Source organism: Cryobacterium sinapicolor (genome assembly GCF_004403465.1).
Classification (GTDB): Bacteria; Actinomycetota; Actinomycetes; order Actinomycetales; family Microbacteriaceae; genus Cryobacterium; species Cryobacterium sinapicolor.
Map to the genome: position 1 here is coordinate 1 of NZ_SOGQ01000087.1, position 54,643 is coordinate 54,643.

Sequence of the window (54,643 nt, forward strand, 5' to 3'; positions counted from 1 at the left end):
GAGGGCAGTGACGATGTGCTCCGCCGCGTCCACACCAAGCGAACCGGCGGTGAGGGCAGCCGCCACGGCCGGGTAATACGGCGGCAGCATGCTGGTGCCGGCCAGACGCAGGGTGACATTCTCGCCCAGGCGCACCCGCCGGTTCGCCTCCCGCGAGGAAACACGGGTCAGGCGGGTGATCAGGTCCGTTCCATTGGTCGCCCCGTTCTTATACGCGAGGGACTCGTGGCCCAGGATGCGCCGAGACCGCACCGCAATGTCGGCAGCGGATGCAACCCTGGCAGCATCGACCCTACGGCCGAGGTCTTCCANAGCATCGACCCTACGGCCGAGGTCTTCCACCGTGCCGAGCACCGCCATCGCCTCCGCCTCACTCAAAAGAGAGAAGGCGACCGAATCAAGCACGGACGCGGCCAGATCACGCGCCTGCTGCAGTCGTTGCACGAGGGGCTGTTGCACGAGGGGCTGTAACACGAGGGGCAGTTGCACGTTGGAAGCCACCGCCTGCGGTGAGGTGGTGGGGTGGTGCGGAGTGGGGGCTCCTGCCATACCACTATAGTAAACGTGTTCTAATCTAGTGTCAAGACTTTTGATGATGTATCGAAACTGATTTGTTCGGCGTGGGCCCGTGGGCTAGAACTACCACGTTCATCCGTCGCTGAAATCGACAGGCGCCCGGCCCTCGAACGAATTCGACGGAGATTTTACCAATTTCGAGCCGAAACGGATGTTCTGGGCGGGGTTTGAGCAAAATCTCCGTCGAATTCGTTCGGCCGGGGGTCCGTGGCCGGGCTCGGAGACCGGGTCGCCGGGTTTCGACAGGCTCAACCATCGGGGGGCGGGTTTAGCGATAGAGTCGCCGGGTTTCGACAGGCTCAACCATCGGGGGGCGGGTTTAGCGATAGAGTCGCCGGGTTTCGACAGGCTCAACCACCTGGGGCGGGGTTGCAGGCTGGCCCGCCGGGTTTCGCTAAGCTCACCCTCCGGCGGCGGACAGCGCGACGAATCTCCGTCGAACGCGCATCCCCGTGCACAAAAAAACGGCCGCGCAGCCTGAGCTGCGCGGCCGTTCTGGAACTATACGGTCGGCTGGACTACGCCGGCGAGGGCATCGTGAAGCTCTTTGGCTTCAGCGTCGTTCACAGAGACGACAAGTCGGCCTCCACCTTCGAGCGGAACACGCACGATGATGAGGCGCCCCTCTTTTACAGCCTCCATTGGCCCGTCTCCGGTCCTTGGCTTCATGGCCGCCATGAACTCCCCTTCCATTCATTCGTCTGAACTTCTATTATCTGCCATTGCGCGCTGAGACTGTAATTAGGGAGGTGTCCAGTCCGCTCCGTCGACCCCCCAGCACAGCAGGAGCCAGCCCCACTGGCCGGCAATGAACAGCAGCACCATCCCCACCCGGTACAGCGTGCTCCGCGGTTGGGCCACGGCTCCGAGCAGCGGAAACATCGGCATCAGCAGGCGGAAGGTGCTCGACTGCGGGAAGAAGACCGCCAGCAGGTAGAGACCGTAGCCGGCCAGCCAGAAGCGCAGGTCGACGCCCAGCCGGCGAACGGCCGGGAGGAACAGGGTCAGGCCGAAGGCCAGGATCAGCACCGAGACGACGACGATGCCGAGCGGCATCCCGAGCCACCAGACGCCGCCCTGGAACCAGGCGGTGAACGGAACGAGCTCCTGGTAGCCGATGTAGGCCGATCGCCAAGCCAACTCTGTGTCGGTGTAGGCCGTAATCGACCCGGTAATGATCCAGGCAATGGCCGGCCAGGCCAGTCCGGAGATGCCGCTGAACACAACCACGGATGCCGCCAGCATCCGTTCTCTCACCGGGAAGGGGTCTCTCGCCCGGGCGATCCAGCGGTGCACGCAGTGCAGCCCCAGCGCGAGCGCAAAGGCCAGGCCGCTCGGCCGGGTCAGCGCCATCACGGCGATCACCGGGAACAGCAGCACATACCGCCGCTCGAGCAGCAGGAGGAGCGCCAGGATGAGCAGGAAGAGGTACAGCGACTCGGCGTAGCCGAACTGGAGCACGGGCGACAGCGGGGCCACGCAGAAGAGCACCACGGCGAACAGGGCCACAGTGTGCGGCTGCACCGTGCGCATCAGCCTGTAGAAGAGCAGGGCGGCGCCCAGACTGGCGGCCAGGGACACGACCACGGCCACGGGTGCCCACGGAGCGCCGCTGAGTGCCATCAGCAGGCGCACGACCACCGGGTACCCCGGCATGAAGGCCCACGCGTTCTCGGCGATCTCCCCACCGGCGGTCAGCGGCAGCACCGAAGGGTAGCCGGTGACGGCGACGATGTTGTACCAGCGGGCGTCCCACATGTTCGCGAACTCCGCATAACCTGGCGATGCGCCAGTCCAGGGGTTGGCACCCTGAACGTTGGCGAGCAGCAGCACCAGGGCCGTGGTGACGATCCGGGACGCGGCCCAGATCAGGGTGACCAGGGTCCACCACGGCACGAGCAGAAGCCGGGCCCACCAGTAGGAGCGGCTGCCGGCCGGGCCGCCGACTGCGCCACTGAGCGGTGCCGGGGCTACCCGACGCTTGTGCTCAGCCACGCGCGGAGGCCGTCCTCGCAGTCCGTGATCTGCGCCAGGGCGACGCGCTCATCGTCGGCGTGGGCTTTCAGCGGGTCGCCGGGGCCGTAGTTGACGGCGGGGATGCCGAGCGCGGAGAACCGTGCGACATCCGTCCAGCCGTATTTGGGCTTGGCCTTACCGCCGACCGCCGTCAGGAATTGCAAGGCCAACGGTGCGTCCAGGCCTGGCCGGGCGCCCTCGGCCCGGTCCACGATAGTGATCTCGTAGCCCGCGAAGAGGTCTTCCAGGTGCAGGACGGCCTCCGCCGAGGTGCGACTCGGGGCGAAACGATAATTCACGTGCACCATGCACTCGTCGGGGATGACGTTGCCGGCGATGCCGCCAACGATACCGACGGCGTTGAGGCCCTCACGGTAGACGAGGCCCTCGACCTCGACCTGCCGCGGCCCGTAGGCAGCCAGGATGTCGATGACGGGCCCGATCTTGTGGATGGCGTTGTCGCCGACCCAGCTGCGGGCGGAGTGGGCGCGCAGCCCGAAAGTGCGGACCTCCACTCGCACGTTGCCGTTGCAGCCACCCTCGACCTGGCTGTTGGTGGGCTCGCCGAGGATGGCGAAGTCGCCCTCGAAGAGGTCGGGACGGTTGCGGGCGAGGCGGCCGAGGCCGTTGAGGTCGTCGGATACCTCCTCGTGGTCGTACCACATCCACGTCACGTCGACGATGGGTGCGGTCAGTTCGGCGGCCAGCTTGAGCTGCACGGCCACGCCGGCCTTCATGTCGACCGTGCCGCGGCCCCAGAGGTAGTCGACGCCGTCGACGGTCTCGAACCGCGTCGGCAGGTTGCGGTTCACCGGGACCGTGTCGAGGTGGCCGGCGATGATCACACGTTGGGCCCGGCCGAGATTGGTGCGGGCCACGACGGTGTCGCCGTCACGGATGATTTCGAGGTGCGGGAACCCGGCGAGAGCGCGTTCGACCGCGTCGGCGATGGCGGTCTCGTCACCGGAGACCGACTCGATGTCGCAGAGTGCGCGGGTTAGCTCGATCGAGGTCGCGGAGAGGTCTAGGTTCACGGCGTTTTGGGGCACTCTACTAACCTAGAGGCATGATCACCGCCGTGCCCCCGACATCCGTTTCCCCCTCGAACGCCTGGGGCTACGGCCTCGCCACCGTCGCCGGCGACGGCACGGTGCTGGACACCTGGTTCCCGGCACCCCGGCTCGGCACCCTGCCGGCCGGCCGCGACCGCTGGATCGTGCCGTCCGAGCTCGAGGAATTCGCCGGGGAGGACCCGAGGCGCCAGGTGCGGATCGAGGCCGTCACGGTCGAGATCGACCTCACCGCGGCGCCGGCCGGAACGTCGGATGCCTACCTGCGCCTCCACCTGCTTTCGCACCTGCTGGTGCGCCCGAACACCCTCAACCTCGACGGCATCTTCGGCTACCTGCCGGCCGTGGTCTGGACCAACGCCGGCCCGATGCTGCCCGCCGATTTCACCCGGCTGCGGCCGGCCCTGCAGCGCCACGGCATCCAGGCGACCGGGATCGACAAGTTCCCACCGCTGCTGAACTACGTCACGCCCGATCGGGTGCGGATCGCGGACGCCTCACGGGTGCGCCTGGGGGCCCACCTCTCCCCCGGCACCACGGTGATGCACGAGGGTTTCGTCAACTTCAACGCCGGTACGCTCGGCACCTCCATGGTCGAGGGGCGGATCTCCCAGGGCGTGGTCGTGGGTGACGGCGCCGACATCGGCGGTGGTGCCTCCATCATGGGCACGCTCTCCGGCGGCGGCACCGAACGGGTGTCGATCGGCGAACGAGCGCTGCTCGGCGCCAATTCGGGGGTGGGCATCTCCATCGGGGCCGACAGCGTCGTCGAGGCGGGGCTCTACGTGACCGCCGGCACCAAGGTTCTGTTGCCGGGTCAGCCGCGTACGGCCGACGGCAGGATCCCGTCGGTGAAAGCGGTCGAACTCTCCGGGGTCGCGAACCTGCTGTTCCGCCGCAACTCGGTTTCGGGTGCGGTCGAGGTGCTGCAGCGCAGCGGCACCGGCATTGTGCTGAACGCCCAGCTGCACGCCTGATCCGGGTACCCCGCATCCGTCGCCGCGCACCGACCGCACCGACCGCACCGACCGCACCGACCGCACCGTAACCCAGGAGATTTTCGCGACACGCCGACCAACCCGCCTGAAAACACGGTGAGCCGCAAAATTGTCCGGTTTTAGGTCGCAACGGATGCCCCTGCACACGCCGCTCCGCTTGCCCCTCGCCCCCCTGACGAATTCGACGGAGATTTTCGCTGTCAACACCTTAAACGGCCCCGAAAGCGGCTCTTCCGGCAAAATCTCCGTCGAATTGGTTCGACGGAGACTTCTGGGGCAAGCGGCGCGACACCCAGCGAAAGCGAAACCCAGCGGCACGGCACCCAGCGCAGCGGCACCGCGCCACGCCGCGTTCAGGCTAGCGGTGCGGGAAGTCGCGGGCCGGGGATCCGATGTAGAGCTGCTGTGGGCGACCGATCTTGGTCGTCGGGTCCTCGTTCATCTCACGCCAGTGCGCCACCCAGCCGGGCAGACGGCCGATCGCGAAGAGCACCGTGAACATGCTCGTCGGGAAGCCCATCGCCTTGTAGATGACGCCGGTGTAGAAGTCCACGTTCGGGTAGAGCTTGCGCTCCCGGAAATAGTCGTCATTGAGGGCGATGTGCTCGAGTTCCTTGGCGATGTCGAGCAGGTCGTCCTTGACGCCCAGGGCGGCGAGCACCTCGTCGGCGCTCTCCTTGACCAGGGTCGCCCGCGGGTCGTAGTTCTTGTACACCCGGTGGCCGAAGCCCATCAGGCGCACGCCCTGTTCCTTGTTCTTGACCCGTTCGACGAACTTCTCGACGCCCTCGCCGGATGCCTTGATCTCGCCGAGCATCTTGAGCACTGCCTCGTTGGCGCCGCCGTGCAGCGGCCCGGAGAGCGCGTTGATGCCCGCGGAGACCGACGCGAACAGGTTCGCCTCGGTGGAGCCGACCAGGCGAACGGTCGAGGTGGACGCATTCTGCTCGTGGTCCTCGTGCAGCATCAGCAAACGTTCGAGGGCCTTACTGACGACCGGGTTCACTTCGTAGGGCTCGGCCAGGGTGCCGAAGATCAGCCGCAGGAAGTTGTCCACGTAGCCGAGCGAGTTGTCGGGGTACAGGAACGCCTGGCCGATGCTCTTCTTGTAGGCGTAGGCCGCCATGACGGGCAGCTTGGAGAGCAGGTGCACGGTGGCGAGCTCAACCTGCTCCGGGTCGTTGGGGTCGAGTGCGTCCTGGTAGTACGCGGCCAGCGCCGAGGTGCCGGCGGAGAGCACGGCCATCGGGTGCGCGTTGTACGGCAGCACGTCGAAGAGGCGCCGCAGGTCTTCGTGCAGCAGGGTGTGACGACGGATGCGCGTGTCGAAGGCCTCGAGTTCGCTCGCGCTGGGCAGCGCGCCGTAGATCAGCAGCCAGGCGGTCTCGAGGAAGTTGGAGTTCTGGGCGATCTGCTCGATCGGATAGCCCCGATAGCGCAGGATGCCTTTCTCGCCGTCGATGAACGTGATCGCCGACCGCGTGGCGGCGGTGTTCACGAACCCGGAATCGAGGGTGACCAGACCCGATTTGCGGGTCAGCGTCGAGATGTCGATGCCGGAGGCGCCGGCCGTGCCGCGCACGATCGGGAAGTCGGCGGATCCGCCGGGAAACGACAGTGTCGCCTGCTTGGGTTCGATGGATGGCGTTCGCTCGGCGATGTCGCTCACGGCGGCTCCCTGGGTCTGACTGAGTGTCACTGATATCACTACCTAACCGTCTGGTGGCTGACCGTCTGTGGCGAATGGCCACAGCACACCGGTGTGTCTGGAGACGTCAACGCTGATACAGCCTAATGGGCGCAGCCGCCTACTGTTGCATTCGACAAGAATGCCCCCGCTCCATTGGAGAGCGTTGACAATTCGTGAATATGGACTACTGACCGGCGTGCAACCGATCAGCAGCCGCGGCGATGCGTTCGTCCGTGGCGGTGAGCGAGAAGCGCACGTGTTGCGGGTAGCCGTCGCCATAGAACGGACCGGGGCCGGCCAAGATGCCCAGTCCGGCGAGCCGCCCGATCGATTCCCAGGCCGGTCGTCCTTCGGTCGCCCAGAGGTAGAGCCCGGCCTCGCTGCGGGTGATGCGGAAACCCGCCGCCACCAGCGCAGGCAGCAGCACCTCGCGGCGCGCCTGATACCGCCGACGCTGCACCGTCACGTGCGCATCGTCGCCGAGCGCGGCCACCATGGCGGCCTGCAGCGGCGCCGGCAGCATCAGGCCGGCGTGCTTGCGCACGGTCAGCACCCGGGCGAGCAGGTCCGCGCAGCCGGCCGCGAACGCGCCCCGGTAACCGGCCATGTTGGACTGCTTGCTCAGGGAGTAGAGCGCGAGCACATTGTGCCGGTCCTGCCCGATCACGCGGGGGTCCAGGATGCTGGGGGTCGGCCGGGTGTCCCACCCGTGGGTCCATCCGAGCTCGGCATAGCACTCGTCGGAGACGATCACCGCGCCGAGTTCCCGGGCGCGCGCAACGGCCGCCCGCAGCTCGTCGACCGACAGGACCCGGCCATCCGGGTTGCCCGGACTGTTCAGCCAGACCAGCTTCGTCGTCTCGGGCCAGTCGGCGGGGTCGTCGGCGGCGAGGGCATCCGCTCCGGCCATGGCCGCGCCGATGCTGTACGTCGGGTACGCGGCGAGCGGGTGCACGATGGTGTCACCCTCGCCGCACCCGAGCATGAAGGGCAGCAGGGCGACCATTTCCTTCGACCCGATGGTCGGCAGCACGTTCTTCTCGGTGAGGCCGGTCACGCCGCGCCGTCGCTCGTACCAGTCGATGATCGCCCGCTGCAGCTCCGGCGTTCCGGCGGTCTGCGGGTAGGAGTGGGCGTCGGTGGCGTGGGCCAGCGCCTGGCGGATGACCTCGGGCGTCGGGTCGACCGGCGATCCGATCGACAGGTCGACGATGCCGCCGGAGTGCGCTCGCGCCCGGGCCGCGAAGGGGACCATCTGGTCCCAGGGGTAGTCGGGCAGCGGCTTCAGCACGTCTGAATCAGCCCTGGGGAGGCAGCACGGAGATGATCGGGTGGTCCTTGTGGATCACGCCGACCTTGGCGGCGCCGCCGGGCGACCCGATGTCGTCGAAGAACTCGACGTTGGCCTTGTAGTACTCGGCCCACTGCTCGGGCACGTCGTCTTCGTAGTAGATGGCCTCGACCGGGCAGACCGGTTCGCAGGCACCGCAGTCGACGCATTCATCGGGGTGGATGTAGAGCGAGCGGTCACCCTCGTAGATGCAATCGACCGGACATTCGTCGACGCAGGCGCGGTCCTTCACATCGACGCACGGCAAGGCAATGACGTATGTCACGTTGGAGGGCTCCCTTCACGAGCGAATATCCAGTCTATGCCGAACCCGGACGGGCCGGGATTCGCGGCCAGGCCAGCACGATCGTGGCCACCAGGGTCGGAACGACGGTCCAGAGCAGGCCCGGAATTCCCTCGGGGACCAGGACCGAGCCGCCGGTGCTGCGCAGCGACAGGATGAAGATCGTGCCGAGGAGGCCGATTGCGGAGGACAGGACGGCCATGCGACCGCCCAGCACCAATCGAAGTCCCACCAGAAGCGCCGTGATACCGGACAGGGCCAGGATCAGCCCGATCGGGACCGTCACCGACCCGATCGAGACGGTGGCCTGGTGCGCGATGGTGCCGAGCACGCCGAAGACGACCCCGGTCAGGAGGGCGACGACCGCGGCCAGGCCGCGGTTGAGCGGTCCCGGGGCCGCCTGGGCGTCGGGAGCGTGCTCCGGGGACAGGCGAAGGAACGTCTCGGTTCCGCCGATCGTGACCGGGAGCTCGACCGGCCCGACCGGCCCGACCCGCCCGACCCGCCCGACCGACCCGACCGGCCCGACCGCCTTGACGGCGTGGCCGGTGACGCTCCACAGGCGCGGGTAGGCGGCGATCGCACGCAGCTTCTGGTCGACCTGGCCGCTCACGTCGATCGCGACCAGAAGCCGGCCCACGGCATCCGTCACCCGGCGATGTTCGAAGACCGGCACATTCAGGCTGCCGGCGGCCCCGGCGGCCGCCGTGCGCAGGGTGTCGTCGGCCGCGCCGAGCACGACCGCGGTGGCCTGCACCTCGTCGAGCACGTCGGCGACGGCCTCGGCCAGTGACTGCGCCCCGGATGCGGCGGGCAGCATCCGCCAGTCGCTCACGTCGAGCGCCGCCATGGCCGCGCGCACGTCGGAGTCTGCTGCGGAAAGGGAACCTGCGGAGGGGAAACCTGCGGACGCGGAGCCGAAGAGAACGATGACCTCGGCGCCGTCCGACCGAAGCCGGGCGATGGTTCCGCCGGTCAGGAGTGATTCCAGGCCGGGCCGGTCGTTCACGAAAACGACTCGTTCTGCGCTGCCGGACATGACCATTGCTGAGCTCCACGGAGTTGGGACGGGCGGACACCCACGCATGAATGATAGCTGGACACGGTCGCGGAACCGAAGCTAGAGTAAAGCAGTAAGGTAAGCCTAACCAAACCTCTACCGTTTGAACCAGAAAGTCAGCGCTGTGATCCCCCCGGACAGCTGGTACGGCACCCTGCTGAAGGGCACCCTCAACTTCTCCCCCCGCCACCACCTGGATCGAGCTGGCCGCCTGGCTGGCCTATCTGCTGCCCGCGTTGACCCTCTTCATCCTGAAGAGCCGGCAGGGCCGCCCCACCAGCACAACCGGCACCGCCGCACCCGAGCGCCAGATCGCGATCGCGGCGGTCCCCGGCTGACCGAGCACCAACCTCCCGAACCGCACCTCACCTGCTAAGGACACTCATGCGCGCCCGCCTTCTCCCCCTCGCCGCCGTTTCCGCGTTCGGCCTGCTCGCCCTCACCGGCTGCGTCGCCAACGCCCCGGCCGGTTCCACCGGCGCGTCGCTCACGGTCGACAGCAGCGCGGATGCCTGCACCGTCTCCGCCCGGGAGGCCCCGGCCGGCAACCTCAGCTTCAGCATCACCAACTCGGGCGACCAGGTCACCGAGTTCTACTTGCTCGCCGACGACGGCCTGCGCATCGTCGGTGAGGCCGAGAATATCGGTCCGGGACTCACCCGCGACCTGGTCGTGCAGCTGGCCGAGGGCGAATACGTCACCGCCTGCAAGCCCGGCATGACCGGCGACGGGATCGGCACGGCCGGCTTCACGGTCACCGCGTCCGGTCAGGAGGTCACGGTCGACGAGGGCCTCGAGGCGCAGATCGAGACAGCCAACGTCAACTACGCCTCGTATGTGCGCGACCAGGTTGCCCAGCTGGTCACCGGAACCGACGCGTTCGCGGCCGCTTACGTGGCCGGCGACCTCGACACCGCCCGCGGCCTCTATGCGCCGACCCGCGCGCACTGGGAGCGGGTGGAGACGGTGGCCGAGTCGTTCGGTGACCTCGACCCGCAGCTCGACCTGCGCGAAGCCGACCTCGAAGAGGGCCAGGACTGGACCGGCTGGCACGCGATCGAGAAGGACCTCTGGCCTGCCGGCGCCGAGGCCGGCTTCGCCGCCTACCCGGCCGAGGAGCGCGGGCGCCTCGCCGACCTCCTGGTCGCCGACACCGCGACCCTGAACGTGAAGGTGCAGACCCTCTCCTTCACGCTGTCGCAGCAGACCAACGGCGCGATCGGCCTGCTCGACGAGGTCGCCACCGGCAAGGTCACCGGCGAGGAGGAGTTCTGGTCGCACACCGACCTCTGGGATTTCCAGGCGAACATCGACGGTGCCGCGGTGCTCTACGCGGGAGTGCGGGACATCCTGGTCGACAAGGATGCCGCCCTCGCCGAGAGCCTCGACACCGAGTTTGCCGAGCTGCAGGCCCTGCTCGACGCCGAGCGCGTCGGTGACGGCTTCACCCTCTACACGGACCTGAGCGACGCCGAGATCAAGGCCCTCGCCGATCAGGTGAACGCCCTCGGCGAACCGCTGAACCGGCTCACTGCGGCGCTGGTGCTCTGAATGACCGAGGAACCGGTGGCCGGGAAGCAGATGACCGGGGAAGAGGTGACCGGCGAACAGCCGGCTCGCGGCCTGTCGCGCCGCGGACTCCTCGGACTGGCCGGCGCGGGCGTCGCCGGGCTCGGCCTCGGGGTGGGCGGCGACCGGGCGGCGATCGCCGTTGCGGCAGCCTCGGCGTCCGCACCCGCCACGGCCGTGTACCCGTTCTATCAGGAGCACCAGGCCGGCATCCTGACCCCGGCGCAGGACCGCCTGCACTTCGCGGCCTTCGACGTCTCGGCGGGTACCACCCGGGCCGGGCTGATCGCGCTGCTCCGGGATTGGACCGTGGCCGCCGCCGCCCTGGCCGCGGGGCGCGATATCGGCGATTTCGGGGCCGTCAGCGGCCCCTACGACGCACCCCCGGAGGACACCGGCGAGGCGCTCGGCCTGCCGACGTCCGGACTGACGATCACGTTCGGGTTCGGCCCGAGCCTGTTCGAGGATACCGTCGGCGTCGACCGGTTCGGCATCCGGGCCCGACGTCCGACCGAGCTGGCCGAGCTGCCGCACTTCCCCGGGGACATGCTCGAGCCGGGGTGGAGCGGAGGCGATCTCTGCATCCAGGCTTGCGCCGCCGACCCGCAGGTGGCCGTGCACGCTATCCGCAACCTGTCCCGGATCGCCTTCGGTCGCGCGGCCATCCGCTGGTCCCAGCTGGGGTTCGGGCGCACCTCCTCGACCAGCCGGGCCCAGGCCACCCCGCGCAACCTCTTCGGTTTCAAGGACGGCACATCCAACATCAAGGCCGAGGAGTCGGCTGCCGCCGCCGAGCACGTTTGGGTCGGCGCCGGAGACGCGCCCGCCTGGCTGGCCGGCGGTTCCTACCTGGTGGCGCGGCGCATCCGGATGACCATCGAGACCTGGGACCGCACCAACCTGCGCGAGCAGGAGGCCGTCTTCGGTCGCAACAAGGGCGAGGGTTCCCCCCTATCGGGCGGCACGGAGTTCGCCGCGCCGGACTTCGCCCTTACCGGCCGGGCCGACCTGCCGCTGATCGGCTCGGCCGCGCACGTGCGCCTGGCCCACCCCGCCCAGAACGCGGGTGCACGGATGCTGCGCCGTGGCTACAACTTCGTCGACGGCACCGACGCGCTCGGCCGCCTCGATGCCGGACTGTTCTTCATCAGCTTCCAGAACACGCCGCAGACCTTCACCGCCGTGCAACTGAACCTGGCCCGGCACGACGCGCTGAACGAGTACATCCGCCACGTCGGGTCGGCCCTGTTCGCCGTTCCGCCCGGTGCCGCCCGCGGCTCCTACGTGGGAGCCGCCCTCTTCGCCTGATTCCTCCGCGGCTGCTGCCCGAGCTCTGACGGTGTCGCCTTCGAGGCCGAGACCGCACCGCAGCGACTCCGACCCGAACGAATTCGACGGAGATTCTGCCTGAATCAGCCCCAAACAAGCCCAAACAGTCGTTTTGCGGCAGAATCTCCGTCGAGTTGGTTCTCAGCCACGCGGCCAGGCACACCGCCCGGATCAATCACGGGGTTAACGCACGAAACCGCAGGGCATGACCATGGAAAACCATGACCACACGCACTGCGGTTTCGAACTCCGAGCGGAGCGAAGGTTAGTTCGCGTCCTGCTTCTTCAGACGGGAGACGTTGCGCTGACGCGCCGAAGCGGCCAGCTCCACCTTGCGGATGCGCACGACGGCCGGGGTGACCTCGACGCACTCGTCCTCGCGAGCAAACTCGAGGCACTGCTCGAGCGTGAGCTGCTTGGACGGGGTCATCGACTCGAACGTGTCGGAGGTGGACTGACGCATATTGGTCAGCTTCTTCTCCTTGGTGATGTTCACGTCCATGTCGTCGGCGCGGGAGTTCTCGCCGATGACCATGCCCTCGTAGACCTCTTCGGTCGGGTTGACGAAGAACGACATACGCTCCTGCAGGGCGATGATCGCGAACGGCGTGACCACGCCGGACCGGTCGGCGACGATCGAGCCGTTGGTGCGGGTGTTGATCGTGCCGGCCCAGGCCTCGTAGCCGTGGAAGATCGCGTTGGCGATACCGGTGCCGCGAGTGTCCGTGAGGAACTCGGTACGGAATCCGATCAGGCCGCGCGACGGAACGATGAACTCCATGCGGACCCAACCGGTGCCGTGGTTCGCCATGTTCTCCATGCGACCCTTGCGGGCGGCGAGCAGCTGGGTGATCGCACCGAGGTACTCTTCCGGCGAGTCGATGGTGAGGTGCTCGTACGGCTCGTGGATCTTGCCGTCGACGCGCTTGACGACGACCTGCGGCTTGCCGACGGTGAGCTCGAAGCCTTCGCGGCGCATCTGCTCGACCAGGATGGCGAGGGCGAGTTCGCCTCGGCCCTGAACCTCCCAGGCATCCGGGCGTCCGATGTCGATGACGCGGAGCGAGACGTTGCCGACGAGCTCCTTGTCGAGACGGTCCTTGACCATGCGGGCGGTGAGCTTGTGGCCCTTGACCTTGCCGATGAGCGGCGAGGTGTTGGTACCGATGGTCATCGAGATGGCCGGGTCGTCGACCGTGATGGTCGGCAGCGCGCGCGGGTCCTCGGGGTCGGCGAGGGTCTCACCGATGGTGATGTCGGCGAATCCGGCGACGGCGACGATGTCGCCGGGGCCGGCGCTCTCGGTCGGGTAGCGGTCGAGTGCCTTGGTGATCATGAGCTCGGTGACACGCACGTTCGCGATGGTGCCGTCGTGCTTGATCCAGGCGACCGTCTGGCCCTTCTTGATGGTGCCCTGGAAGATGCGCAGCAGCGCGAGGCGGCCGAGGAACGGCGAGGAGTCGAGGTTGGTGACCCAAGCCTGCAGCGGGTGCTCGTCATCGTAGACCGGCGCGGGGATGTGCTCGAGGATCGCTGCGAACAAGGGCTCGAGGTCGTCGTTGTCGGGCAGTTGGCCGTTCTCGGGACGGTTGAGGCTGGCAGAACCGTTGCGGCCGGACGCGTAGACGACCGGCACGTTGAGCACCAGGTCGAGGTCGAGGTCGGGCACGTCGTCGGCCATGTCGCTGGCGAGGCCGAGGAGCAGGTCCTGGCTTTCCTCGACGACCTCGTCGATGCGAGCATCGGGCCGGTCGGTCTTGTTCACCAGGAGGATGACGGGCAGGTGGGCCTCGAGCGCCTTGCGCAGCACGAAGCGGGTCTGCGGCAGTGGGCCCTCGCTGGCGTCGACGAGAAGAACAACACCGTCGACCATGGACAGGCCGCGCTCGACCTCGCCACCGAAGTCGGCGTGGCCGGGAGTGTCGATGACGTTGATGGTGATGGGGCCATCCGTGGCGTGCATGCCCTTGTAGGAGATCGCCGTGTTCTTGGCGAGGATGGTGATGCCCTTTTCGCGCTCGAGCTCGTTCGAGTCCATGGCGCGCTCTTCGGTGTGTGCGTGCTCAGCGAACGAGTTGGTCTGCTGGAGCATCGCATCAACCAGCGTGGTCTTGCCGTGGTCAACGTGGGCTACGATCGCGACATTTCGGAGGTTATTGCGCGTGGCAATCGCCATGAAGTAAATCCTTACGAAGAATGGATGCCGCAAAGTACCGCATGCGACGAAGAATGGATGTGTGTGGTCAAAGTCCGACCCAACGGATAATCCTACCGCACTCTCCCCGTCCGGAGGCTGAGAGACCCTCGGATCCGCTCCGAGGGCACGAAAAACGGGGCGGGAACCGAAGTCCCCGTCCCGTCGTCCGTGCTGTGTTGCGGTTGTTTCGGTTCTACTTCCTCCAGCCGACGATGGTCCAGTCGACCGTTGCGAACTGGGTGGCGCCGTAGTTGACGAGTCCGGACTTCACGGCGTACACGTTCGGCAGCGGCGCGATCGGGATGATCGGCACATAGGCGGCGAGCACCTTGTCGATCTCGTTCGCGATGCCGATGCGCTTGTCCGGTTCGAGCTCCGTGTTGGCCTCATCGAAGAGGGCGGAGAGCTTCTCGTCGGTGATACCGGTGAAGTCCGACTCGGAGTCGACCGGGGAGAACAAGGCTTCGCTCGAGGAGATCGGCCACGGCGTGCCGACCCAGGAGAAGCTGGTCATCCCGAAGTCGCCCGGGATGATGTAGTCCGAGAAGTACTTCGCGGCGGGAACCTCGTTGAGTTCGACGGTGACGCCGACCTCCTTGAGGTCAGCCTGCACCTGCACGGCACGCTGCTTGTTCGTGGGGGTGTCGGCCGGCACGGTGATGGACAGCTCGAGGGCCTTGCCGTCCACCGAGGACCGGGCCGAGGTGCGGGCCGAGGACGGTGCGCCCCGGCACGGCATCGGCCAACAGCGTGGCGCAGAGCAGAACCAGGGCGACAAAGACAGCCACGGAGGCCGGTGCCCGCACGGCGATCGGGGTCCGGCCCTGGCCTGCAGGATCTTCCCGGACGGGCGCCTGCCGGGGTTTCCGGCGGCCGGGGAGAACGTCCCGGGCCGCCGGAACCCGGTCAGCGGCCAAACTGGAAGTTGCCGCCGGGGATGGCTGCGAGCAGTTCCTGGGTGTAAGCCTCGCGAGGACTGTCGAAGACCTCGTCCGTGGACGCGGTCTCGACGATCCTGCCCTGCTGCATGACGCAGACATTGTCGGCCACCAGCCGCACGACCGCCAGGTCGTGCGTGATGAACAGGTAGGTCAGTCCGAGGTCCGTCTGCAGTTCGGTGAGCAGGTTCAGAATCTGCCCTTGCACGAGCACGTCGAGGGCGGAGACCGCCTCGTCGAGCACGAGCACGTCCGGCTTGAGGGCCAGGGCGCGCGCCACGGCGATGCGCTGGCGCTGCCCGCCGGACAGTTCGCTGGGGTACCGGTACCGGGTGGCCCAGGGCAGGGAGACCTGGTCGAGCAGTTCGCGCACCCGGGCCTGGCGATCCGCGGAAGTGCCGATCTTGTGCGCCAGCAGGGGCTCCGCGATCGTATTGCCCACGTTGTACTGCGGGTCCAGGGAACCGTACGGGTCCTGGAAGACCGGCTGCACGCGGCGCCGGAACTTGAGCAGCGCCGCGCCCTTGAGCCCGGCGACATCCTGGCCGTCGAATTCGATCTGCCCGCTGGTGATGCTCTCCAACTGCAGGATGAGCTTGGCCACGGTGGACTTGCCCGAACCGGATTCGCCGACGAGCGCCGTGGTGGTGCCCTTCTTGATGGCGAAGGACACGTCGTTGACGGCCAGCAGTTCGTTGTACTTCAGTCCCTTGGTGCGAATGCGGTACAGCTTGGAGATGTTCTGCACCTTGATCAGGTCTTGCGTTGCCGCCGCGGGCTCCCGCTCGGCCGCACGGGCCACGAGGGTCGTGTCGAGCGAGCCGCCGGAGAAGATCTCCGCGCCGGCCGCGTCGTCGTTCTTGGCCGACTGGATGCGACGGGACGCGAGGCTCGGAGCGGCCGCCACGAGACGCTGGGTGTAGGGATGCTGTGGGTTGGCGAGGATCTCCTGCGACGGCCCGGATTCGACGACCTTGCCCTTGTACATCACGACAAGCTGTTCCGCCCGCTCGGCCGCGAGACCGAGGTCGTGGGTGATGAACAGCACCGAGGTGCCGTAGTCGCGGGTGAGGGTGCCGAGGTGGTCCAGGATCTGGCGCTGCACCGTGACGTCGAGCGCCGAGGTAGGCTCGTCGGCGATCAGCAGCTTCGGCCGCGCGGACAGGCCGATGCCGATCAGAACGCGCTGGCGCATGCCGCCGGAGAACTGGTGCGGGAACTGCTTGAGGCGGTCTTCCGCGTCGCTGAGGCCCGCCTCCTGCAGCACCTGGATCGTGCGCTGGCGGGCGGCCTTGCCCTGGGCCACGTTGTTGGCCTTGATGGCTTCCTCGACCTGGAACCCGATGTTCCAGACGGGGTTCAGGTTGCTCATCGGGTCCTGCGGCACGTAGCCGATCAGGCGACCGCGCACATCCTGCATCTGCTTGTCCGACAGCCCGGCGAGGTCACGGCCCTCGAACAGGATCTGCCCGGCCGTGATCGTGCCGGTGCCGGCGAGGAGTTTGATGATGGCCTGCGCGGTCGTGGTCTTGCCCGAACCGGACTCCCCCACGATCGCCAGCGTCTGGCCGGCGTAGAGAGTGAGGCTGACCCCGCGCACGGCGGGGACGACGCCGTGCTGGGTTTGGAAACCGACCTCGAGGTCGCGGATCTGGAGCAGCGGCTCCGTGGAGGCGTCGGAGCTCTCGCTGACGGGTTCGATGACGGTCTGGCTCATCGGCGGGCCCTCGCTTCGGGGTCGAGGGCGTCGCGCACGACGTCGCCCAGCATGAGGAACGCGAGAACGGTCACGGACAGTGCCGCCGCGGGGTACAGCAGCACCTGGGGGTTGGTGCGCAGCGAGCTCTTCGCGGCATCGATGTCGTTACCCCAGCTCATGATGCCCGGCGGGAGGCCGATGCCGAGGAACGACAGGGTGGCCTCGGCCACGATGAACGTGCCCAGTGAGACGGTGGCGATCACGATCACGGGGGCGATCGAGTTCGGCACGACGTGCCGCAGAAGGATGCGGAACCGGCTGACGCCCAGGGCGACGGATGCCGTGACGTAATCCGAGTTGCGGGCGGAAAGCACCGCGCCGCGCATGATTCTCGCGATCTGGGGCCACGCGAAGAGCGACAGCACCAGCGCGATGGTGACCGGGGTGCGCTCCGGCAGCACCGACATGAGCACGATGGCGCCCAGCACGGTGGGGACGGCGAAGAAGATGTCGCCGATGCGGGAGACGATCGAGTCGAGCAGGCCGCCGTAGTAGCCCGCGAGCGAGCCGACGACGATGCCCGTGAAGGTCACCAGCATGGTGGCGAGGAGGCCGACGGTGACCGAGGCCTGCGTGCCGAAGATGATCCGGGCGTAGATGTCACAGCCCTGACGGGTGAATCCGAGCGGATGTCCGTCTGACGGACCCGCGTGGCTGTCGCCGAGGTCGCACTGGGTGGGCGAGGCCTGGGCGAACAGGCTCGGGAACAGGGCGACGATGACGATCAGGAGGATCAGGGCCGACGAGATCCAGAAGCTGGGCCGCACGCGCATGGCGTCCCAGGCATCCGCCCAGGTGCTGCGGGCCTTCTGCGATTCGTCGAGGCGGTCGACGGTTTCGACCGGGGTCTCTTCCAGCGCGGCGACGTAGTGCGTCTGCGCGTTCGGGTTCTTATTTGGCATAGCGAATCCTCGGGTCCAGAGCTGCGTAGAGGAGGTCGACGAGCAGGTTGGCCAGCACGAAGATCACGACCATCACCGCGATGAACGACACCACGGTGGGTCCTTCGCCGAGCTTGATCGCCTTGTAGACGGTGCCGCCGACGCCGTTGATGTTGAAGATGCCCTCGGTGACGATGGCACCGACCATGAGCGAGCCGAGGTCGACGCCGAGGAAGGTCACGACGGGGACCAGAGAGTTGCGCAGCACGTGGACACCCACGACGCGACGGCGGGATAGGCCCTTCGCGGTGGCGGTGCGCACGAAGTCCGCGTTGAGGTTGTCGGAGACGCTGGCTCGGGTGAGCCGCACGATGTAGGCGAATGAGACCGAGGCCAGCACGAGCGCCGGCAGCAGCAGTTCATTGAGGGGAGCCTCGCTGCTCACCGTCGTGCGTGCCCAGCCGAGCTTCACCGCGAAGACGTACTGCAGCACGAAACCGATCACGAACGTGGGAACGCTGATCAGGAGGAGGCTGACCACGAGGGCGCTGGTGTCGAAGAGCTTGCCCTTGCGAAGCCCGGCGATGAGGCCGACGAGGATGCCGAAGAACGCTTCGATGGCCAGCGCGAGCAGGGCCAGGCGGGCGGTGATCGGGAATGCCTTCGCCATCACGTCGCTGACCGGGCGGCCGGAGTACGTGGTGCCCAGGTCACCCTGGAAGAAGTTGCCGATGTAGATGAAGTACTGCACGATGAACGGCTTGTCCAGGTTGTACTGGGCGCGGATCTGGTCGATCACGCCCGGAGCGGGGGGACGGTCGCCGTACAGTGCCGCGATCGGGTCTCCGGGAAGGGAGAACACCATGAAATAGATCAGGAGCGTTGCACCGAAAAACACCGGGATCATCTGAAGCAGCCGTTTGCCGGTATACCAGATCATCAGGTCCCCAAACCGGAACGTATGTACATGAGATTCACAATCACTGGTTGAGTCTAGTCAGTGTGGGGTCCGGGGCTGAACGCCCCGGACCCCACACTTGTCATTCATTTACTGCTGTCGAACGGATTGAACGAAGATTACTCGCTCTTGGTGATGTCGGAATACAGCGGCACGGAGTCCCAGCCGAACACGACGTTCTCGACCGACTCGGACCAGACACCGGTCACGTTGGAGTACCAGAGCGGGATCGTCGGAAGGTCGGCGAGCAGGACTTCCTGCGCTTCCTGGTACTTCGCGGTGGCGTCCTCGACGGAGGACGCTGCTGCGCCTTCCTTGAGCAGCGCGTCGAACTCGGGGCTGGTGTAGTCCTCGTAGTTAGAGCCGGCACCGGTCTGGTACAGCGGGGCGAGGAAGTTGTACAGCGACGGGTAGTCGCCCTGCCAGCCGGCACGGGTTCCACCGGTCAGCTTGTCGGCGGCACGGTCGTCCAGCGCCGCGGCGAACGTCGGGTACGGCTTGCCGATGGCTTCGATGCCCAGCGTGTTCTTGATGCTGTTGGTGACCGCGTCGACCCAGGCAGCGTGGCCGCCGTCGGAGTTGTAGGCGAGGTCGAACGTGCCGGTGTAGGGCGCGATCTTGTCAGCTTCGGCCCACTTGGCCTTGGCCTCTTCGGGGTTGTATTCGAGGACTTCGGCACCCTTGAGGGAGTCGGAGTAACCGTCGATGACCGGCGAGGTGAAGTCGGTCGCGGGGGTGCGGGTGCCCTGGAAGATGACGTCCGTGATTTCCTTGCGGTCGATCGACATCGAGATGGCGGCGCGGCGCAGCTTGCCTTCCTCACCACTCCAGTGCTCGAGGTAGTACGGCATGTTGAAGCCCTGGAAGATGGCCGCCGGCTGGTTCACGAAACGCTCCGGGAAGTCCGACTCGTAGGACTCGAACGCGGCGTCCGGGACGGCGTCGAGCACGTCGAGGTTGCCACCCTGGACGTCCGCGTAGGCGGCGTCCATCGAGGCGTAGAAGACGATGTTCAGGCCGCCGTTGGCGGGCTTGCGAACGCCCTCGTAGTCAGGGTTGGTGACGAGGTCGATCCCGACCTCGTGCTCCCAGGCACCCTCTCCGTCCAGCATGTACGGGCCGTTGCCGATCGGGTTCTCGCCGAAGGCGTCCATGTCGTCGTACGCGGCGGACGGGAGCGGCATGAACGCCGTGTAGCCGAGGCGCAGCGGCCAGTCGGCCTCGGGAGAGGCCAGCTCGACCGTGAAGGTGGAGTCGTCGACGACCTTCAGTCCGGTCAGCTCCGAGTCGGCTTCATAGTCGAAGCCGACAATGTTGTCGAAGAAGTAGGAGGCGCTCTGGGCGTTACTGAACTTGGCGCCGAAGTTCCAGGCATCCACGAAGGAGTCGGCCGTGACGGCCTCGCCGTTGGTGAACTCCCAACCGTCGTTGATCGTGACGGTCCAGTTCTGCGCGTCGTCGGACTCGATCGACTTGGCGACCTCGTTCTCGGTCTCGCCCTTGGCGTTGTACGAGACGAGTCCGGCGAAGATCGAGGTGGCGATCTTGCCGCCACCGGTCTCCGTGGTGTTCGTGGGGATCAGCGGGTTCTGCGGCTCGGAGCCGTTCGTCGTGATGATCGCCGCGGAGTCGCCCTCGGCCGGGGTGGCTTCTCCGCCTGCACAACCGGAGAGCATGAGCGCTCCCGCGGCGGCCAGAGCGATGGCAGGTATGCCCAGTCTCCTGATTTTCAATTTTCCTCCAGTAAGCAGGGAGATACCGCGCGGCCTGTGGGCACGCAGACATCTCGGATATTTCGACCCTAAAGAGCGGTCGCGCACTTCGCATAATCTATTGCCGAAACGTTACACATGCGAAACAAACTGCGCAGGATAGTTGCGCCCCAGCAGGTTCTTGCGCGCAATCCCTCTGCAGAATACAGCAACCTGCACGTTCCGGGCAGTGAGAGAATCGAAGGATGACCGTCACCGCTTCCGCCCGTCCTCCGCTGTTGATCTTCGACGGCGACTGCGCGTTCTGCACCACCTCCGTGAACACCATGAAGCGACTGCTTCCCGGCATGCCGGCATCCGCCCCCTATCAGTGGACCGACCTGGCCTCCTATGCTCTGACGACCAAGGATGCCCAGTCCCGGGTCTGGCTGATCGTCGACGGCCACCAGTACGGCGGCGCCGCGGCCGTCGCCGCCCTGCTCCGGCACCAGCCGAATGCGACGCTGCGTGCCCTGGGCTGGCTGGGGACCGTTCCGCCGTGGTCCTGGGCGGCCGAAGTGGGCTATCGGTTCGTGGCGCGCTATCGCCACCGGTTGCCCGGGGGAACGCCGGCCTGCCGGATGAAGCCCGGCGCGTGACCCTGCGCGACCCACACACCGCACTCCGCTGGGAAGTGGGGATCGTCCTCGGGCTCTCGCTCGGGGCATCCGCCCTCTATTCGATCGTGTCGATCATCGCCCGGCTGACCGACACCCGACCGCTCTCGGAGCAGTCCGCGACCCTGAACGGGTCGCAGTCGTCCCGGGAATGGCTCGATTTCACCTATCAGTTCCTGGGTATCTTCTTCGCCCTGTTCGCGGTGGCCCTGGTGCTCTACCTGCTGTGGCTGCCGGGGCAGAGTTCGTTCCGGCGACTCGGCTTCGACTTCACGCAGCCGGGCCGCGACCTGCTGCGCGGCTTCGGGCTGGTGCTCGTGATCGGCATCCCCGGCCTGGGGCTCTACCTCGCCGGGCGGTCCCTCGGCTTCACCGTGGCGGTCGTGCCGTCGCCACTCGACACGTTCTGGTGGACGGTCCCGATCCTGGTGCTCTCGGCGCTGCGCTCGGCGCTGGTGGAGGAGCTGATCGTGGTCGGCTACCTGTTCACCCGGCTGCGCGAGCTGGGCTGGTCGACCTGGACGATAATCGTGTCCTCGGCGCTGCTGCGCGGCAGCTACCACCTGTATCAGGGCATCGGCCCGTTCTTCGGCAATGCGGCCATGGGAGTGCTGTTCGGCTGGTGCTACCTGCGCTGGGGACGCACAATGCCGCTGGTGATCGCGCACTGGATCCTCGACATCGTCTCCTTCGTCGGGTATCCGCTCGCCCTCGCCTGGTGGCCCGGGCTCCTCACCCCCGCCGCCTGACCTGCCGGCGGGCGTGCGAATTCGACGGAGATTGTGCCGAGAAAGCCGCCAATCGGGCCAAAACCCGGCCGAATGGGCAAAATCTCCGTCGAATTCGTTAGGGAGCGGGGCGTTCTACTCGAAGGCCTCGGGCGGCGGGCAGGCGCAGACCAGGTTGCGGTCGCCGAAGGCGTTGTCGATCCGGCGCACGGGCGGCCAGTACTTGCCACGGATGAGGCTGCGCACCGGGTAGACGGCGGTCTCGCGGTCGTAGGCGTGCGTCCACTCCCCCTCGATCACGGACTGCGCGGTGTGCGGGGCGTTGTGCAGCGGGTTGTCCTCGGCAGGCCAGCGGCCGGCGGCCACGGCATCCGCTTCGGCCTTGATCGCGATCATGGCCTCGACGAACCGGTCGATCTCGCCCAGATCCTCGCTCTCGGTGGGTTCGATCATGAGCGTGCCGGACACCGGAAAGCTCATGGTCGGCGCGTGGAAACCATAGTCGATCAGGCGTTTGGCCACATCGTCCACGCTGACCCCGGTTGCCTCGGTGAGCGGGCGCAGGTCCAGGATGCACTCGTGCGCGACCAGTCCGTTGTCGCCGGAGTACAGCACCGGGTAGTGCGCCTCGAGCCGCTTGGCCACATAGTTGGCCGCGAGCACCGCGGCGCCGGTGGCCTCGTGCAGACCCTCGGCACCCATCATGCGCACATAGGCCCAGGAGATGGGCAGGATGCTCGGGCTGCCGTACGGCGCCCCCGAGACCGGCCCGCCGGCGTGCACGACCGTGCGGCCGATCGTGCCACCGCCCGTACCGCCGGCAGCGCCATCGGCACCGTCGTCGCCCACGGCGTCGCCGGCACCGAGCAGGTAGTGCTCGTCGCTCTGGGCCAGGGCATGCCCCGGCAAAAACGGCGCGAGGTGCGCCTTGGCCCCGACCGGACCGACGCCGGGTCCGCCGCCGCCGTGAGGAATGCAGAACGTCTTGTGCAGGTTGAGGTGCGACACGTCGCCGCCGAAGTCGCCGTACCGAGCGAAGCCGAGCAGGGCGTTCAGGTTGGCGCCGTCGACGTAGACCTGGCCGCCGGCGTCGTGCACGGCCGTGCAGATGGTGCCGACCTCATGCTCGTAGACGCCGTGCGTCGACGGGTAGGTGATCATCAGCGCAGCGAGGTTCTCGGCGTGCTCGGCGATCTTCGCCCGCAGGTCGTCCAGGTCCACGTTGCCGAGCTCGTCGCAGGCGACGACCACGACCTTCATCCCGGCCAGTACGGCGGATGCCGCGTTGGTGCCGTGCGCACTGGACGGGATCAGGCAGACCGTGCGCTGGGTGTCGCCGGTGGAGAGGTGGTAGCCGCGGATGGCCAGGAGCCCCGCGAGTTCACCCTGGCTGCCCGCGTTGGGCTGCAGCGACACCGAGTCGTAGCCGGTGACATCCGTCAGCCAGGTTTCGAGCTGCCGGATCAGTTCCAGGTAGCCCTCGACGTCGGCGCGTGGAGCGAATGGGTGCAACCCGCCGAATTCGGGCCAGCTGACAGCCTCCATCTCGGTGGCCGCGTTCAGTTTCATGGTGCACGAGCCGAGCGGGATCATGCCGCGGTCGAGCGCGTAGTCGAAGTCGGCGAGGCGCTTGAGGTAGCGCATCATGCTCGTCTCCGAGCGGTGCGTGTTGAACACCGCGTGGGTGAGGAACTCACTCGTGCGGTGCAGCTCGGGCGGCAGGCCGGCCTCGACCATGCTGAAGTCGACCAGGCCGAAGGCGTCCCGGCCCCCGAACGCGCCGACGACGAGGGCGAGATCGGCGAGGGTCGTCGTCTCGTCGACGGCGATGCCGATGGTGTCCGCGTCGACGAGGTACAGGTTGACGCCGTTGGCGGCGGCGGCGGTGACGACGTCGGCGGCACGACCCGGAACGGAGACCCGGACCGTGTCGAAGAAGGTCGCGGTGACCACGTCGACGCCGGCGGCGAGGAGGGCGACGACGAGCTGCCCGGCGCGTTCGTGCACCTGGGCTGCGATCTTCCGGAGTCCGTCGGGCCCATGGTAGACGGCGTACATGCCGGCCATCACGGCCAGCAGCACCTGGGCGGTGCAGATGTTCGAGGTGGCCTTGTCCCGACGGATGTGCTGCTCACGCACCTGCAGCGACAACCGGTAGGCCGGGTGGCCGGCCGCGTCCACGCTGACGCCGACCAGGCGGCCGGGGAGCTGACGCTCGAGGCCCTTGCGCACGGCCATGTAGCCCGCGTGCGGACCGCCGAAGCCCATCGGCACGCCGAAACGCTGGCTGGTTCCCACGGCCACGTCGGCGCCGAGCTCACCGGGCGAGGTGATCAGGGTCAGGGCGAGCAGGTCGGCGGCGACGACGGCCAGTGCACCCTGCGCCTGCGCGGCGCCGACGACGCCGGCCGGGTTCCAGACCCGACCGGATGCGCCGGGGTACTGCACGAACAGACCGAAGTACTCGCCGAGGTCGGTGGTCGAGCCGCCTCCGGTGGTCGAGCCTGTCGAGACCCCCGCCAGGTCGACCTCCACGAGGTCGATCCCGAGGGCGGCCGCACGATTGCCCAGCAGCGCCTTCGTCTGCGGCAGAGCGTCGGCGTCGACGATGAACCGGGTCGACGTCGACTTCGACGCCCGGCGGGTGAGGAGCATGCCCTCCACGACGGCGGTCGACTCGTCGAGCATGGACGCGTTGGCCGTGGACAGTCCGGTCAGGTCCGCGATCATGGTCTGGAAATTGATCAGCGCCTCGAGGCGGCCCTGCGAGATTTCGGGCTGGTACGGCGTGTAGGCCGTGTACCAGCTGGGGTTCTCGAACACATTGCGCTTGATCACGGCCGGGGTGACCGTGTCGTAGTAGCCGAGCCCGATCATGGAGCGCTTCACGGTGTTGCGGCCGGCAAGGTCCCGCAGCTCCGCGATGGCCTCACGCTCGGTGGCTGCGGGCGGGAGGGTGCTGTCACCGATGGTGCGGAACTGGTCCACCTGGATTGATTCGGGCACGGCCGCGTTGACGAGGGCGTCAACCGAGTCGTAACCGAGGATGGACAGCATGCGGGACTGTGCGTCAGCATCCGTGCCGATGTGGCGCTGGGTGAAGGGCTGTGACATGGGTGCGGGAACCTGCGCTTTTCGTTTTCGTTACTCGCCGATGAGGGCGGAGTATTCGGCGTAGCTAAGGAGGGGAGGGAGCTCGGCGAACGTGACCTTGATCAGCCAACCGTCGCCGAAGGGGTCGCTGTTGACGAGCTCCGGGCTGTCGACGACGGCGTCATTGGTCTCGGCGACGGTGCCCGTGACGGGGGCGTAGAGCTCGCCGACCGACTTCGTGGACTCGATCTCGCCGACGACGGTGCCGCTCGCGACATCGCTTCCGACATCGGGCAGCTCGACGAAGACGACATCGCCGAGCTTGTCGGCGGCGTAGGCGGTGATGCCGACGGTGGCGGTGTCGCCGTCGACGAGAATCCACTCGTGCTCGGCGGTGTACTGGAGTTCAGACTGTTCAGCCATGGGGGCGTTCCTCTCGAGGGGTGGATTACTTCTGGCGTTTGTAGAACGGAAGGGCGGTGACGGTTGCGGGGACGCGGGTGCCGCGCACGTCAACGAAGACCTCGGTGCCGAGGCGCGCCAGCCCGGGCGCCACGTAGGCCATGGCGATCGGATGTCCGAGCGTCGGCGACAGGGCCCCGCTCGTGATCACGCCGTCGGCCACGGTCGCGTCTGCACTGCGATACACCAGGTAGTCGGCCCGCCCGGCACGCTTGCCGGCCGACGCCAGCCCCACGAGCACGCGCGCCTCGGCGCTGGGACCCTCTTCACTGGCCTCGCGGCCGATGAAGTCGACCTCCTTGGCGAGGTTGACGACGCGGCCGAGCCCGGCCTGCGCCGGATAGGTGGTGGTGTTGAGCTCGTGGCCGTACAGCGGCATGCCGGCCTCGAGGCGGAGGGTGTCGCGGCTGGCGAGCCCGGCCGGGACGAGGTGGAAAGACGCTCCCGCGGCGCGGAGCGCATCCCAGAGCGCCGCGGCATCCAGCACGTCGACGTAGAGTTCGAAGCCGTCCTCACCGGTGTAGCCGGTGCGGGCGATGAGGACGCTGCCGGCTTGGAAGGTGCCGCCCAGAGCGCGATAGTACTTGAGCGCGGACAGCTCACCGTCGACCGTGAGGTCCACGGTGGCCTCGAGGATGGCACGCGAATTCGGACCCTGCACGGCGATCAAGGCGACGTCGTCGCTCCGGTCGGTGACGGTGACGTCGAAGCGGGCGGCCCGGGCCGTGAGCGCCTCGAAGGCCTGGAAGCGGTTGCCCGCGTTGGCGATGACGAGGAACTCGTTCTCATTCGTGCGGTAGACGACGATGTCATCGATGATGCCGCCGGCCCGGTTCAGGATAAGGCTGTACTTGGCCTGCAGGATGTCGATCGCGGAGAGCCGGCCGGCCAGGGCGTAGTCGAGGTACGCGGCGGCGTCCGGCCCGGCGACCACGATCTCGGCCATGTGCGAGAGGTCGAAGATGCCTGCGCTGGTGCGCACCGCGTGGTGCTCGGCGAGATCGCTCGAATAGCGCACCGGCATCTGCCAGCCGGCGAAGTCCGTGAAGCCGGCACCGGCGTCGACGTGCGCCTGGTGCAGTGGGGAGAATCGCTCCACCGCGGGGGTGGAATCAGTGTGGGCGTCAGTGTCCGAGGTCATGAGTTCTCCAGGTTGTCGTCGGCCGCGGGCCGAGCGAGAATCTCCGGGGCGCGATCGAGCGACCGAACCCCTGGGAACTCCCCCTCTGTCGTTTCGGCCTGAGAGCTTCACCGCATCCGCTGGTCGGGTGCGACTTTCACCATGGGCGAGTCGCTGCGGTGCCGCGACTACTTTTCAGAGTGGCCAGTCCGATGCGGTACGAGTACCTGAGAGATTGTCGGGGAGGATTGCTCCTTCGGTGTTCGGCTGCCTGGCGGCACCGAACTCTCCCGCATCGACCTTGATGGCCCGGTATTCACTTGAGGGACACGTCGCAACCGGGTTCTGAGTGGGTGCGCGTGTGCGCTCACAGCCTAGCCTGTGCGGGCCCGGCGGTGCGGTGCGTCCGCTGCCGGGGCCTCCCGCCGCCGCCCGCAGCGGGAACGCGTACCCTAGTGAGCCTGCCCGCGAATCGTGCGGCGCACGAAGAAAGGCGTTCCGTGGACCTCACCCTCCTCCGGCATTTCATCGCCGTCGCCGAGGAATTGCATTTCCCGCGCGCCGCGATGAACCTCAATGTCTCCACCCCCAAGCTGCGCTCCTCGATCGCGAAACTCGAGGCCAACCTCGGCGTCGTGCTGATCGACCGCACCACGGAGACCACCCGGCTGACCGCGGCGGGCAACCTGTTTCTGACGGATGCCCGCACCGAGCTGGCCGCGGCGGACGAACCCTGGAAGCCGCCGCTCCCCGCCGGCGGCAAGGCCAAGGCCGCCAAGGGCAAGGGCCGCGCGCCCGAGGTCAAGGGCCAGCCGCGTCCGGGGAAGCGCCGCCAGGGTCGCTAGCCCGCACGCTCGCCCTCGGCATTTAGAGTCCGGGCAGACGCCCCGTGTCCACTGGTCGATCGTCGCCGACCACGTCGACCAAGGCCCGTCGCCAGGCCGAAAAGCTGGCCACCGAGCCGCTGTGCGGCGCCACCAGCCACGGCCACGGATGCAGTTCGGCCGCCCCCTCCGCGTAGCGGGTGAAGCTGGGCACCGGCGCGAACGTGACCGCTGCGTCGAGACCCGGAACGATCACTCGCGGGTCGCCCAGGTGCACGATCACCTCGCGGCGCCGGGCCAGGTCCTGCAGGGTCTCCACCGTGAAGATCAGTCTTTTGCTCGAGAGCCGCAGCCGGGCCAGGGCCGGCTCGTCGAAGACGAAGACGGCCGGAAGCTCGGGATGCGCGCGGAGGGCCGGATCGGCGTCACCAAGGGAGTCCACCGTCAACAGCACCGACCGGGCAGCGCGGCGCCGCAGAACGCTGGCGGGTCCGCTGGTGGCGGACAGGTGCGGATCGTGCGTGAGGTTTCCCGGAGCATCCGTCACCCGCGGCGGTGCGGAATCCGCCGGGAACTGTTCGATCGGACAGGACCGGGCGAGCGGGCAGGCCCGGCAGAGCTGGGGGGCCCGTTTCTCCACCTGCCAACGGGCGAAGCCGTAGGGAGCGCCGGTGCCGGCGCCCACGGTCCACTGCCAGCCGAGCAGGTTGGCCGCACGGGAGCCGTCGAGTAGGTGCCGATAAAACACTTCCTGGCCGGCATGCCAACCGGCGCCGGACCGGACCGTGTACTGCGAAGCCAGCCACATCCGCGTCTGGTTCACCAGCCAGCCGTCGGTTTCCAACTCCGACAGGACCGAATCGACGCAGTGCATGCGTCGCGGCCAGGCCTCGGGTTCGAATTCGCCGTCCCAGGGTGCCGCGAAACGCAGGTTCCGGTGCAGGGCGACACCCACCCGCGCATAAAGATGCCGGGCGTACTCCTGCCAGAGCAACTCGTCCCGGAATTTTCGGGCGTCCCGGGCCGGTCCATCCGCCACGTGCTGCCACACCCGCCGCAGCGGCAGGAGGGAATGCCGAATGTACGGCGAGAGCCGGGATGCCCCGCGGGCGGTTTCCGGCAGCACCTGACTGCGCCTGGCCGCGTATCCCGAGACCGAGAAACCGGCCAGGGCACGGTCGGCGCTGGTCTGGCCGCCCCGGATATCGGGACTCGCCCGCACCTCGTCGTCGACCAAGTGGTTCAGGTGGCGGCGCACGATGGCATCCGCGGTTCCGTCGTCCAGGGGGATGAGCACACCTGATTTTAGACTCTGCCTGACAGTGACCGGACAGTGAAAACGGGCCTGGGCCGGTAGCGATCACAAGGATCACGACCGGCCCAGGCCCGGTGGCTGCGAGCAGGACGCCGAGTAGGCCTAGTTCCGGCGAGCGTTCGTGCTGGAGATCATCTCGTCGGCCTCATCGACAGACAGCTCGAGGCGGGCGAACGCCGGGTCGTCCGCGAACGACTTCATCCGCGCGATCTTGTAGATGATCAGGCCGTAGAGGGCCTTGGCAAGGATGTCGGCGATGGAGTAGCCGACCTGCTTGCCGACCCAGGCATCCGAGCCGTCGATGCCGAGCATGGGCAGCAGGTAGGCGATCGGGTAGACGCCCCAGGTCAGCAGCAGCAGCAGGCGCAGCTGGCTGATCGTGCGGCGGACACTCGCGGGCTGGCGGTCGAGAGACTTGGTCAGTTCGACGAACAGCACGTAGAGGATGTACGCGAACGGGATGGTCGAGAGCAGACCGAAGATGCCACGCACAGCGTTATCGCCGCTGAGCTCACCGGGGTAACCGAGGATGATCATCAGCGCCGATGCCGGGATGAGCCGGTAGAGGAGGCTGGTCTGGACCTTGCGGGCCAGGGCGAGAACCGCGATCAGTTCGAGCAGGAGCAGGGGAACGGTGAGCAGCCAGTCAACGTAGCGGTAGCCCTCGTTGAAGGATGCCCCGGCGACCTGCACATAGTCGCCCGCACCACCGATGGCTTCGGTTACGAAGGCCGCCTTGAAGGAGTCGAAGATGCGGAAATAGTGATAGGCGGCAATCGCACACACAATGGCCGCGACAGTCATCGCCTGCCGGTAGCGCGGGAGGATCCGCTTGAGGGAAACGATGATGAAGATCGCCGTGAAGAGCTGTGAAGCGATGACGAGCGAAAACACGTTGTACACGGTGTCGTATTGAATTTGAGTGAGGGAATCAGGAATCACTTTTTATCCTCCGGATGAGCGAAAAAGCACAGGGGAATTTCACAGGAATAGCAGCGGACGTGCCTTGCTGTGTTGCTTGACTATTCAGGTTCCGAATTGCCTGTTCGGTTGCTTACTAGGAAATTAGTACGAGTTCCCTGAGTCTTAGCAGGGAGTATCCACACCGATCAGACAGTGAATTCGCGGCCGCCCGGCTGGGTGCGGCTGGCCGGCCTGTCTCACTCGAATTCACCCCCGTTCGTGGGCGGGAAGCACCGGGCCAACCGCAATAACTTCTGGGCATGCGCGAAACCTCGGATGCCCTGATGAACCTGGCTCTGTTCGCCATCGACCATGCGACCAGTTCCGTGGTTCCCCGAGGCGGCCCGTTGATTCCGTTCGCGGTGATCGAAAAGGACGGCGATCGCGACCTTCACCGGTTCGAAGTCGGCCGACTCGAAGCGATGGTGGCCGCCGGCCGGCACTTCGTGCGCGAGCAGAACGACCTCGATCGGGTCGCGTTCGCCTGGGACGGCTACCTCAGCCTCGACGGCGAGCGCTCGGACGCGGTGTTCGTCGAGGCGTCCGACGCGCACGCCCCGTCGAGTGTGATCCTCGCCCAGTGCTACGCCACCAGGGGCCGTTTCCACACGCGCACGTTCGCGGTCGGCCAGCCCGTGCACATGGGCACCGGGAACCTGTTCTGAGTCGGCCTCGAGTTGCCCGGGGCCCGGACGCGGCGTCACGGTCTCGAGCGGCACGTCAGCCGGCTTGTGCACTTTGAACCGCCCGCCTTGTTGCGGTGTTCCGGCTCCTCGAGAAAATCGCAAGTCTGCTCGCTGTACTGGGGACCCACTGCACGCTCCTTGGCGTGGTCGGCGGCACGCTATCCGCGAGCACCGGCCTGCTTGGCCACCCGACGAAGGAACAGCAGCGGCAAGGTCACGGTCGCGAGGGCCGTGACCAGCCACACCACCAGGGTGGCCAGAATCCAGTTCTGCCAGCCGGTGATGACCAGCCCGTTGGCGACGACGGATGCGATCAGTAGCGCCACGAATGTCGACACCAGCCCGACCCCGCCCAGGAATGCCGGCGCGTTGCGTGCGGTCAGTTTCATGATGAAGGGCGACAGGATGCTCTGCGCAGCGGCGAAGACCAGCACGGTGACGACGAAGCCCTGCCAGGTGAGGGTGAAGTCCTCGAGTACCAGCGACGCCACCCACAGGCCGATCGCGGCGGAGCCGAGGAAGATGGCCGTGCGAATCAGCAGACGCACCATGGCTACTCCTTCTCGGATCTCGCCGCGGCCTTCGCCGCGCGTTTGGTTTCCCGCACCCGGGCCAACGATTCGGGGTCGACGATGTCGGCGACGGATCGGAACGAGCCGTCCTCGCCGTAGGGAGCGGATGCCTCGCGCCAACCCGGCGCGGTGAGGCCTTGCCGCTTGCCGAGCAGGGCCAGGAAGATCTTCGCCTTCTGCTCGCCGAACCCCGGGAGCGCTTTCAGGCGCCGCAGGATCTCGGCGCCGTCCGGGGAGCCGGTCGTCCACAGGGCGGAGGCGGCGCCGCTCCAGTCGGTGGCGATGACGCCCGCGAGGGTCTGCGTGCGCGCGGCCATCGACCCCGGATAGCGGTGCACGGCCGGCGTGGCCCGGAAGACCTCAACGAACGCGTCGGCGTCGAAGGCGGCGATGGTCGCCGGGTCGAGCGTACCGATCCGGTCGCGGATCTTGGCCGGCCCGGCGAACGCGGTCTCCATCGCGATCTGCTGGTCCAGCAGCATCCCGAGGAGGAGCGCGAAGGGGTCGTCGCTGAGCAGGGCGTCGGCGGCGGTATCGCCGGTGAGGTTCAGCATCATGCGCCCATTGTGTCACCGGCGGCGCACCCGCGGGACTCCCCTAGAATCGGCGCATGTCCCGCCTCGTCGTCGTCCTCCCGCTCACGCCCCTGCGCACCGGAGACAGCTTCCCGGTGGCGGACTGGCCGCTGCACATCACCGTTCTGCCGCCTTTTCACACGGATGCTGCGGCATCCGTCATCGCCGGTGTCATCGCGGTCACGGCGGTCGGCCGCACCGCCCGGACGGCAGTCGCGGGCGCCGACGCGCTGTTCGGGCGGCGCGAGGACGTTCCGGTGACGCTCGTCGCCGAGAACCCGGGCCTGACCGAGCTGCACCGGGCACTGGTCGACGCCGTTCGGCCGTTCGCGTCCTCCCCGGATGAACCCGCGTTCACGGGTCCCGGCTTCCGGGCCCACATCACGATCAAGAACGGCGTCCGCGTGCACGAGGGTGAGGCGCTCACCCTCACCCAGATCGCCCTGGTGGACATGGCGCCCCGCGCGGCGGCGGGCGGCCGCACGGTGCTCGCCACGTTCCCCCTGCCGGCTCCGAGCTGAGAGCTGTCGTCCCGGCGCAGAGGATTGCGCGCCGGGTTCGACAGCACCGGTCCAGTTCGAGAGGCATGCCGCTCGAACTCGACCGCGAGTGTCGAACTCGATGCCCGTCCCCCGCGAGGGCCCACCGCTACGTCAGGGCCGGCCACAAGAGAGGCAACGTGGTGCTGCGCGTCCCGTCCGGTTGAGCGGCAGGCGTCGCCGGTTTCATTTCCTTGCCCTTTCCTCCAGGGGCCCGATGCCTGAGCCCGCTCCGAAAGCGTCGAGCGCACCGAACGCGCCTCTGAAACCACTGGGCGCCGACACGAACAGGGGCAGGCTTGGGCAGGAACTACGCGGGCGGGACCCGGCTACACGTTGAAGCGGAACTTCACCACATTCCGTTACCGAAAGACATGGCCCCGCCTGCGAGGGCCGCCGCCACGTAATCTGTGCAACGATGTCCCGACAGCAGTCAGATCCAGGCGACATCGGGGGAAGTGTGACCGTTCACGACGTCTCAGGTAAGTTCGGCAAAACGCTGGCAGTACTGTTTCTGGTTGCGGGTCTGTTTCTGACCGGATGTTCCGGACCGCCGGATCCCGTCCTCGGCGGCAAAAGCCCGACGGCAACATCAACGGCGCCGCCGAAGGCGCCAGCAACGGCAACGCCGGACCCTATTGAAGCGACGCGTCCGTCAACTCCGGCCCCTGTGACGGACCTCCTCATCACTGCGACATCGCTCGAACTTCGAGATGCGTCCGGCACGTCTCTGTCCACGTTCGATTATTTTCAGCCTGCCAGCGAGTTGGTTGCCGGCCTGTCCACGGCTTTCGGAAGCGCACCGATCTCAGAACGCTACGAGGGCGGCAGCGAAGTGCCTCCGGGAACCGGGTACATCTGGAGCAATATCCTGCCCGCAGACCCTAAGTCGCCTGGTCCAGAGGGCGATTTCGTCCTCATGGACGGTGTGCCAAGCGGGACGTCACCACATGAACCGAACACCTGGGTCAAAGTTTCCTCGTCCACCGTGAAAGGTGTTCACATCAGCACCGTCGACGGTATCTCTGTTGGAGATGACGCCGCAGAGATCGCGGCACGATACCCAGACACCGCAAACCCACAAGGCAGCAGACTTGACGTTTTCGTTGGTCACGTGCCGCTCCCACCCATGGATTCCCTGTCAGAACTGACGTTTTCAGTCTGGCTCCTCGCCGCCGATCCACTCGGTCCGATCACCGAGTTCCGCTCCCCCTCGCCGAACTGGGGCGGGTGAGGCCCGGGTAGAGGAACTCACCCACGAGATCAGGGCGACTGTTGCCGGAACGGACAACTGTGCCCCGCGCACCGGCCAGAATTGTCCGAATCGGCGACAATTGCGCCCGGCACAGCGAAGCGAAGCTACACGTTGAAGCGGAACTCCACCACGTTCCGGAACCAAAGAGCGTGACCTTGAGACGGCAACACCAACCCACTCCTGAGGAATATCTGATCGTCTGTGTAACGATGTACCGAGGGCGCTATGCGTCCGATGACTCTGGGGGAAAACCATGGCCGATCACGGCGTGTCTGGTGTGGGCGCAGTCCTCTCAGCCCTGCTCCTCGCTTTTGGCGCGGTGCTGCTGACCGGCTGTTCTGGTCCAGCAGTTCCCATCCCCCGCACTCCCGGCCCGACGGCAATGCCCACGGCGGCACCGACACCAACTCAATCGGTGTCGCCGCCCGATCCATCCGAAGTGACGGACATCTTCCTCAGTGCGACGTCGATCGAGCTGCGGGATGCATCGGGCAATGCCCTGTCCACATTCGACTATTTCCAGCCCGCCAGCGAGTTGGTCCCTGCACTTTCGTTGGCCCTGGGCAGCGCGCCAATATTCGATACCTTGGGCGACGAGCGGCATCCGAAAATCACCTACTCCTGGGGCGATTTTGTCGTGCAGGATTGGGATCGGGATTGGGATAGCCCGAATGCACCTCGTTGCCCGAACACCACTTTCGCAGTGTCAGCCGAGACCGTGAACGGGGTCCACATCGGCACAGTCGACGGAATCGCCGTCGGAGACAACGCCGCTGAACTTGAAGCCCAGTATCCCGATTCCTCGTGGAACATCTCTTCGCTTGGCCAGCCCACGGATGACCCGCTCCAGCTCCGCATCGTCGTGGGTCATGTTTCACTTCCACCCTGCACGCCATCATCAGACCGACAAGACCGCACATTGTCAGTGGTCCTCATCGCCGACGATCCACTCGGTCCGATCACCCACTTCTATGTCCCCTCGGTGGATTCAGGCGCCTGAGCCGCCACACACCCCGTGAAAGGGTCTGCCCAACCCCGCCGGCTGCTGCGCCTATCGCGAGAGTCGTCCCGGGTCTATGAGACTGCGGGCTCCACGTTGAAGCGGAACTGCGCCAGCTGACCGGGAAGTGCATGACGCGAAAATAGGCCGTCCAGCCGGCCAAGAGGAGGTAAATCACACCTGAGCGAGACGGAAACTCTGCTGCCGCATGCGGGCCCGCAGTCCACGAGAGAGGTGCTCACCCACGAGATCAGGGTAGTTGTTGCCGGAACGGACAACTGCTGCCGGTGCGCCAGCCACAATTGTCCGAAACAGGAACAGTTGCAGCCGGGACTACGAGCTAGACGTTGAAGCGGAACTCGACCACGTTCCGTAGCCGAAAAACCTGACAACCGCCGGCCGCGATGTGTCAGCCGACACTGATTGCGTCGTTGGGTTGTTTCTTCCCCACTTCCTCTGGCGGTAGACCCCGATGCCCCAACGGACACCTGTGCCAAGATTTACCCGAAGGCAGTTATCTGCCGATGGCTTTGGGGGAAATATGACTCTTCGCAGTGTGTCGGGTGGGTGCGGCACAGCGCTCATAGCGCTGGTCTTGGTTGTCAGCGTTCTGCTGCTCACCGGGTGTGCGGGTCCATGGAATCCCGTCCGGGGCACCCTGAGTCCGACGGCAACGCCGCCGGCCTCTACTACAGCGGTGCGTTCCCCCGCGCCAGAAGCAGTAACGGATATTTTCGTCAGTGCTACGTCAATCGAGCTCCGCGATGCATCGGGGAAGACTCTGTCCACGTTCGACTATTTCCAGCCCGCAAGCGAGGTGGTCGCCGGGCTGTCCCAGGCTCTGGGAAGCGCGCCGATCCTGGACAATTTCGAGGGCCGCAACGACGTGCCTCCGACGACAAGGTACGAATGGGGCGGCTTCCTCCTCAACGACCCGTTGACGGGAGGGATGCCACCATTCAGTTCAAATACGTGGGTGCGGGTGTCATCCGAGGCTGTGAACGGCGTTCGCATCAGCACAGTCGACGGAATCGCCGTCGGGGACAGTGCAGCAGACCTCGAGGCGCGATATCCCGACACCTCGTTCCGGCACCCGTTGGCAGGCCAGTCTGAACTTCACATCGGCGTTGGGTTTGTGCCGCTCCCACCCTCCGATGACTATGTGGGATCCGAGCTTACGTTTTCAGTCCAGCTCTTCGCTCGCGACCCACTCGGGCCCATCACACAGCTCACGACGCCCTCGCCGAACTGGGGTGCATGAGAGCCCGCGCTTCGAGCAGCAGGGGGCGCTCAACATCAGCAATCGGCGCCGGTGTCAGGACCAGATTCGAGCGCCCTGGGCCGCCAACTCGCGACGCTTTAAGCGCCTGCGCCATGGTGACCGAGTCAAAGTGGGTCTTCGTGCCCGGTGCGCATCGTGCGACGAGTTCCATGTCAGCGGGCTTCCGCTGTCGAAAGCCACGAGCGGCACCGTGCAGAACGGCGGCGGACGCCCTCGCTCACGCACGCCCGGCTCTCCCACCGGGACGTTGCGCTTCTTCAGCAGGCCCTTGGACTCGTACGGTTGCACGATGAGCATCCCCCTGCCGTGCCGCTTTCGTAGACCTCAACTAAGATCGCGTCGATCCGGCGCCCGGTACAGCTGGTGAACCCGGCCCACACCACACTGCTCGAGTGGGCTCCTCACTTTCGAAAACAAGCGAGAGCGTGTCCGCCAGCATGTCCTCGAGCCGGTCGGCTACGGCGCAAACCAGGTTTCTGCCGGACGGTCTCTCCGTGAGAGCGAAAGGCCAGAGCGGACCCCGCGGCTGGATCGACCGAAGTGGATAACGCCCGCGAACGTCGAGGCTCGCAAAATCAATTTGCCGACTTCGACGGATGCGCTCGAGTTCGCCAGGTGTGCCTGTCGAACTCGACCGGAACTGTCGATCTCGCCGATCGCGGCGCTGCGCGGAGACGAGCCTCGCGCTAGGAGCAGCCCGAAACGGGCTAGACGTTGAAGCGGAACTCCACCACGTCGCCGTCCTGCATGATGTACTCCTTGCCCTCAATACGGGCCTTGCCCCTCGAGCGGGCCTCCGCCACGGAGCCGGCCTCCATCAGGTCTTCGAAGGAGAAGATCTCTGCCTTGATGAAGCCCTTCTGGAAGTCGGTGTGGATCACACCGGCCGCCTGCGGGGCGGACCAGCCCTTGTGGATAGTCCACGCACGGCACTCTTTCGGGCCGGCCGTCAGGTAGGTCTGCAGGCCGAGGGTGTCGAAGCCGATGCGGGCGAGCTGGTCGAGCCCGCTCTCGGCCTGGCCAGTCGAGGCCAGCATCTCGGCGGCGTCCTCCGCGTCGAGTTCGCTGAGCTCAGATTCGAGCTTCGCGTCGAGGAACACGGCGTTGGCCGGGGCCACCAGCGCGGCCAGGGCGGCGAGCTTCTCGGCATCCTGCAACACTGCCTCGTCCACGTTGAAGACGTAGATGAACGGCTTCGCGGTGAGCAGCCCGAGTTCCTGGATCGGCTCGATGTCGAGCGTCGCCGACGATAGGGGCTGGCCGGCGTCGAGGATGGCCTGCGCCTTGAGCGCGGTCTCGAGCACGATGGGGGGCAGCTTGCGCCCCTTGACCTCTTTCTCAAACCGCAGCACGGCCTTTTCGAGGGTCTGCAGGTCGGCGAGGATGAGCTCGGTGTTGATGGTCTCCATGTCGCCGGCCGGGTTCACGGCCCCGTCGACGTGCACCACGTCGGGGTCGGCGAACCCGCGGATGACCTGCGCGATGGCGTCGGCCTCACGGATGTTGGCGAGGAACTTGTTGCCGAGCCCCTCCCCCTCGCTGGCGCCGCGCACGATACCGGCGATGTCGACGAAGGACACCGGGGCCGGCAGCAGGGTCTTGCTGTCGTAGATGGTGGCCAGCTCAGCGAGCCGGAAGTCCGGCAGGTTGACGATGCCGACATTGGGTTCGATGGTGGCGAACGGATAGTTCGCCGCGAGCACATTGTTCTTGGTCAACGCGTTGAAGAGGGTGGACTTGCCGACATTGGGCAGTCCGACGATTGCAATAGTAAGAGCCACGGGAGTCAAGCGTACCGCCTGCGACCAGGGGCGCGGTCGGCCCTGGTCCGGTCGGCCCACGGGGACGCGGCGTCGGCGGCCCGTGACAGGATGAAGCGGTGCCAGTCAACTTCACCGCCATCGACTTCGAGACCGCCAACTCCTCCAGCGCTTCGGCGTGCTCGGTGGGGCTGGTGAAGGTTCGAGACGGCAAGGTGGTCGACAAGGTCGCCTGGTTCATCAAGCCGGCCGTCGGGCACGACATGTTCCTGGCCTGGAACATCAAGATCCACGGCATCCGGCCGACGGATGTCGCGGGTGCGGCCACCTGGTCCGAGCAGCTTCCCGACCTTGTCGCCTTCGCCGGCGACGACCACCTTGTGGCCCATAACGCCGGGTTCGACCTGGGTGTCATCAAGACGTCCTCCACGGTCGCCGGGCTCGTCGTGCCCGACTTCACCTACGTCTGCAGCCTGCAGGTGGCCCGCCGCACCTACCACCTCGACTCCTACCGGCTCCCGGTGGCCGCGATGGCCGCCGGGTTCGAGGGTTTTGCCCATCACGACGCCCTGGCCGACGCGGAGGCCTGTGCGGCCATCATGATCCACGCGGCCCATCGGCACGGGGCCGGCACCATCGAGGAGCTGGCGCAGATCACCGGTGTGAAGATCGGCGCCATCGGTCCGGTCGCCACGATGGAGAAGTCCGCCACGCACGGGCCGATGGCGCTCAACTAGGCACCCTCCGGGCACCCGACCCGGCGCCGCCTCGGGCGATGTCGGTCGCCACTGACAGAGTGGAACCATGGATTCCTGGTTCAGTCTTCTTCTCGGCCTTGTCGTCGGCGCCCTGCTCGGCACCCTGCTCACGGTGGTCTTTACGGCGCGTGCCGCGGAGCGTCGCAGGAAGGGGGTGTCCGGCGCCGACGACCCGCTCGTGACCGAGGCCCGCCACCAGGTGGTGCTGGCCGAGGTGCGCGCCCGGGAGGCCGGCATCCAGTCCATCCTGCGCGAAGAGCTGGCCTCGGTGCAGGCCACCGTCGACGCCCTGCGCGATCAGGTCGTCGATGCGGGACGGCAGTACCGTGAGCTGAGCGATCGACAGCGCGACGACCAGGAGGCGCGCACCGAACAGCAGAAGCAGGAGAGCAAGGTGCTGCAGGCCCTCGCCCCGGTCAAGGAGAGCCTGCAGGACATGCAGCAGAAAGTCGCCGAGCTGGAGGCCCAGCGCAGCCTGCAACACGGCCAGCTGAGCCAGCAGCTGCGGTCGGCGACCGAATCGGAGGAACGTCTGCGGAGCACCGCCGAGTCGCTTGCGTCGGCCCTGCGCGCCAACAACACGCGCGGTGTTTGGGGCGAGACCCAGCTTCGCAGCGTGGTCGAGGCCGCCGGCCTCATCGAGCGGGTCGATTTCGACGTGCAGTCGAGCATCACCTCCGATGCCGGCGCCGGCCGGCCCGACATGGTCGTGCACCTGCCCGGCGGCAAGAACATCGCCGTCGACGCGAAGGTGCCGTTCACGGCGTTCCTGGAAGCCAGCCAGATCCCGGTCACCGCCACCGGAGAGTTGGGCGCCCAGCGGGCCACCTACCTGAAGGCGCACGTCAAGGCCGTGCGCGACCACATCACCACGCTCGGCGGCAAGGCCTACTGGCAGGGCCTGGAGGCGTCCCCGGAGATTGTGATCGCCTTCATCCCGAGCGAGTCTCTGGTGTCCTCTGCGCTGGAGGCCGACCCCTCGATCATGGAGTTCGCGTTCTCCAAGCGGGTGGCCCTGGCCTCCCCGGTGACCTTGTGGTCGGTGCTCAAGACGGTGGCCTTCACCTGGCAGCAAGACGTGCTCACGCATGACGCCAAGGTCCTGTTCGACCTCAGCCGGGAACTCTACGGGCGCCTGGCCACCACGGCCACGCACATCGAGAAACTGGGGCGGTCGATCGAGCGCACGGTGAAGGACTACAACGGCTTCGTCGGTTCGATGGAACGCCAGGTGTTGCCCACCGCGCGCAAGCTCAACGCTCTCGACGAGTCGAAGGTGCTCGCTCCGCTGGTCGGCGTCGAAGACGCCCCGCGGGAACTGGCCGCCTGGGAGTTCGTGTCGGCACTGGAGACCGCGGCACTGGAGACCGCCGCACTGGAAACCGCAGCCCGCGAAGCCGCGTCGCTGCCTGACCGATTAACCGATGCCGAGAGTCGCCTTTAACGCTGAGAATCGCCGTACGAACGGCGATTCTCAGCGTTTCGAGCGACACTCGGTGAGGACCCGCACGGAGTTTACGGGCCGCGCAGGCCCGAGTGTCAAGCGACTAGAGCCGACGGGTTAGAGCCACTTCGAGGCGAGGTGTTCGCCGATCACGCGACGCGTCGTGCCGGACTTCGCGCGCAGCACGATGCTCTCGGTGCGGATGATCGGGCCCTGGCGGCGCACGCCGTCGACGAGTCCGCCATCCGTCACGCCGGTGGCGACGAAGAAAGTGTTGTCGCCGCTGACCATGTCGTCGAGCTCAAGCAGCTTGTCGACGTCCAGGCCGGCCGCGATGGCGCCCGCGCGCTCGGCCTCGTCCTTCGGGGCGAGGCGCCCCTGCATGTAGCCGCCGATGGCCTTGAGCGCGCAGGCCGTGGTGATGCCCTCGGGGCTGCCACCCTTGCCGACGCACATGTCGATGCGCGTTTCCCAGCGAGCCGCGTTGATGCCGCCGGCGACGTCGCCGTCGCTCATCAGCCGGGTGCCGGCTCCGGCGCTGCGGATGGCGTCGATCAGCTCGGCGTGACGGGGACGGTCAAGCACCGCGATGATCATTTCGCCGACCGGCTTGCCGGTGGCGCGGGAGAGCTCGCGGATATTGTCACCGATCGGCGCGTCAAGGCTGACGACTCCGCGGCCGGCCCCGCCCGTGACGATCTTGTCCATGTAGAACACGGATGACGCGTCGAGCATGGTGCCCCGGGAAGAGACCGCGATCACGGAGAGGGCGTTCTGGCGACCGGCGGCCGTGAGGCTCGTGCCGTCGATCGGGTCGACCGCGATGTCGCAGGCAGGTCCGGTGCCGTTGCCGACGCGTTCACCGTTGAAGAGCATGGGGGCTTCGTCTTTCTCACCCTCGCCGATGACGATGAGTCCGTCGAAGTTAACGGTACCGAGGAAGACGCGCATGGCGTCGACGGCGGCCTTGTCTGCAGCGTTCTTGTCGCCGCGACCGATGAACGGAACCGCGCGAATCGCTGCGGCTTCGGTGGCCCGCACCAATTCCATCGCGAGGTTGCGGTCGGGGTGAGTGAAATTGGGGGCGACTTCGGGGCTGTTCACAGATGGTCCTTCCCGGACGAAGAGTGCTGCAGTGGCAAGGCCCATCTTTGGGCCGGCACCGGTTTCGGTACTGCCTCCTTCAGCCTAGCGCCCGCTCCTCATCGAGGAGGTGGTCGCGTGCGCTGGCACGTGCCGAGAGCCACCTCGGTAGGATGAGAGGACCGAAACGGTTCAATCGAGGAGACTCAACAATGCCCATCGCAACCCCAGACCAGTATGCCGAGATGCTCACCAAGGCCAAGACGAAGGGGTTCGCCTACCCGGCGTTCAACGTTTCGTCCTCTCAGAGCATTAATGCCGTCCTTCAGGGCCTGACCGAAGCCGGCTCCGACGGCATCATCCAGGTCACCACCGGTGGCGCAGACTACTTCGCCGGCCACACGGTCAAGAACCGCGCATCCGGTGCGCTCGCGATGGCGCGCTTCGTGCAGTCCGTCGCCGACAATTACCCCATTACCGTTGCACTCCACACGGACCACTGCCCCAAGGGCGCGCTCGAGGACTTCGTCCTTCCGCTCATCTCCGCCTCCGAAGAAGAGGTGAAGGCCGGCCGCAACCCGATCTTCCAGTCGCACATGTGGGACGGCTCCGCCATCCCGCTGGCCGAGAACCTGGAAATCGCCAAGGACATCCTGAAGCGCACCCAGGCGATCAACGCCATCCTCGAGGTCGAGATCGGCGCCGTCGGCGGCGAAGAAGACGGCGTCGAGGGCGACATCAACGAGAACCTGTACACGACTCTCGACGACGCCCTCTCGATGATCGACTCCCTCGGCATGGGCGAGAACGGCCGATACATGGCTGCCCTCACCTTCGGCAATGTGCACGGCGTCTACAAGCCCGGCAACGTCAAGCTGCGCCCGGAGCTCCTCAAGGAGATCCAGGACGGCGTCGCCGCCAAGCTGGGAACCGGCCCGAAGCCGCTTGACCTGGTCTTCCACGGTGGGTCGGGCTCGACCGACGCCGAGATCGCCGAGGCCGTCGCGAACGGTGTCGTCAAGATGAACATCGACACCGACACCCAGTACGCGTTCACCCGCGCCGTCGCCGGCTACATGCTCAGCAACTACGACAGCGTGCTCAAGGTGGACGGCGAAGTCGGCAACAAGAAGGTCTACGACCCGCGCGCCTGGGGCAAGGTTGCCGAGACGGCCATGGCCGCTCGCGTCGCCGACGCCACCCGCCAGCTCGGCTCCGCCGGCCACTCGAACAGCTAGCAGCGGATGACGATGGCCGAGAATTCTTCGTCGACTCCTTCGGGAACCCCTCCGGAGGATTCCCGGCCGCGTCCGCAGTACGGCGAGCTCGCGCCCGAGGGTTGGAGTTGGACTCCCACCCCGGATGAGCGCACGCTCGCCGCGCCGTCTGTTCCGGCACCGTCCGCGGCCTCGGAGAAGGCCGCGCGCCCGGCCGGAACCGCACCGGCCTGGGACCGGCCGGTGACTCTGAGCCTGCTTGTCCTGGGGCTCCTCTCCACGTTCTTCGCGGTCAGCATGCTGACGATGATGACCGAGTCCATCCAGTTGCTCCACGCCCAGCTGAACCTTGCCGCGTATGAGCCCGATCCCTCCGTGACCGGGCTGGTCGCGGCCGGAATCGTCGGCGTGTCCCTGGTCTGGTTGGCCGCGGCGGCCGGGGCAATCCTGTTACTGGTCCGGGGTAAGCGTGCGTTCTACGCGCCGCTGATCGGCGCGGTGCTGTCCGTGGTGGTGTTCATCGCGTTCACCGCCGCGGTTCTGGCCACCGACCCGACGCTGCTGAACGACCCGAACCTGATGGACGTCTACGGCCAGCTGTAAGCGCTACTTTTCCGCCGGGTCCGGCACAAACGAAGGCCCCCGTCACTCAGATCATCGATTTGAGTGACGGGGGCCTTCGTGGTGACGGCGGCAGGCCGATGCCTAGCTGCTGACCCGCCCACCGAGGCCGCGGGCATCCGCGTTGCCCGCCAGGTCCTTGCGAAGCTCCTTCGGCAGCGAGAACAGCAGGTCCTCCTCGGCCGTCTTGACCTCTTCGACGTCGCCGTAGCCGGCCTCTGCCAGGTCGGCGAGCACTTCATGCACGAGCTCGTCGGGCACGGATGCCCCGCTCGTCACGCCCACGGTGACCACCCCGTCGAGCCACTCCTGCTCGATCTCGCTGGCGAAGTCCACCCGGTAGGCGGCCCGGGCACCGTATTCCAGTGCCACCTCGACCAGACGCACCGAATTGGACGAGTTCGCCGAGCCGACCACGATGACGAGGTCGGAGTCCTGTGCGACCTTCTTGATCGCCACCTGACGGTTCTGGGTCGCATAGCAGATGTCGTCGCTGGGCGGATCCTGCAGATTCGGGAAGCGGGCGCGCAGACGGCGCACGGTTTCCATGGTCTCGTCCACGCTCAGAGTGGTCTGGGACAGCCAGACCACCTTGTCGGGGTCGCGCACCTCGATGGTGTCGGCGTCATCAGGGCTACCGACGAGCGTGGTGTGCTCGGGCGCCTCCCCCGCGGTTCCCTCGACCTCTTCGTGGCCTTCGTGGCCGATCAGCAGAATCTGGAAGTCGTCCCGGGCGAACCGCACGGCCTCGCGGTGCACCTTGGTGACGAGCGGGCAGGTGGCGTCGATGGCGAGCAGGCCGCGGTCCGCCGCGGCGGTGACAACGGCCGGGGACACGCCGTGCGCGCTGAAAACGACGTGCGATCCGGTGGGCACCTCGTCGACTTCCTCGACGAAGATTGCGCCCTTTTTCTCCAATTCGGAGACCACGTGGATGTTGTGCACGATCTGCTTCCGCACATAAACGGGGGCGCCGTACAACTCGAGGGCTTTCTCGACGGCGATCACGGCCCGGTCCACGCCGGCGCAGTAGCCGCGCGGGGCAGCCAGGAGGACCCGTTTGTGTCCGACCACCGGGGTATCCTTGAGCCTGTTGCGTGCGCGGGGAATTCGTGGCATGCCAAGGCCGATCACAGGCGAATCCGTACTGATAGTCACCCGCCCATCTTATGGGCGCCGACTGTGCAGTCCGTGGGAGGAACGATTGATGACGGACGCACCGCCCACCCTGGAGACCCCGTGGCCGGTCGGGCTGCTGGCCAACAAGATCCGCGGCTATATCGAGCGCCTCGGCACGGCCTGGGTCGAGGGTGAGATCACCCAGTGGGGAGCCAGCGGCGGCAACGTCTACGGCAAGCTGAAGGACCTCACCGAAGACGCAACGGTCAGCTTCACGATCTGGTCCTCGGTGCGCGCGAAACTGACCAGCGATTTCAAGCAGGGTGACCGGGTCATCGCCCTCGTCAAACCCAACTACTGGGTCAAGGGCGGCACGCTCACCATGCAGGTGTTCGAGATGCGCCACGTCGGCCTCGGCGACATGCTGGAACGGCTCGAGCGGCTGCGCAAGCAGCTGGCAGGCGAGGGTCTGTTCGACGCGTCCCGCAAGAAGCCGTTGCCCTTCCTCCCCCACTGCATCGGGCTGGTCACCGGGAAGGACTCCGACGCCGAGAAGGACGTCATTCGCAACGCTCAACTGCGCTGGCCGGCCGTCAACTTCCACCTGGCTTACGCCGCCGTGCAGGGTGAGCGCATGGTCGGTGAGGTGACCGCGGCCATCGCGCGCCTGGATGCCGATCCTGACGTCGACGTGATCATCGTCGCCCGCGGCGGCGGCGACTTCCAGAACCTGCTCGGCTTCAGCGACGAGAAGCTGATCCGGGCGGTGGCGGCCTGCGTGACCCCGCTGGTCAGCGCCATCGGCCACGAGGCGGACCGCCCGCTGCTCGACGACGTCGCCGACCTGCGCGCATCGACGCCGACGGATGCCGCCAAGCGCGTCGTCCCCGACGTCTCCGACGAACTCAACCGCGTGCAGCAGGCGCGCGCCCGTCTCAGCAACCGGCTGACCGGCATCCTGGCGCACGAGGTCGACCGGATCGGCCAGCTCCGCTCGCGCCCGGTGCTGAGCACCCCCGAGTGGATCATCGATTCCCGATCCGAGGACCTCACCCGTTACGTCGCCCGCGGCGCCGAGTTGGTCGACCGGGTTGTCGAACGGGCGGGATCGGTGATCGTCGAACTGCGCTCCCAACTGCGCGCCCTCTCCCCGCAGGGCACCCTCGATCGCGGCTACGCGATCGTGCAACTGGAGGGCGGCCAGGTGGTTCGCTCGCCCGCACAGGCACCGCCGCAGACGAAACTCCTGATCACGCTCGCCGAGGGTGCCCTGGCGGCCACCGCCGGCGCGGCAACCTCAGACCCGACACCGTCGAATTAGAAATTAGGATGGACACCATGACCTCGGCAGCAGACGAAATCAACGCCCTGAGCTACGAACAGGCCCGGGATGAGCTCGTGCGCGTGGTGAACGCCCTCGAGCAGGGAGCCTCGTCGTTGGAGGAGTCGCTTGCGTTGTGGGAACGCGGTGAGGCACTCGCCCGCCGCTGCGAAGAGTGGCTGATCGGCGCGAAAGCCAGGCTGGACGCCGCCAGGGCAGGCCAGGTCGACTCCGCCGCGACAGCCGGATGAGCGCCGCCAAGCGAAAGCCCCGCATCGTCGCCGAACTGGGGCGCCCGGAGACGCCGGACGAAACCCGCACCCGGCTGGCCGAGAATTCGCGCAAGTACCGCTCCCACAAGACCGTGAACAACCTGGTCCTGTCGCTGCTGGCCACCCTCGGCACGGTGCTCGTGCTCGTCCTGCTGGTGCCGCGCAGTGACGCCCCGCAGAACCGTGACATCGATTTCCAATCCGTGGCCGCGCAGGTGCAGCCCGGCCTCACCGATCCGCTGCTGGTTCCGGAGTTGCCGACCGGGTGGACGGCGAACGCCGCGCAATGGCGACTGGGCGGAAGCGACAAGATCCCGTCCTGGTACATCGGCCTGATCACGGCGAAGACCGAGTTCATCGGCCTCACCCAGGCCCTCGGCGCCAACCCGAGCTGGCTCGCCGACGAGTTGCAGGATGCCCCGGTCGCCGGCACCGTCACGATCGGCGGCGTCACCTGGGACGTTTACCGCAACACCGCGCCAGAGGACGACCGCGGCAATTTCGAATCCGCGCTGGTGACCACGGCCGGCGACAGCACCTACCTCCTCGTCGGCACCGCCGACGACGAGGAACTCGCCGTCCTGGCGGAGGTACTCGCCGAACAGATCAGTTCCAACACCACCGGAGAACAATGATGGGCGATGCACCAACACCGGCAGAGGTCTGGACCGACCTGCAGCGCGGCAACGACCGGTTCGTGGGCGGCGAGCCGCAGCATCCGCGTCAGGACGTCGACCGCCGCGCCGAACTCGCCTTCGTGCAGACCCCCGACGCGGCCCTGTTCGGCTGCAGCGACTCCCGGCTGGCCGCCGAGATCATCTTCGACAAGGGCCTCGGCGACCTGTTCGTCGTGCGCAACGCCGGGCAGGTGATCTCCGACTCGGTGCTCGGCTCACTCGAATACGCCGTCGCCGTACTCCGGGTTCCGCTGATCCTCGTGCTCGGCCACGACGGCTGCGGGGCAGTGCGCGCCGCCATCGATTCCCAGGGCGCCGAGGCGCAGCCGCTGCCCGTGCACATTGCCCGGATCATCGAGAAGATCGTGCCGGCCGTTCGCCGGGTGGCCGGGTCGACGGATGCGACGCCCATCGATCCCGAGCAAATCGACGCCCTCGCCGTCGGCCGAGAACACCTCCGCGACACGGTGTCCGAACTGCTCGAGCGCTCCGAGATGATCAGCGCGGCCGTGGCAGAAGGTACATTGGCTATCGTCGGGGCGAACTACCGACTGCTCGAGGGCCGTGCCGTGCCTGACATCGTTGTCGGCGTGGTCTAGCCGTTCAGCCCGTCCACGGCGCGCCCATCGGGCCGTCGCCGCGCGTTCCCGTACCGAAGAGATTCCCAACCGAAAGGTAATACACACCGTGGTGGACATGACCGCTGAAGCCGAGTACCGGATCGAACATGACACGATGGGCGAGGTCCGGGTTCCGATCGCCGCCCTCTACGGGGCGCAGACGCAGCGGGCCGTCGAGAATTTCCCGATCTCAGGCTCCGTGCTGGAGCCCGCCCAGATCGCCGCGCTCGCCCGGATCAAGAAGTCCGCGGCCCTGGCGAACGCGAAGCTCGGGGTGCTCGACGTCGACATCGCCAACGCGATCGCCGCCGCGGCCGACGAGGTCACCACCGGCCGCTACGACTCCGAGTTCCCGATCGACGTCTACCAGACGGGCAGCGGAACCTCCTCGAATATGAACATGAACGAGGTCCTCGCGACCCTGGCGACCCGGAGCCTCGGCCGCCCGGTGCACCCGAACGACCATGTGAACGCGTCCCAGTCTTCCAACGACGTGTTCCCGACATCCGTGCACCTCGCCGTCACGAGCGCCCTCATCGACGAGCTCATCCCGGCGCTCGACCACCTGTCGGTCGCGCTCGAGGCCAAGGCCGAGCTGTGGGCCGGCGCCGTCAAGGCCGGCCGCACCCACCTGATGGATGCCACCCCGGTCACCCTCGGCCAGGAGTTCGGCGGCTACGCGCGGCAGATGCGCCTCGGCATCGAGCGCGTACGCACCGCGCTCCCCCGCGTCGCGGAAGTCCCCCTCGGCGGCACCGCGGTCGGCACCGGAATCAACACGCCCGCCGGATTCCCTCAGCTCGTGATCGAGCTGCTCGTCGAGGAAACCGAACTCCCGGTCACGGAGGCGCGCGACCACTTCGAGGCGCAGGCCAACCGGGACGGCCTGGTTGACGCATCCGGTGCCCTCCGCACCATAGCGGTCAGCCTGACCAAGATCTGCAACGACCTGCGCTGGATGGGCTCGGGCCCCAACACGGGCTTCGGCGAACTGAACATCCCCGACCTGCAGCCCGGCTCCTCGATCATGCCGGGCAAGGTGAACCCGGTGATCCCGGAGGCCGTGCTGATGGTCTGCTCGCGGGTGATCGGCAACGACGCCACCATCGCCTGGTCGGGCGCATCGGGCTCGTTCGAGCTCAACGTCGCCATCCCGGTGATGGGCACCGCCCTACTCGAGTCGATCCGACTGCTCTCGAACGCGACCCGCGTGCTCGCTGACAAAACCGTCGACGGCCTCACCGCGAACGTCGAGCGCGCCCGCGCGCTAGCCGAATCCTCCCCCGCCATCGTCACCCCGCTGAACCGGGTCATCGGGTACGAGGCCGCCGCCAAGGTGGCCAAGTACTCGGTTGCCGAGGGTGTGACCGTGCGCGAGTCCGTCATCGCACTCGGTTTCGTCGAACGCGGCGAGGTCACTCTCGAGCTGCTCGACACCGCCCTCGACGTGCTGAGCATGACCCGCCCGCCCCAGGCGAAGTAGCCTGCTCCCTGCGCCGTTCCGGTCGAGAGTGCCCGTTCCGCTGGTCACTTTCGACCGGAACGGGCACTCTCGGGTGGCAGCCCAGGCGTATCCGGCTCGGGCTAGCGCACCTCGTTGCCCTCGAGCATCTCGGTGACGAGGGCGGCGATCGCGCTCCGCTCCGAGCGGGTGAGCGTCATGTGGGCGAAGAGCGGATGTCCCTTGAGCGTTTCGATCACCGACGCGACCCCGTCGAAACGGCCGACCCGCAGGTTGTCCCGCTGCGCCACATCGTGGGTCAGGACCACGCGCGAATTCTGGCCGATCCGGCTGAGCACCGTGAGCAGCACATTGCGTTCGAGCGACTGGGCCTCGTCCACGATCACGAAGGCGTCGTGCAGCGACCGGCCGCGGATGTGAGTGAGCGGCAGGACCTCGAGGATGCCGCGCTCGATGACCTCCTCCAGAACGTTCTCGGAGACGATGGCCCCGAGCGTGTCGAAGACCGCCTGGGCCCACGGGCTCATCTTCTCCGCGGCGTCGCCGGGAAGGTAGCCCAGTTCCTGGCCGCCGACCGCGTAGAGCGGACGGAAGACCATGATCTTGCGGTGCTGCTGCCGTTCCAGCACGGCCTCGAGACCGGCGCAGAGGGCGAGTGCCGACTTGCCCGTCCCGGCCCGACCACCCAGCGACAGAATGCCGATCTCCGGGTCGAGAAGCAGGTCGATCGCGAGCCGCTGCTCCGCCGAGCGGCCCTTCAGGCCGAAGACGTCGCGGTCACCGCGCACGAGCTTCATTGCACCGTTTCCCGTCACCCGGCCGAGGGCCGAGCCTCTGTCGGAGTGGATGACCAGGCCCGTGTTCACGGGCATGTCCTGCACGAGCCGCGTGTGCACGATCTCCTTGTCGTAGAGCTCGTCGATCAGATTGGACCCCAGGGTGATCTCGTCCATGCCGGTCCAGCCGGAGTCCACGGCGAGTTCGTGGCGGTACTCCTCCGCGGTGAGGCCGAGGGAGGCGGCTTTGACCCGCAGGGGCAGGTCCTTGGAGACGACGGTCACGTTCAGGCCGTCGTTGGCGAGGTTGAGGGCAACGGCGAGGATGCGGGAGTCGTTGTCGCCAAGTTGCAGGCCGGAGGGCAGCACCGACATATTCGAGTGGTTGAGCTCGACCCGGAGGCTGCCGCCGTCGCCGACCGGGATCGGGAAGTCCAGCCGTTCGTGCTTCACCCGCAGCTCGTCGAGGAGCCGCAGTGCCTGGCGGGCGAAGTACCCGATCTCCGGGTCGTTGCGCTTGGCCTCGAGTTCCGCGATCACCACGACGGGGAGCACGACGGCGTGCTCGGCGAATCGGAAGATCGCCTTGGGATCAGAGAGCAGAACGGAGGTGTCCAGAACGTACGTGCACTCGGCCTGCCCCATCGCCGACGTGCTCCGGTTCGAACCCTTGTTGTCGAGCTGATTAGCGGTCACAACCACTCCCACCCCGTGCCCCGTGAGGCACAGATTGTGTTGGCGAGCGGCCACAGGGTTCTCGAGCCGTACTTATGTGGCCGTCTCGATCAGGCGCCATACCTGATGAGCCTGACGCTACTTACCCACGCGCGCTAAGGGAAGAGCGACACGCCCATTCGAAACAGACGTTCACCAGGCCGTCGTCAGTAGGTCACGGCGGTGGCATACGAGGTGAACGCACCGCGCAGCATGTCGACCGTGTCCGGGCTGAGCGCCGCGTGGGTGCTGAGCCGCACGGTGCCGTTCCGGGTCGTCGCGCTCACCCCATGGTTGTGCAGCGCGATGCGCAACAGCGTGAGCTGGCCCGCCGGCGGTTCGAGCACCAGGATGCCCGCCCGTTCCCGGTCGTCCCGGGAGGAGACCACGGGCACGGCGAACTCGTCGGCCAGGTCGATCAACAGCGACACGTTCACGGCGATCGCGTCTTCGACGGCACGGATGCCGACGTCGGCGACCTCCTCGAGGGCGGCCGCGAACCGAGCCTGGGCGATGGCGTCGCCGTTGCTCACCCGGAACGCGTTCGCGCTGCGGCTCGGCGGCAACACCTCGTCCCACGGCTCGGCGACGTCGGTGCCGGCGAAACCGGAGAACACGGGGACAAGTCTTTCGACCGCCCGGTCGCTGAGAGCGAGGAACCCGGTGCCCCAGCCGGCCCTGACCCATTTCTGCCCGCCCGACGCGACGACGTCCGCGACCTCGTAGGGGACATCCACCGCACCGAAGCCCTGGATGGCGTCGACGATGAGCAGGCGGTCGCCGATGACCTGACGGATGCCCTCGAGGTCGACGCGATGACCGGTGCGGGAGTCGACCAGGCAGACCGCCACGGCGGCCGTAGTCGGGGTGAGCTGTTCCCGGATCTGCCCGGGGGTGACCCGGCCGTGGTCGGTCTCCAGCCAGATCGGGGTGACCACCCGCAGCGCCTCCGCCGCGCGCACGGCCGCGAACGGGACCGATGGGAAGTCGCCCGCGGAGAGCAGCACCGCCCCGGTGAGGCCGAACATGGCCTGCATGACGCCGGTCGTGGTGTTCGGCTCGGAGACGATCTGGTCGGGGCGGAAGCCGGTGGCCCGGGCCACCGCGGCGCGCAGCCGTTCGTCCTGCGTCTGGAAGTGGTCCAGGCTGCCGAACCGGGCCCGTGAGAGCACCTCGGTCTGGCCGAGGGTTTCGGCGACCACTCCCGCCGACAACGGACCGATCCGGGCGTAGTCGAGGTATCCGGGATCCGCTATGAACCCGTCGAGGAAGCGGTCGAGGGCCGTCATGGGATGCTCCTACCCGCCGAAACGACGGTGGCGGCGGGCGAAGTCGCGCAGGGCGCGCAGGAAGTCAACCTGGCGGAGGTCGGGCCCGAGCGCCTCCACGAAATAGAACTCACTGTGTGCGCTCTGCCAGAGCATGAAGTCGCTGATGCGCTGCTCCCCCGACGTGCGGATGACCAGGTCCGGGTCGGGCTGCCCGCTGGTGTACAGGTGCGCGCCGATCAGGTCCGGGGTCAGCGTCTCGGCGAGGTCATCGAGCCTGCCGCCGTTCGCGAGATGTGCGCCCACGATGCTCCGCATCGCGTCGGTGATCTCGGTGCGCCCGCCGTAGCCGACGGCGAGGTTGATGTGCAGCCCCTTCTTGCGTGCCGTGCGCGCTTCCGCGGCGTCCAGCGCCGCCACCAGCGGTTCAGGCAACCCGGCCTTGGAGCCGACCTGTTGCACGCGCCAGTCACGGAACCGGGACAGCTCCTCCGCGAGCTTCGCGATAATCTTCGTCAGCTCCGCGAGCTCTCCGCTCGGCCGGTTGGTGAGGTTGTCGGAGGACAGCAAATAGAGCGTGACGACGGAGATACCGAGGTCGTCACACCATTTGAGGAACTCCCGCATCTTGGCGGCGCCGGCGCGATGCCCGTGAGCGGCGGAGTCGAACCCGAGCTGTTTGGCCCAGCGCCGGTTGCCGTCGATGATCATGGCGACGTGGTGCGGGAGCACATCCGGCGTCAGCCCACGACGAAGGCGACGCTGGTAGACCCCGTAGAGGATGCCGCGCGCCCAAGGAACTTCCCGTTTCTGCACACAGTTACGCTAGCCCACTCGAGAGCGTCGTGTACCGCGAGCGGCATGCACGCTGTCGTATTCTTGCTGCATGGCCTCAGCGGATGACATCCCCAACCTGCCGTTGTTCGAGGACGACCTGCCGCCGCAGCTGGACGTCAAGCCCACCTGGAGGGGCTGGATCCACGCGGGCACGTTCCCGGTCACGATTGTGGCCGGGGTTGTACTGCTCCTGGCGGCCGAGGGCAGCGCGGCATTCTGGAGTTCGCTCGTATTCGTGCTCAGCTCTATGCTGCTGTTCGGCAATTCGGCTCTGTACCACCGGTTCGACTGGGGTCCCCGCACGAAGGTCGTCCTCAAGCGGATCGACCACGCCAACATCTTCCTGCTGATCGCGGGCTCCTACACGCCGATCGCCGTGCTGGCCCTGCCGCCCGCGAAGTCCACTCTGCTGCTGTCGCTGGTCTGGGGCGGCGCCATCCTGGGAATCGCCTTCCGGGTGTTCTGGATCCACGCCCCGCGCTGGCTCTACGTTCCGCTGTACCTGGCACTCGGCTGGGGCGCGTTGATGTTCATCATCGACTTCTTCCAGGCGAACGCCGCGATGATGACGCTGATCGTGATCGGCGGGCTCTGCTACTCCGTCGGCGCCGTCATCTACGGCATGAAGCGGCCGAACCCGCTGCCGGGCGTGTTCGGCTTCCACGAGATCTTTCACACCCTGACCGTGGTGGCCTTCCTCTGCCACTGGGCGGCGATCATGATCATCGCGACGACCCCGCTCTACCCGTAGAGCGGGCTGTCCAGCGGTTTCGAGCTAGTCCTTGTCGGCGCCGTCGGCTTCGGCAGCGTCCTGTGCGGCCATCTCCGCCTGGAGACGCTCCTGGATCTCGGCGCGGTACGTGTTGCGGCGCACGCGGCGGGCCATGTCCATAGCCAGCAGCACCGCTCCCACGGCGACCAGGGCGATCGCTACGAAGCCTTCCGGCCCCGGCGTCACGGTGTTCGGGTCGAATTCCGGCGAGGGGGTGGCGGCCAGGACGATGCTCACGAGGGGAGCGAGGATCAGGGCGCTCACGAGTCGTGCCGGATTCCGGCGAAGAGGTCGGCTTCAGGCATCACGGTGTCCACTTTCGATTCGACGAGTTGGAAGTCTTCGTAAGGCCACGCCTCACGGATGAGGTCGTTCGGCCAAAAGAAGAAACTGCTGGTGGGGGCGACCTGGCTCGCGTGCGCCCGCAGCGCCGCGTCCCGCACCTCGAGGAAGTCCCCGACGGGCACGTGGGTCGTGGCCAGCTTCGGGTAGTCCTTCATCCATTCCCGAGCGGCACCGAGCGGCTCCAGCAGGGGCGAATCGGGCTCCGTGATGCTCAGTTCGAGGAACATGGCGTCGACGCGTTCGAGGTTGAAAATCCGGTCGTAGTAGAGCTTGTCGATCTGCCAGGGCTCACCGGCATCCGGGTACCGGGTCGGATCGGCGGCGGCCCGGTAGGCCTCCATCGACACGTCGTGGCAGCGGATGTGGTCGGGATGCGGGTAGCCGCCCTTCTCGTCGTAGGTCACCAGGACCTGCGGACGGAATTCGCGGATCAGCCGCACGACGGGTTCGGCGGAGATGGCCACCGGGATGTCCGCGAAGGAGTTCGGGGGTACCGAACCGTCTTCGTTCATCCCGGAGTCCTCGTAGCCGAGCCACCGGTGCTCCACGCCGAGGACCCGCTGAGCCTCGGCCATCTCCAGTCGGCGCAGTCCCGGGAGATCGCGTTCGGCCAGCGCGTGACCGAGCAGGGCCTCGTTCAGGATGCTTCCCCGTTCGCCGCCCGTGCAGCTCAGAATCAGCACTTCGGCGCCGAGGCTCCGGTAGTGGGCATAGGTCGCAGCACCCTTGCTCGACTCGTCGTCGGGATGGGCGTGCACCGCCAAGAGGCGCAGCGTCATGAAACTCCTCAGAAATGCCAGATAACCTTGACACTAAGACTAATCGTTGATCTATGAGTGTGGAGTCTGAGTGGCCCTGAGCAGCAACCTCGACACACGGTACGGGCGCGCCCCGAACCGTGGCACGAGAGACCGCCGCGTTCTGTTCGTCGCCGCCGGCTCCCTCGCGGCTCTCCTCCTGGGCTTCGTGGTCTGGGTGGGACTGGGGGCGTCCGAGCCTCTGATCGAGACTCGGGACATCCGTCACAGCATCATCGACGCGAACACCGTAAATGTCACCTTCGAGGCGTCCATCCCGGTCGGCCGTACCGCCAGCTGCGCGGTTCAGGCGCTCAACGAGAGCTTCACGGTCGTCGGCTGGAAGGTTCTCGACCTGCCCGCCAGCACCGTGTATTCACGGTCGACGACAACGGATGTGCGCACCACCGAGCAGAGCAACACCGGATTGATTTACCGCTGTTGGCTGACCTAGAATGATGAATTCGCCCTGACGTGATCGTCGGGGCGTCCGTTGTATGGCTGCGGGTTCACCGCACAAGCATCGAACGAGCACGAACAAGCATGAGGAGATTCCACCCATGACTACCGAAACCACGGTCACCTGGCTGACGCAGGAGGCCTACGACCGTCTCGCGGCGGAGTTGGAAACGCTCAGCACCGTCGGGCGCGTCGAGATCGCGAAGAAGATCGAGTCGGCTCGAGAAGAAGGTGACCTCAAGGAGAACTCGGGTTACCACGCGGCCAAGGACGAGCAGGGCAAAATGGAGGCCCGCATCCGCACCCTCGTTCTGCTGCTGCGCAACGCCGAGGTCGGCCATGCACCCCAGAGCAGGGGCGTCGTCGAGCCGGGCACCGTGATCACGGCCACGATCGCCGGCGACGAGACCCGGTTCCTGATCGGCAGCCGCGAGATCGCCGGCGACAGCGACCTCGACGTCTTCAGCGAGCAGAGCCCGCTCGGCACCGCAATCATCGGCCTCTCTGTCGGCGCGAAAACGTCGTACGTGACGCCCACCGGCAAGGAGATCGCCGTCGAGATCTTCCTCGTGGAGACGTGGACCGGCAACTAGCCGTATCCGCTCTCGCTCCCCCGTTCACGATGAGCCCCGCCTGACGGCGAGGCTCATTGTGTCGTTCAAGGACCGCCGGATCTCGTGCACGAGCGTGCCGGAAACACGTCCGGGGCGACCGGCGCCGAACCAATTCGACGGAGATTCTGTCGAAAAGGGTGGTTTTCGGGCGATGTCAAGCTGACTGGAGTCACTTGGGTTAGTTTGTGGCGGTTTCGTCGGCGAGGTGATTGATCCCGACGAGGCTGGCTGGTGCGGGTGTTGTTGGTCG

51 protein-coding genes and 2 riboswitches are annotated in these 54,643 nt (G+C 67.0%); of the genes, 23 read left to right on the top strand and 28 right to left on the bottom strand.

The genetic code is table 11. From position 1 onward, the window contains the following. Positions 1 to 1,077: 1,077 nt before the first annotated feature. From E3T28_RS15590 to dapE, 3 genes are all read right to left on the bottom strand, one after another. Positions 1,078 to 1,254 carry a DUF3117 domain-containing protein gene (locus E3T28_RS15590; protein WP_104099180.1) on the bottom strand — a complete coding sequence of 59 codons (177 nt, stop codon included), beginning with the start codon at positions 1,252 to 1,254 and terminating at the stop codon, positions 1,078 to 1,080. Between the two features lie 63 nt (positions 1,255 to 1,317). Then, positions 1,318 to 2,571 (bottom strand): hypothetical protein, encoded by a 1,254-nt coding sequence (locus E3T28_RS15595; protein ID WP_241979393.1) that lies wholly within the window; start codon positions 2,569 to 2,571, stop codon positions 1,318 to 1,320. Next, the gene (gene dapE / locus E3T28_RS15600; RefSeq protein ID WP_420898276.1) at positions 2,547 to 3,626 is read right to left on the bottom strand and encodes a succinyl-diaminopimelate desuccinylase; all 1,080 of its coding nucleotides are present in this window, start codon (positions 3,624 to 3,626) and stop codon (positions 2,547 to 2,549) included. The genes E3T28_RS15595 and dapE overlap by 25 nt, the downstream gene beginning before the upstream one ends. Before the next feature lie 32 nt (positions 3,627 to 3,658). On the opposite strand from dapE, the gene dapD reads away from it, so the two are divergent. Continuing rightward, a complete protein-coding gene (dapD, locus tag E3T28_RS15605) occupies positions 3,659 to 4,639 on the top strand; it encodes a 2,3,4,5-tetrahydropyridine-2,6-dicarboxylate N-succinyltransferase (RefSeq protein ID WP_134433011.1) in 981 nt (326 codons plus the stop codon). A gap of 379 nt (positions 4,640 to 5,018) precedes the next feature. Here dapD and E3T28_RS15610 read toward each other — a convergent pair whose 3' ends face one another. From E3T28_RS15610 to E3T28_RS15625, 4 genes are all read right to left on the bottom strand, one after another. Further along, entirely contained in the window at positions 5,019 to 6,329 is a 1,311-nt protein-coding gene (locus E3T28_RS15610; RefSeq protein ID WP_166787065.1) for a citrate synthase, read from the bottom strand. Positions 6,330 to 6,534: 205 nt separating this feature from the next. Then, entirely contained in the window at positions 6,535 to 7,641 is a 1,107-nt protein-coding gene (dapC, locus tag E3T28_RS15615; protein WP_277613375.1) for a succinyldiaminopimelate transaminase, read from the bottom strand. Between the two features lie 7 nt (positions 7,642 to 7,648). Then, positions 7,649 to 7,966, bottom strand: a complete 318-nt coding sequence (gene fdxA / locus E3T28_RS15620; RefSeq protein ID WP_134433013.1) for a ferredoxin — start codon at positions 7,964 to 7,966, stop codon at positions 7,649 to 7,651. A 34-nt stretch (positions 7,967 to 8,000) separates the two neighbouring features. Continuing rightward, the gene (locus E3T28_RS15625) at positions 8,001 to 9,023 is read right to left on the bottom strand and encodes a PIG-L deacetylase family protein (protein ID WP_134433015.1); all 1,023 of its coding nucleotides are present in this window, start codon (positions 9,021 to 9,023) and stop codon (positions 8,001 to 8,003) included. Positions 9,024 to 9,428: 405 nt separating this feature from the next. Here E3T28_RS15625 and efeO point away from each other — a divergent pair, with 405 nt between their 5' ends. Both efeO and efeB read left to right on the top strand, forming a co-directional pair. Further along, positions 9,429 to 10,595 carry an iron uptake system protein EfeO gene (gene efeO / locus E3T28_RS15635; protein ID WP_134433017.1) on the top strand — a complete coding sequence of 389 codons (1,167 nt, stop codon included), beginning with the start codon at positions 9,429 to 9,431 and terminating at the stop codon, positions 10,593 to 10,595. Then, positions 10,596 to 11,921 carry an iron uptake transporter deferrochelatase/peroxidase subunit gene (gene efeB, locus E3T28_RS15640; RefSeq protein WP_134433019.1) on the top strand — a complete coding sequence of 442 codons (1,326 nt, stop codon included), beginning with the start codon at positions 10,596 to 10,598 and terminating at the stop codon, positions 11,919 to 11,921. Positions 11,922 to 12,207: 286 nt separating this feature from the next. On the opposite strand, the gene typA is transcribed toward efeB, so the two are convergent. The 6 genes from typA to E3T28_RS15670 form a co-directional block, all read right to left on the bottom strand. Then, positions 12,208 to 14,118: a translational GTPase TypA gene (gene typA, locus E3T28_RS15645; RefSeq protein ID WP_134433021.1), complete on the bottom strand. Its 1,911-nt coding sequence runs from the start codon at positions 14,116 to 14,118 to the stop codon at positions 12,208 to 12,210. Positions 14,119 to 14,332: 214 nt separating this feature from the next. Beyond that, entirely contained in the window at positions 14,333 to 14,878 is a 546-nt protein-coding gene (locus tag E3T28_RS15650; RefSeq protein ID WP_134433023.1) for an ABC transporter substrate-binding protein, read from the bottom strand. Between the two features lie 167 nt (positions 14,879 to 15,045). After that, positions 15,046 to 16,794, bottom strand: a complete 1,749-nt coding sequence (locus E3T28_RS15655) for a dipeptide ABC transporter ATP-binding protein (RefSeq protein ID WP_134433025.1) — start codon at positions 16,792 to 16,794, stop codon at positions 15,046 to 15,048. Beyond that, entirely contained in the window at positions 16,791 to 17,738 is a 948-nt protein-coding gene (locus E3T28_RS15660; protein WP_134433027.1) for an ABC transporter permease, read from the bottom strand. Before E3T28_RS15660 ends, E3T28_RS15655 begins: the two co-directional genes overlap by 4 nt. Then, positions 17,728 to 18,657: an ABC transporter permease gene (locus tag E3T28_RS15665; RefSeq protein WP_134433029.1), complete on the bottom strand. Its 930-nt coding sequence runs from the start codon at positions 18,655 to 18,657 to the stop codon at positions 17,728 to 17,730. Before E3T28_RS15665 ends, E3T28_RS15660 begins: the two co-directional genes overlap by 11 nt. A 137-nt stretch (positions 18,658 to 18,794) precedes the next feature. Next, a complete protein-coding gene (locus tag E3T28_RS15670; RefSeq protein ID WP_134433031.1) occupies positions 18,795 to 20,408 on the bottom strand; it encodes a peptide ABC transporter substrate-binding protein in 1,614 nt (537 codons plus the stop codon). Positions 20,409 to 20,632: 224 nt separating this feature from the next. On the opposite strand from E3T28_RS15670, the gene E3T28_RS15675 reads away from it, so the two are divergent. Beyond that, a complete protein-coding gene (locus E3T28_RS15675; RefSeq protein WP_134433033.1) occupies positions 20,633 to 21,025 on the top strand; it encodes a thiol-disulfide oxidoreductase DCC family protein in 393 nt (130 codons plus the stop codon). Continuing rightward, the gene (locus tag E3T28_RS15680; RefSeq protein ID WP_241979394.1) at positions 21,022 to 21,792 is read left to right on the top strand and encodes a CPBP family intramembrane glutamic endopeptidase; all 771 of its coding nucleotides are present in this window, start codon (positions 21,022 to 21,024) and stop codon (positions 21,790 to 21,792) included. The genes E3T28_RS15675 and E3T28_RS15680 overlap by 4 nt, the downstream gene beginning before the upstream one ends. 114 nt (positions 21,793 to 21,906) lie before the next feature. Here the strand turns inward: E3T28_RS15680 and gcvP are convergent, their stop codons facing one another. The 3 genes from gcvP to gcvT are packed head-to-tail and all read right to left on the bottom strand — an operon-like array spanning position 21,907 to position 26,467. After that, the gene (gene gcvP / locus E3T28_RS15685) at positions 21,907 to 24,885 is read right to left on the bottom strand and encodes an aminomethyl-transferring glycine dehydrogenase (protein WP_134433035.1); all 2,979 of its coding nucleotides are present in this window, start codon (positions 24,883 to 24,885) and stop codon (positions 21,907 to 21,909) included. 30 nt (positions 24,886 to 24,915) lie between these two features. Further along, positions 24,916 to 25,287 (bottom strand): glycine cleavage system protein GcvH, encoded by a 372-nt coding sequence (gene gcvH, locus E3T28_RS15690; protein ID WP_134433037.1) that lies wholly within the window; start codon positions 25,285 to 25,287, stop codon positions 24,916 to 24,918. Between the two features lie 25 nt (positions 25,288 to 25,312). Then, positions 25,313 to 26,467: a glycine cleavage system aminomethyltransferase GcvT gene (gene gcvT / locus E3T28_RS15695; RefSeq protein ID WP_134433039.1), complete on the bottom strand. Its 1,155-nt coding sequence runs from the start codon at positions 26,465 to 26,467 to the stop codon at positions 25,313 to 25,315. A gap of 78 nt (positions 26,468 to 26,545) precedes the next feature. Further along, positions 26,546 to 26,650: riboswitch (glycine riboswitch) on the bottom strand. Between the two features lies 1 nt (position 26,651). Next, positions 26,652 to 26,749, bottom strand: a riboswitch (glycine riboswitch). Positions 26,750 to 26,946: 197 nt separating this feature from the next. Between gcvT and E3T28_RS15700 the strand changes: the two genes are divergently transcribed. Beyond that, the gene (locus E3T28_RS15700) at positions 26,947 to 27,291 is read left to right on the top strand and encodes a LysR family transcriptional regulator (protein WP_134433041.1); all 345 of its coding nucleotides are present in this window, start codon (positions 26,947 to 26,949) and stop codon (positions 27,289 to 27,291) included. Positions 27,292 to 27,313: 22 nt separating this feature from the next. On the opposite strand, the gene E3T28_RS15705 is transcribed toward E3T28_RS15700, so the two are convergent. After that, on the bottom strand, positions 27,314 to 28,567 hold the full coding sequence (locus tag E3T28_RS15705; protein ID WP_198417218.1) for an FAD-binding domain-containing protein: 1,254 nt from the start codon (positions 28,565 to 28,567) through the stop codon (positions 27,314 to 27,316). A gap of 120 nt (positions 28,568 to 28,687) precedes the next feature. Further along, positions 28,688 to 29,527 carry a bacteriorhodopsin gene (locus E3T28_RS15710; RefSeq protein ID WP_134433043.1) on the bottom strand — a complete coding sequence of 280 codons (840 nt, stop codon included), beginning with the start codon at positions 29,525 to 29,527 and terminating at the stop codon, positions 28,688 to 28,690. A 281-nt stretch (positions 29,528 to 29,808) separates the two neighbouring features. Here E3T28_RS15710 and E3T28_RS15715 point away from each other — a divergent pair, with 281 nt between their 5' ends. After that, positions 29,809 to 30,213, top strand: a complete 405-nt coding sequence (locus E3T28_RS15715; protein WP_134433045.1) for a hypothetical protein — start codon at positions 29,809 to 29,811, stop codon at positions 30,211 to 30,213. 179 nt (positions 30,214 to 30,392) lie between these two features. Here the strand turns inward: E3T28_RS15715 and E3T28_RS15720 are convergent, their stop codons facing one another. Together E3T28_RS15720 and E3T28_RS15725 are read right to left on the bottom strand one after the other, a co-directional pair. Then, complete coding sequence (locus tag E3T28_RS15720; RefSeq protein WP_134433047.1) at positions 30,393 to 30,785, bottom strand: phage holin family protein; 393 nt, start codon at positions 30,783 to 30,785, stop codon at positions 30,393 to 30,395. 2 nt (positions 30,786 to 30,787) lie between these two features. Beyond that, positions 30,788 to 31,363 carry an HhH-GPD-type base excision DNA repair protein gene (locus E3T28_RS15725; protein WP_134433049.1) on the bottom strand — a complete coding sequence of 192 codons (576 nt, stop codon included), beginning with the start codon at positions 31,361 to 31,363 and terminating at the stop codon, positions 30,788 to 30,790. Between the two features lie 53 nt (positions 31,364 to 31,416). On the opposite strand from E3T28_RS15725, the gene E3T28_RS15730 reads away from it, so the two are divergent. The 4 genes from E3T28_RS15730 (at position 31,417) to E3T28_RS15745 (ending at position 35,436) form a co-directional block, all read left to right on the top strand. Continuing rightward, positions 31,417 to 31,902 (top strand): 2'-5' RNA ligase family protein, encoded by a 486-nt coding sequence (locus tag E3T28_RS15730; RefSeq protein WP_134433051.1) that lies wholly within the window; start codon positions 31,417 to 31,419, stop codon positions 31,900 to 31,902. Positions 31,903 to 32,380: 478 nt separating this feature from the next. Then, positions 32,381 to 33,154 (top strand): hypothetical protein, encoded by a 774-nt coding sequence (locus E3T28_RS15735; protein WP_134433053.1) that lies wholly within the window; start codon positions 32,381 to 32,383, stop codon positions 33,152 to 33,154. Between the two features lie 274 nt (positions 33,155 to 33,428). Beyond that, complete coding sequence (locus E3T28_RS15740; RefSeq protein WP_134433055.1) at positions 33,429 to 34,175, top strand: hypothetical protein; 747 nt, start codon at positions 33,429 to 33,431, stop codon at positions 34,173 to 34,175. 697 nt (positions 34,176 to 34,872) lie between these two features. Further along, positions 34,873 to 35,436: a hypothetical protein gene (locus tag E3T28_RS15745; protein ID WP_134433057.1), complete on the top strand. Its 564-nt coding sequence runs from the start codon at positions 34,873 to 34,875 to the stop codon at positions 35,434 to 35,436. A 728-nt stretch (positions 35,437 to 36,164) separates the two neighbouring features. On the opposite strand, the gene ychF is transcribed toward E3T28_RS15745, so the two are convergent. Beyond that, on the bottom strand, positions 36,165 to 37,238 hold the full coding sequence (ychF, locus tag E3T28_RS15750; RefSeq protein WP_134433059.1) for a redox-regulated ATPase YchF: 1,074 nt from the start codon (positions 37,236 to 37,238) through the stop codon (positions 36,165 to 36,167). Between the two features lie 98 nt (positions 37,239 to 37,336). Here ychF and E3T28_RS15755 point away from each other — a divergent pair, with 98 nt between their 5' ends. Both E3T28_RS15755 and E3T28_RS15760 read left to right on the top strand, forming a co-directional pair. Further along, on the top strand, positions 37,337 to 37,954 hold the full coding sequence (locus tag E3T28_RS15755; protein WP_134433061.1) for an exonuclease domain-containing protein: 618 nt from the start codon (positions 37,337 to 37,339) through the stop codon (positions 37,952 to 37,954). Positions 37,955 to 38,021: 67 nt separating this feature from the next. Beyond that, positions 38,022 to 39,419 carry a DNA recombination protein RmuC gene (locus E3T28_RS15760; RefSeq protein ID WP_134433064.1) on the top strand — a complete coding sequence of 466 codons (1,398 nt, stop codon included), beginning with the start codon at positions 38,022 to 38,024 and terminating at the stop codon, positions 39,417 to 39,419. A 117-nt stretch (positions 39,420 to 39,536) separates the two neighbouring features. Here E3T28_RS15760 and glpX read toward each other — a convergent pair whose 3' ends face one another. Then, complete coding sequence (gene glpX, locus E3T28_RS15765) at positions 39,537 to 40,469, bottom strand: class II fructose-bisphosphatase (RefSeq protein WP_241979395.1); 933 nt, start codon at positions 40,467 to 40,469, stop codon at positions 39,537 to 39,539. Between the two features lie 245 nt (positions 40,470 to 40,714). Here glpX and fbaA point away from each other — a divergent pair, with 245 nt between their 5' ends. Next, positions 40,715 to 41,740 (top strand): class II fructose-bisphosphate aldolase, encoded by a 1,026-nt coding sequence (fbaA, locus tag E3T28_RS15770; protein ID WP_134433068.1) that lies wholly within the window; start codon positions 40,715 to 40,717, stop codon positions 41,738 to 41,740. A 12-nt stretch (positions 41,741 to 41,752) separates the two neighbouring features. After that, on the top strand, positions 41,753 to 42,322 hold the full coding sequence (locus E3T28_RS15775; RefSeq protein ID WP_134433070.1) for a DUF6264 family protein: 570 nt from the start codon (positions 41,753 to 41,755) through the stop codon (positions 42,320 to 42,322). Positions 42,323 to 42,424: 102 nt separating this feature from the next. On the opposite strand, the gene E3T28_RS15780 is transcribed toward E3T28_RS15775, so the two are convergent. Next, on the bottom strand, positions 42,425 to 43,459 hold the full coding sequence (locus E3T28_RS15780) for a 4-hydroxy-3-methylbut-2-enyl diphosphate reductase (RefSeq protein WP_134433102.1): 1,035 nt from the start codon (positions 43,457 to 43,459) through the stop codon (positions 42,425 to 42,427). 88 nt (positions 43,460 to 43,547) lie between these two features. Between E3T28_RS15780 and xseA the strand changes: the two genes are divergently transcribed. The 5 genes from xseA to E3T28_RS15805 all read left to right on the top strand — a co-directional run bounded on the left by xseA (position 43,548) and on the right by E3T28_RS15805 (position 47,832). Then, positions 43,548 to 44,780, top strand: a complete 1,233-nt coding sequence (gene xseA / locus E3T28_RS15785) for an exodeoxyribonuclease VII large subunit (RefSeq protein ID WP_134433072.1) — start codon at positions 43,548 to 43,550, stop codon at positions 44,778 to 44,780. 8 nt (positions 44,781 to 44,788) lie between these two features. Next, complete coding sequence (locus E3T28_RS15790) at positions 44,789 to 45,031, top strand: exodeoxyribonuclease VII small subunit (protein ID WP_134368860.1); 243 nt, start codon at positions 44,789 to 44,791, stop codon at positions 45,029 to 45,031. Further along, positions 45,028 to 45,687, top strand: coding sequence for a DUF4245 domain-containing protein (locus tag E3T28_RS15795; RefSeq protein WP_134433074.1), 660 nt, complete (start codon positions 45,028 to 45,030; stop codon positions 45,685 to 45,687). Before E3T28_RS15790 ends, E3T28_RS15795 begins: the two co-directional genes overlap by 4 nt. After that, positions 45,687 to 46,328: a carbonic anhydrase gene (locus E3T28_RS15800; protein WP_134433076.1), complete on the top strand. Its 642-nt coding sequence runs from the start codon at positions 45,687 to 45,689 to the stop codon at positions 46,326 to 46,328. Before E3T28_RS15795 ends, E3T28_RS15800 begins: the two co-directional genes overlap by 1 nt. A 97-nt stretch (positions 46,329 to 46,425) precedes the next feature. Beyond that, complete coding sequence (locus E3T28_RS15805) at positions 46,426 to 47,832, top strand: class II fumarate hydratase (RefSeq protein WP_134433078.1); 1,407 nt, start codon at positions 46,426 to 46,428, stop codon at positions 47,830 to 47,832. A gap of 101 nt (positions 47,833 to 47,933) precedes the next feature. On the opposite strand, the gene E3T28_RS15810 is transcribed toward E3T28_RS15805, so the two are convergent. From E3T28_RS15810 to E3T28_RS15820, 3 genes are all read right to left on the bottom strand, one after another. Further along, on the bottom strand, positions 47,934 to 49,232 hold the full coding sequence (locus tag E3T28_RS15810) for a PhoH family protein (protein WP_134433104.1): 1,299 nt from the start codon (positions 49,230 to 49,232) through the stop codon (positions 47,934 to 47,936). A 236-nt stretch (positions 49,233 to 49,468) separates the two neighbouring features. Further along, entirely contained in the window at positions 49,469 to 50,590 is a 1,122-nt protein-coding gene (locus tag E3T28_RS15815) for an aminotransferase class V-fold PLP-dependent enzyme (RefSeq protein ID WP_134433080.1), read from the bottom strand. A gap of 9 nt (positions 50,591 to 50,599) precedes the next feature. After that, positions 50,600 to 51,385 (bottom strand): isoprenyl transferase, encoded by a 786-nt coding sequence (locus tag E3T28_RS15820; RefSeq protein ID WP_134433082.1) that lies wholly within the window; start codon positions 51,383 to 51,385, stop codon positions 50,600 to 50,602. A 70-nt stretch (positions 51,386 to 51,455) separates the two neighbouring features. Between E3T28_RS15820 and trhA the strand changes: the two genes are divergently transcribed. Further along, positions 51,456 to 52,157, top strand: coding sequence for a PAQR family membrane homeostasis protein TrhA (trhA, locus tag E3T28_RS15825; RefSeq protein WP_134433084.1), 702 nt, complete (start codon positions 51,456 to 51,458; stop codon positions 52,155 to 52,157). Between the two features lie 24 nt (positions 52,158 to 52,181). On the opposite strand, the gene E3T28_RS15830 is transcribed toward trhA, so the two are convergent. Both E3T28_RS15830 and mca read right to left on the bottom strand, forming a co-directional pair. After that, positions 52,182 to 52,442, bottom strand: a complete 261-nt coding sequence (locus E3T28_RS15830) for a hypothetical protein (RefSeq protein ID WP_134433086.1) — start codon at positions 52,440 to 52,442, stop codon at positions 52,182 to 52,184. After that, entirely contained in the window at positions 52,439 to 53,302 is an 864-nt protein-coding gene (gene mca / locus E3T28_RS15835; protein ID WP_174776787.1) for a mycothiol conjugate amidase Mca, read from the bottom strand. The genes E3T28_RS15830 and mca overlap by 4 nt, the downstream gene beginning before the upstream one ends. 70 nt (positions 53,303 to 53,372) lie before the next feature. Here mca and E3T28_RS15840 point away from each other — a divergent pair, with 70 nt between their 5' ends. Next, a complete protein-coding gene (locus tag E3T28_RS15840; RefSeq protein WP_134433088.1) occupies positions 53,373 to 53,774 on the top strand; it encodes a DUF4307 domain-containing protein in 402 nt (133 codons plus the stop codon). Positions 53,775 to 53,880: 106 nt separating this feature from the next. Further along, positions 53,881 to 54,372 (top strand): transcription elongation factor GreA, encoded by a 492-nt coding sequence (greA, locus tag E3T28_RS15845; protein WP_134433090.1) that lies wholly within the window; start codon positions 53,881 to 53,883, stop codon positions 54,370 to 54,372. Positions 54,373 to 54,643: the final 271 nt, after the last annotated feature.

What these genes read in the sequence shown, in the direction of transcription:
- E3T28_RS15590 (WP_104099180.1), bottom strand. Translation starts at nt 1,254, where the DNA reads ATGGCGGCCATGAAGCCAAGGACCGGAGACGGGCCAATGGAGGCTGTA.
- xseA (WP_134433072.1), top strand. Translation starts at nt 43,548, where the DNA reads ATGACGGACGCACCGCCCACCCTGGAGACCCCGTGGCCGGTCGGGCTG.
- E3T28_RS15805 (WP_134433078.1), top strand. Translation starts at nt 46,426, where the DNA reads ATGACCGCTGAAGCCGAGTACCGGATCGAACATGACACGATGGGCGAG.
- gcvP (WP_134433035.1), bottom strand. Translation starts at nt 24,885, where the DNA reads ATGTCACAGCCCTTCACCCAGCGCCACATCGGCACGGATGCTGACGCA.
- E3T28_RS15730 (WP_134433051.1), top strand. Translation starts at nt 31,417, where the DNA reads ATGTCCCGCCTCGTCGTCGTCCTCCCGCTCACGCCCCTGCGCACCGGA.
- E3T28_RS15810 (WP_134433104.1), bottom strand. Translation starts at nt 49,232, where the DNA reads ATGGGGCAGGCCGAGTGCACGTACGTTCTGGACACCTCCGTTCTGCTC.
- gcvT (WP_134433039.1), bottom strand. Translation starts at nt 26,467, where the DNA reads ATGACCTCGGACACTGACGCCCACACTGATTCCACCCCCGCGGTGGAG.
- E3T28_RS15815 (WP_134433080.1), bottom strand. Translation starts at nt 50,590, where the DNA reads ATGACGGCCCTCGACCGCTTCCTCGACGGGTTCATAGCGGATCCCGGA.
- E3T28_RS15720 (WP_134433047.1), bottom strand. Translation starts at nt 30,785, where the DNA reads ATGGTGCGTCTGCTGATTCGCACGGCCATCTTCCTCGGCTCCGCCGCG.
- E3T28_RS15655 (WP_134433025.1), bottom strand. Translation starts at nt 16,794, where the DNA reads ATGAGCCAGACCGTCATCGAACCCGTCAGCGAGAGCTCCGACGCCTCC.
- E3T28_RS15660 (WP_134433027.1), bottom strand. Translation starts at nt 17,738, where the DNA reads ATGCCAAATAAGAACCCGAACGCGCAGACGCACTACGTCGCCGCGCTG.
- E3T28_RS15780 (WP_134433102.1), bottom strand. Translation starts at nt 43,459, where the DNA reads ATGCCACGAATTCCCCGCGCACGCAACAGGCTCAAGGATACCCCGGTG.
- E3T28_RS15665 (WP_134433029.1), bottom strand. Translation starts at nt 18,657, where the DNA reads ATGATCTGGTATACCGGCAAACGGCTGCTTCAGATGATCCCGGTGTTT.
- dapD (WP_134433011.1), top strand. Translation starts at nt 3,659, where the DNA reads ATGATCACCGCCGTGCCCCCGACATCCGTTTCCCCCTCGAACGCCTGG.
- fbaA (WP_134433068.1), top strand. Translation starts at nt 40,715, where the DNA reads ATGCCCATCGCAACCCCAGACCAGTATGCCGAGATGCTCACCAAGGCC.
- E3T28_RS15675 (WP_134433033.1), top strand. Translation starts at nt 20,633, where the DNA reads ATGACCGTCACCGCTTCCGCCCGTCCTCCGCTGTTGATCTTCGACGGC.
- E3T28_RS15650 (WP_134433023.1), bottom strand. Translation starts at nt 14,878, where the DNA reads ATGCCGTGCCGGGGCGCACCGTCCTCGGCCCGCACCTCGGCCCGGTCC.
- E3T28_RS15800 (WP_134433076.1), top strand. Translation starts at nt 45,687, where the DNA reads ATGGGCGATGCACCAACACCGGCAGAGGTCTGGACCGACCTGCAGCGC.
- glpX (WP_241979395.1), bottom strand. Translation starts at nt 40,469, where the DNA reads ATGGAATTGGTGCGGGCCACCGAAGCCGCAGCGATTCGCGCGGTTCCG.
- E3T28_RS15725 (WP_134433049.1), bottom strand. Translation starts at nt 31,363, where the DNA reads ATGATGCTGAACCTCACCGGCGATACCGCCGCCGACGCCCTGCTCAGC.
- greA (WP_134433090.1), top strand. Translation starts at nt 53,881, where the DNA reads ATGACTACCGAAACCACGGTCACCTGGCTGACGCAGGAGGCCTACGAC.
- E3T28_RS15760 (WP_134433064.1), top strand. Translation starts at nt 38,022, where the DNA reads ATGGATTCCTGGTTCAGTCTTCTTCTCGGCCTTGTCGTCGGCGCCCTG.
- efeB (WP_134433019.1), top strand. Translation starts at nt 10,596, where the DNA reads ATGACCGAGGAACCGGTGGCCGGGAAGCAGATGACCGGGGAAGAGGTG.
- E3T28_RS15775 (WP_134433070.1), top strand. Translation starts at nt 41,753, where the DNA reads ATGGCCGAGAATTCTTCGTCGACTCCTTCGGGAACCCCTCCGGAGGAT.
- E3T28_RS15715 (WP_134433045.1), top strand. Translation starts at nt 29,809, where the DNA reads ATGCGCGAAACCTCGGATGCCCTGATGAACCTGGCTCTGTTCGCCATC.
- efeO (WP_134433017.1), top strand. Translation starts at nt 9,429, where the DNA reads ATGCGCGCCCGCCTTCTCCCCCTCGCCGCCGTTTCCGCGTTCGGCCTG.
- E3T28_RS15625 (WP_134433015.1), bottom strand. Translation starts at nt 9,023, where the DNA reads ATGTCCGGCAGCGCAGAACGAGTCGTTTTCGTGAACGACCGGCCCGGC.
- gcvH (WP_134433037.1), bottom strand. Translation starts at nt 25,287, where the DNA reads ATGGCTGAACAGTCTGAACTCCAGTACACCGCCGAGCACGAGTGGATT.
- typA (WP_134433021.1), bottom strand. Translation starts at nt 14,118, where the DNA reads ATGGCGATTGCCACGCGCAATAACCTCCGAAATGTCGCGATCGTAGCC.
- E3T28_RS15795 (WP_134433074.1), top strand. Translation starts at nt 45,028, where the DNA reads ATGAGCGCCGCCAAGCGAAAGCCCCGCATCGTCGCCGAACTGGGGCGC.
- E3T28_RS15790 (WP_134368860.1), top strand. Translation starts at nt 44,789, where the DNA reads ATGGACACCATGACCTCGGCAGCAGACGAAATCAACGCCCTGAGCTAC.
- mca (WP_174776787.1), bottom strand. Translation starts at nt 53,302, where the DNA reads ATGACGCTGCGCCTCTTGGCGGTGCACGCCCATCCCGACGACGAGTCG.
- E3T28_RS15740 (WP_134433055.1), top strand. Translation starts at nt 33,429, where the DNA reads ATGGCCGATCACGGCGTGTCTGGTGTGGGCGCAGTCCTCTCAGCCCTG.
- trhA (WP_134433084.1), top strand. Translation starts at nt 51,456, where the DNA reads ATGGCCTCAGCGGATGACATCCCCAACCTGCCGTTGTTCGAGGACGAC.